This window comes from Acinetobacter sp., assembly GCF_041911495.1.
GTDB lineage: Bacteria > Pseudomonadota > Gammaproteobacteria > Pseudomonadales > Moraxellaceae > Acinetobacter.
Map to the genome: position 1 here is coordinate 1 of NZ_JAYROT010000025.1, position 46,500 is coordinate 46,500.

At 41.5% G+C, this 46,500-nt stretch carries 41 protein-coding genes, 1 pseudogene and 1 CRISPR repeat array; of the genes and pseudogenes, 16 read left to right on the top strand and 26 right to left on the bottom strand.

What is annotated here, in order from left to right:
- Nucleotides 1-150: 150 nt before the first annotated feature.
- The 4 genes from ACE3PQ_RS02765 to ACE3PQ_RS02780 all read right to left on the bottom strand — a co-directional run bounded on the left by ACE3PQ_RS02765 (nucleotide 151) and on the right by ACE3PQ_RS02780 (nucleotide 4,088).
- Nucleotides 151-894 carry an SDR family oxidoreductase gene (locus ACE3PQ_RS02765; protein WP_374295020.1) on the bottom strand — a complete coding sequence of 248 codons (744 nt, stop codon included), beginning with the start codon at nucleotides 892-894 and terminating at the stop codon, nucleotides 151-153.
- Nucleotides 895-937: 43 nt separating this feature from the next.
- Nucleotides 938-1,636: a histidine phosphatase family protein gene (locus tag ACE3PQ_RS02770; protein WP_374295022.1), complete on the bottom strand. Its 699-nt coding sequence runs from the start codon at nucleotides 1,634-1,636 to the stop codon at nucleotides 938-940.
- Nucleotides 1,637-1,665: 29 nt separating this feature from the next.
- Nucleotides 1,666-2,772 carry a phosphotransferase family protein gene (locus ACE3PQ_RS02775; protein WP_374295024.1) on the bottom strand — a complete coding sequence of 369 codons (1,107 nt, stop codon included), beginning with the start codon at nucleotides 2,770-2,772 and terminating at the stop codon, nucleotides 1,666-1,668.
- 80 nt (nucleotides 2,773-2,852) lie between these two features.
- Nucleotides 2,853-4,088: an acyl-CoA dehydrogenase family protein gene (locus tag ACE3PQ_RS02780; RefSeq protein WP_374295026.1), complete on the bottom strand. Its 1,236-nt coding sequence runs from the start codon at nucleotides 4,086-4,088 to the stop codon at nucleotides 2,853-2,855.
- A 91-nt stretch (nucleotides 4,089-4,179) separates the two neighbouring features.
- Between ACE3PQ_RS02780 and ACE3PQ_RS02785 the strand changes: the two genes are divergently transcribed.
- Entirely contained in the window at nucleotides 4,180-5,154 is a 975-nt protein-coding gene (locus tag ACE3PQ_RS02785) for a LysR family transcriptional regulator (protein WP_374295028.1), read from the top strand.
- Between the two features lie 75 nt (nucleotides 5,155-5,229).
- Here the strand turns inward: ACE3PQ_RS02785 and ACE3PQ_RS02790 are convergent, their stop codons facing one another.
- Nucleotides 5,230-6,021, bottom strand: a complete 792-nt coding sequence (locus ACE3PQ_RS02790) for a glutathione S-transferase N-terminal domain-containing protein (RefSeq protein ID WP_374295030.1) — start codon at nucleotides 6,019-6,021, stop codon at nucleotides 5,230-5,232.
- Nucleotides 6,022-6,066: 45 nt separating this feature from the next.
- Complete coding sequence (gene rraA, locus ACE3PQ_RS02795; protein WP_374295032.1) at nucleotides 6,067-6,570, bottom strand: ribonuclease E activity regulator RraA; 504 nt, start codon at nucleotides 6,568-6,570, stop codon at nucleotides 6,067-6,069.
- Between the two features lie 256 nt (nucleotides 6,571-6,826).
- Between rraA and cas1f the strand changes: the two genes are divergently transcribed.
- The 7 genes from cas1f (at nucleotide 6,827) to cas6f (ending at nucleotide 15,922) form a co-directional block, all read left to right on the top strand.
- Entirely contained in the window at nucleotides 6,827-7,789 is a 963-nt protein-coding gene (gene cas1f / locus ACE3PQ_RS02800) for a type I-F CRISPR-associated endonuclease Cas1f (RefSeq protein ID WP_374295034.1), read from the top strand.
- A complete protein-coding gene (gene cas3f, locus ACE3PQ_RS02805; protein ID WP_374295036.1) occupies nucleotides 7,789-11,235 on the top strand; it encodes a type I-F CRISPR-associated helicase Cas3f in 3,447 nt (1,148 codons plus the stop codon). Before cas1f ends, cas3f begins: the two co-directional genes overlap by 1 nt.
- Before the next feature lie 291 nt (nucleotides 11,236-11,526).
- Nucleotides 11,527-11,760, top strand: a complete 234-nt coding sequence (locus ACE3PQ_RS02810) for a DUF2188 domain-containing protein (RefSeq protein ID WP_374295039.1) — start codon at nucleotides 11,527-11,529, stop codon at nucleotides 11,758-11,760.
- Between the two features lie 93 nt (nucleotides 11,761-11,853).
- Nucleotides 11,854-13,230 carry a type I-F CRISPR-associated protein Csy1 gene (csy1, locus tag ACE3PQ_RS02815; protein ID WP_374295041.1) on the top strand — a complete coding sequence of 459 codons (1,377 nt, stop codon included), beginning with the start codon at nucleotides 11,854-11,856 and terminating at the stop codon, nucleotides 13,228-13,230.
- On the top strand, nucleotides 13,230-14,204 hold the full coding sequence (csy2, locus tag ACE3PQ_RS02820) for a type I-F CRISPR-associated protein Csy2 (protein ID WP_374295042.1): 975 nt from the start codon (nucleotides 13,230-13,232) through the stop codon (nucleotides 14,202-14,204). Before csy1 ends, csy2 begins: the two co-directional genes overlap by 1 nt.
- 87 nt (nucleotides 14,205-14,291) lie before the next feature.
- The gene (csy3, locus tag ACE3PQ_RS02825) at nucleotides 14,292-15,308 is read left to right on the top strand and encodes a type I-F CRISPR-associated protein Csy3 (protein WP_374295044.1); all 1,017 of its coding nucleotides are present in this window, start codon (nucleotides 14,292-14,294) and stop codon (nucleotides 15,306-15,308) included.
- A gap of 2 nt (nucleotides 15,309-15,310) precedes the next feature.
- Nucleotides 15,311-15,922, top strand: coding sequence for a type I-F CRISPR-associated endoribonuclease Cas6/Csy4 (gene cas6f, locus ACE3PQ_RS02830; RefSeq protein WP_374295046.1), 612 nt, complete (start codon nucleotides 15,311-15,313; stop codon nucleotides 15,920-15,922).
- Between the two features lie 132 nt (nucleotides 15,923-16,054).
- A CRISPR array of direct repeats spans nucleotides 16,055-18,002; the repeat unit is 28 nt; unit sequence GTGTCCCATCACATAGATGGCTTAGAAA.
- Nucleotides 18,003-18,337: 335 nt separating this feature from the next.
- On the opposite strand, the gene gyrA is transcribed toward cas6f, so the two are convergent.
- The 10 genes from gyrA to ACE3PQ_RS02880 all read right to left on the bottom strand — a co-directional run bounded on the left by gyrA (nucleotide 18,338) and on the right by ACE3PQ_RS02880 (nucleotide 28,324).
- Nucleotides 18,338-21,082: a DNA topoisomerase (ATP-hydrolyzing) subunit A gene (gene gyrA, locus ACE3PQ_RS02835; protein ID WP_374295048.1), complete on the bottom strand. Its 2,745-nt coding sequence runs from the start codon at nucleotides 21,080-21,082 to the stop codon at nucleotides 18,338-18,340.
- A 314-nt stretch (nucleotides 21,083-21,396) separates the two neighbouring features.
- Nucleotides 21,397-21,873, bottom strand: a complete 477-nt coding sequence (locus ACE3PQ_RS02840) for a DUF2147 domain-containing protein (protein ID WP_374295050.1) — start codon at nucleotides 21,871-21,873, stop codon at nucleotides 21,397-21,399.
- Nucleotides 21,874-22,048: 175 nt separating this feature from the next.
- Nucleotides 22,049-22,159 carry a DinB family protein gene (locus tag ACE3PQ_RS02845; protein ID WP_374295051.1) on the bottom strand — a complete coding sequence of 37 codons (111 nt, stop codon included), beginning with the start codon at nucleotides 22,157-22,159 and terminating at the stop codon, nucleotides 22,049-22,051.
- Between the two features lie 15 nt (nucleotides 22,160-22,174).
- Nucleotides 22,175-22,444 carry a DinB family protein gene (locus ACE3PQ_RS02850; RefSeq protein WP_374295053.1) on the bottom strand — a complete coding sequence of 90 codons (270 nt, stop codon included), beginning with the start codon at nucleotides 22,442-22,444 and terminating at the stop codon, nucleotides 22,175-22,177.
- 228 nt (nucleotides 22,445-22,672) lie between these two features.
- Nucleotides 22,673-23,608, bottom strand: a complete 936-nt coding sequence (locus ACE3PQ_RS02855; protein ID WP_374295055.1) for an FAD-binding protein — start codon at nucleotides 23,606-23,608, stop codon at nucleotides 22,673-22,675.
- Between the two features lie 19 nt (nucleotides 23,609-23,627).
- Nucleotides 23,628-24,377, bottom strand: coding sequence for an electron transfer flavoprotein subunit beta/FixA family protein (locus ACE3PQ_RS02860; protein ID WP_374295057.1), 750 nt, complete (start codon nucleotides 24,375-24,377; stop codon nucleotides 23,628-23,630).
- 528 nt (nucleotides 24,378-24,905) lie between these two features.
- Nucleotides 24,906-25,826, bottom strand: coding sequence for a site-specific tyrosine recombinase/integron integrase (xerA, locus tag ACE3PQ_RS02865; RefSeq protein WP_374295059.1), 921 nt, complete (start codon nucleotides 25,824-25,826; stop codon nucleotides 24,906-24,908).
- A gap of 73 nt (nucleotides 25,827-25,899) precedes the next feature.
- On the bottom strand, nucleotides 25,900-26,742 hold the full coding sequence (gene dapF / locus ACE3PQ_RS02870) for a diaminopimelate epimerase (RefSeq protein WP_374295061.1): 843 nt from the start codon (nucleotides 26,740-26,742) through the stop codon (nucleotides 25,900-25,902).
- 21 nt (nucleotides 26,743-26,763) lie between these two features.
- Nucleotides 26,764-28,032 (bottom strand): diaminopimelate decarboxylase, encoded by a 1,269-nt coding sequence (gene lysA, locus ACE3PQ_RS02875; protein ID WP_374295063.1) that lies wholly within the window; start codon nucleotides 28,030-28,032, stop codon nucleotides 26,764-26,766.
- A gap of 67 nt (nucleotides 28,033-28,099) precedes the next feature.
- Nucleotides 28,100-28,324 carry a hypothetical protein gene (locus tag ACE3PQ_RS02880; RefSeq protein WP_374295065.1) on the bottom strand — a complete coding sequence of 75 codons (225 nt, stop codon included), beginning with the start codon at nucleotides 28,322-28,324 and terminating at the stop codon, nucleotides 28,100-28,102.
- A gap of 228 nt (nucleotides 28,325-28,552) precedes the next feature.
- Here ACE3PQ_RS02880 and ACE3PQ_RS02885 point away from each other — a divergent pair, with 228 nt between their 5' ends.
- The 5 genes from ACE3PQ_RS02885 to ACE3PQ_RS02905 all read left to right on the top strand — a co-directional run bounded on the left by ACE3PQ_RS02885 (nucleotide 28,553) and on the right by ACE3PQ_RS02905 (nucleotide 33,598).
- Nucleotides 28,553-29,908 carry an alanine/glycine:cation symporter family protein gene (locus ACE3PQ_RS02885; protein ID WP_374295068.1) on the top strand — a complete coding sequence of 452 codons (1,356 nt, stop codon included), beginning with the start codon at nucleotides 28,553-28,555 and terminating at the stop codon, nucleotides 29,906-29,908.
- A 156-nt stretch (nucleotides 29,909-30,064) separates the two neighbouring features.
- Nucleotides 30,065-30,316, top strand: a complete 252-nt coding sequence (locus tag ACE3PQ_RS02890) for a hypothetical protein (protein ID WP_374295070.1) — start codon at nucleotides 30,065-30,067, stop codon at nucleotides 30,314-30,316.
- A 147-nt stretch (nucleotides 30,317-30,463) separates the two neighbouring features.
- On the top strand, nucleotides 30,464-31,852 hold the full coding sequence (gene radA / locus ACE3PQ_RS02895) for a DNA repair protein RadA (RefSeq protein WP_374295072.1): 1,389 nt from the start codon (nucleotides 30,464-30,466) through the stop codon (nucleotides 31,850-31,852).
- Nucleotides 31,853-31,994: 142 nt separating this feature from the next.
- Nucleotides 31,995-32,969: a Tim44 domain-containing protein gene (locus ACE3PQ_RS02900; RefSeq protein WP_374295074.1), complete on the top strand. Its 975-nt coding sequence runs from the start codon at nucleotides 31,995-31,997 to the stop codon at nucleotides 32,967-32,969.
- Nucleotides 32,970-33,100: 131 nt separating this feature from the next.
- On the top strand, nucleotides 33,101-33,598 hold the full coding sequence (locus tag ACE3PQ_RS02905) for a hypothetical protein (protein ID WP_374295076.1): 498 nt from the start codon (nucleotides 33,101-33,103) through the stop codon (nucleotides 33,596-33,598).
- 16 nt (nucleotides 33,599-33,614) lie between these two features.
- Here ACE3PQ_RS02905 and ACE3PQ_RS02910 read toward each other — a convergent pair whose 3' ends face one another.
- From ACE3PQ_RS02910 to ACE3PQ_RS02950, 9 genes and pseudogenes are all read right to left on the bottom strand, one after another.
- Nucleotides 33,615-34,757, bottom strand: coding sequence for a 3-deoxy-7-phosphoheptulonate synthase (locus ACE3PQ_RS02910; RefSeq protein ID WP_374295078.1), 1,143 nt, complete (start codon nucleotides 34,755-34,757; stop codon nucleotides 33,615-33,617).
- A gap of 524 nt (nucleotides 34,758-35,281) precedes the next feature.
- Nucleotides 35,282-35,443 (bottom strand): annotated as a pseudogene (locus ACE3PQ_RS02915) (alcohol dehydrogenase catalytic domain-containing protein); the annotation flags it as partial.
- 113 nt (nucleotides 35,444-35,556) lie between these two features.
- Nucleotides 35,557-35,928 (bottom strand): FKBP-type peptidyl-prolyl cis-trans isomerase, encoded by a 372-nt coding sequence (locus ACE3PQ_RS02920; RefSeq protein ID WP_374295080.1) that lies wholly within the window; start codon nucleotides 35,926-35,928, stop codon nucleotides 35,557-35,559.
- A gap of 334 nt (nucleotides 35,929-36,262) precedes the next feature.
- Nucleotides 36,263-37,060 (bottom strand): TIGR01458 family HAD-type hydrolase, encoded by a 798-nt coding sequence (locus ACE3PQ_RS02925; protein WP_374295082.1) that lies wholly within the window; start codon nucleotides 37,058-37,060, stop codon nucleotides 36,263-36,265.
- 174 nt (nucleotides 37,061-37,234) lie between these two features.
- Nucleotides 37,235-37,777: an RNA chaperone Hfq gene (hfq, locus tag ACE3PQ_RS02930; RefSeq protein WP_374295084.1), complete on the bottom strand. Its 543-nt coding sequence runs from the start codon at nucleotides 37,775-37,777 to the stop codon at nucleotides 37,235-37,237.
- Nucleotides 37,778-37,870: 93 nt separating this feature from the next.
- On the bottom strand, nucleotides 37,871-38,815 hold the full coding sequence (miaA, locus tag ACE3PQ_RS02935) for a tRNA (adenosine(37)-N6)-dimethylallyltransferase MiaA (RefSeq protein ID WP_374295086.1): 945 nt from the start codon (nucleotides 38,813-38,815) through the stop codon (nucleotides 37,871-37,873).
- A 1-nt stretch (nucleotide 38,816) separates the two neighbouring features.
- Nucleotides 38,817-40,796 carry a DNA mismatch repair endonuclease MutL gene (gene mutL / locus ACE3PQ_RS02940; protein ID WP_374295096.1) on the bottom strand — a complete coding sequence of 660 codons (1,980 nt, stop codon included), beginning with the start codon at nucleotides 40,794-40,796 and terminating at the stop codon, nucleotides 38,817-38,819.
- Between the two features lie 23 nt (nucleotides 40,797-40,819).
- Nucleotides 40,820-41,332, bottom strand: coding sequence for a tRNA (adenosine(37)-N6)-threonylcarbamoyltransferase complex ATPase subunit type 1 TsaE (tsaE, locus tag ACE3PQ_RS02945; protein ID WP_374295088.1), 513 nt, complete (start codon nucleotides 41,330-41,332; stop codon nucleotides 40,820-40,822).
- Nucleotides 41,333-41,466: 134 nt separating this feature from the next.
- The gene (locus ACE3PQ_RS02950; RefSeq protein ID WP_374295098.1) at nucleotides 41,467-41,805 is read right to left on the bottom strand and encodes a DUF1304 domain-containing protein; all 339 of its coding nucleotides are present in this window, start codon (nucleotides 41,803-41,805) and stop codon (nucleotides 41,467-41,469) included.
- A 220-nt stretch (nucleotides 41,806-42,025) separates the two neighbouring features.
- On the opposite strand from ACE3PQ_RS02950, the gene ACE3PQ_RS02955 reads away from it, so the two are divergent.
- Nucleotides 42,026-42,949 (top strand): pseudouridine synthase, encoded by a 924-nt coding sequence (locus tag ACE3PQ_RS02955; RefSeq protein WP_374295090.1) that lies wholly within the window; start codon nucleotides 42,026-42,028, stop codon nucleotides 42,947-42,949.
- Between the two features lie 317 nt (nucleotides 42,950-43,266).
- Nucleotides 43,267-44,385, top strand: coding sequence for a sugar transporter (locus ACE3PQ_RS02960; protein WP_374295092.1), 1,119 nt, complete (start codon nucleotides 43,267-43,269; stop codon nucleotides 44,383-44,385).
- Between the two features lie 100 nt (nucleotides 44,386-44,485).
- Here the strand turns inward: ACE3PQ_RS02960 and ACE3PQ_RS02965 are convergent, their stop codons facing one another.
- Nucleotides 44,486-45,754 carry a serine hydrolase domain-containing protein gene (locus ACE3PQ_RS02965; protein WP_374295100.1) on the bottom strand — a complete coding sequence of 423 codons (1,269 nt, stop codon included), beginning with the start codon at nucleotides 45,752-45,754 and terminating at the stop codon, nucleotides 44,486-44,488.
- A 246-nt stretch (nucleotides 45,755-46,000) separates the two neighbouring features.
- Between ACE3PQ_RS02965 and arsC the strand changes: the two genes are divergently transcribed.
- Nucleotides 46,001-46,441 carry an arsenate reductase (glutaredoxin) gene (gene arsC / locus ACE3PQ_RS02970; RefSeq protein WP_374295094.1) on the top strand — a complete coding sequence of 147 codons (441 nt, stop codon included), beginning with the start codon at nucleotides 46,001-46,003 and terminating at the stop codon, nucleotides 46,439-46,441.
- The last annotated feature ends 59 nt before the right edge of the window (nucleotides 46,442-46,500 follow it).

Genomic DNA, 46,500 nt, shown 5'->3' on the forward strand with positions numbered 1-46,500 from the left:
GTCCCGAAGGGTTATGGCTAAAATTGCCATAAACTTCGTTATGAAACTTGACAAGGGAGTGACCATTCTCTGCGTTTCATGCCTCGTTTATGTGATTTTAGCCTATAACGCAATGCATGGTTGAAATGTCAACAGACCCTAGTAATTGATCTAACTTAACTTGTTCACGATACGCAGTGGCAAGACTTTCATTGCCAAACCAAGTGGCAACCACGGCCATTTTGGTACATAGGCTTTGACTGGTTCACTTTCGATGGTTTTCACCAAGATTTTACAGCCTGTTTTTTCATCCACTTCAAAAGGTAATTTTTTCGCCCCTTCATTCAGCTCAGTACGAATATAGCCTGGGAAAATGGTCGATACTTTGATCGGTGTATCAATCAGTTCGGCACGAATTCCTTCGGCAAGGTGCGCAACTGCAGCCTTACTTGCTGCATAGGTCGACAAATGTTTCGGCAAGCCACGCACCGCACTCATCGAAGAAATTACCACCAAATGCCCTGCATTTTGCGCACGGAAAATTTCTACAGCAGCTTCGCACTGCGCAAGTGCGGAGATAAAGTTGGTTTCTGCTGTAGCACGGTTAATGGCAAAGTTGCCCTTACCAATACGACGACCTTCACCCACACCCGCATTGACGATGATGCGATCAATACGTCCAAACTCAGAATGAAAGGCTTTAAATACGGTAAAGACATCATCATAGTGCGTGACATCTAAGGTTTTAGCGATGACCTGAATGCCAAATTGACTTTCCAGCTCTAGTTTCAGTGCATCTAGGCGTTCTTGACGGCGTGCGCAGATCGCAAGGTTGTAGCCTTTTTTGGCAAACTCACGTGCCATCCCTGCGCCAAGTCCTGAGCTTGCACCTGTGATTAAAATTGTTTTTGCCATGATTAGATCCTTTAATTTCAATGATTTTCTGTAAAATATTCAGTTAAATCCACGTCAGTAAATCTGCATTTTCAGCCTTGATAAAGTGGTGTTCATTTAGGCTGAGCAGCTGTCGATCAATACCTTTTAAGCGAATGGTAGTGATCGAGGTATTGGCAATCGACCAATTCAGCTGAAAAATGCTTTTCGCATCCAGTCCAAGTAGATGACCAACAATGGTGGAAATCACCCCGCCTGAGCTAAACACCACCGCATAACGAGGTTGTTGCTCTGCCAAATCCGCACATAAGGCATCAAATGCCCCATTTACCCGAGTGGAAAATGCCGTCCAAGACTCATCATATTCATGATCAAATTCATTGCCAATCCAGCGATCAATCGCTTGATCAAAGATGCTTGCCAGATACGCCCGCGGATTTTTCTCTTGTAAAATCGCCAGTTTCAGCTCATCAGGTTTGTTGAAACGATCATCAAATTTGGCAAAGACTTGCTGATGGTGAAATTCATTCCAAACTTGATCACTATTCACCGCAAGCTCAGGGAAACTTTCTGCTAAGGCAAGCTGAGCAGTCTGTTGATGGCGTTGCATCGTGCCTGCATAGACATAAGGCGGTTCTTTTAAAATTTTGGCAAGATACTGCCCAAGCAAAGTGGCTTGTTGCTCGCCCTTATTTGAGAGCTGGTCATAATTGGCTGCACCAAATGAGGCTTGTCCATGCCGAATCAAATAAATCGTGGTCATTACTTTCTGCTCTTCATATTTTCTGACTATTAACCAATTCGCTGTAAAATTTGCTTTCCAATCGGATGATTCGACATTTTTTGTTTAGCGATCAATTTTAAAGCACGAAAATGTATCGCATTGATGACAATCCATAGATTTTTAAAAGCTGGATTATCAGTTTGTTTGTGGTAATAGCGATAATAGATCTGCTGTGCAATCCCCGCCAAGCGGAACAAACCAAACACTTCGTAAAATGCCCAATTTTCAGGCGTTAATCCCGTTTGTTGCAGATAGTAATCCACCACTTGCTGACGAGTAAACATGCCTTTGCGATTGGTTGGCTGACGACGTGTCGCTTTAAAGATTTTGTTGTCGCTGTCTTCCACCCAATACGCCAATGCCGAACCCAAATCCATCAGCGGATCGCCAAGTGTTGCCATTTCCCAGTCCAACACACCAATCACTTCGGTCGGCTGTTGTGGGTCAAGAATGACATTATCAAAACGCCAATCATTATGAATCACGCAGGTTTTGGTATCGGCAGGAATATTTGCCAGTAACCATTTACGTACATAATTAAACGACGGAACATTCTTAGTGCGGGCTTTGGCATAACGCTTGTCCCAACCTTCGACTTGACGACGACAATAGCCATCACCTTTGCCCAGTTGCTCTAAGACAGTGCCTTGATACGGCACTTGGTGCAGTTCTATCAATTTATCCAGAACATTGATGCAAAGTTGGCGCACATCAGCTTCAGTGTAATCAATTTCTTTGGGCAAATTGGCTCGAGGAATAATGCCCTCGATGCGCTTCATCACATAGAAATCACAGCCAATCACCGATTCATCCTGACACAGCGCCACCATCTCAGGCAGTACAGGATAGAACGGTTTGAGATTATTTTGCACATGATATTCACGTGCCATATCATGCGCCGATTTGGCTTTGGTGCCTTTTGGTGGGCGACGTAGAATCAAATCCACATTGTCATATTTTAGGCGATAGGTCCAGTTGGATGCACCGCCAGAATATTGTGTGACTTGCACTTGACCTTGCAAATCAACCTGTTGATTTTTAAGCCATGATTCTACTGCTTGTATATCAAGTTCTTCACCGTTTCGGACATTGCCACCAATATCGATGATTGCCATGAAATTATCCTTTATCAACTGCTTTATTTTTCAATTATGCGCTTTTTCAATTCGCCATTTACATCAACAATTTACATTGTTTAGCGTCGAGACGCATAGGCTCGTTTCATCAATTCCAATTTGGCAATCATACCTTTATGCACCTCATCTGGTCCATCGGCAAGACGTAATGCACGTGCCTGTGCGTAAAACGCTGTCAGCGGTGTATCTTTGGATACGCCTTCACCGCCATGAATTTGAATCGCCATATCCACCACATTTTGTAGGACTGTTGGCGCAACCACTTTGATCGCAGAGATTTCTGTCAGGGCTGCCATATTGCCCATTTTATCCATCTTATAGGCTGCATATAAGGTCAACAAGCGAGCTTGATCAATCGCAACTCGAGCTTCTGCAACACGCTCTAGATTACCACCCAACTTTAATAATTCTTTACCAAAGGCTTTACGTGACATACCACGATCAATCATCAGCTCCAAAGACTTTTCCGCCGCACCGATACAACGCATGCAGTGATGAATACGTCCTGGTCCTAGACGACCTTGCGCAATCTCAAAACCTTGCCCTGCACCGCCAATAAAATTCGCCACAGGCACACGCACATTATCAAAACTTACTTCGCCATGACCATGCGGTGCATCGTAGTCGCCAAACACAGGCAACATGCGTTCGATCTTCACGCCTTGTGTATTCACTGGCACCAAGACCATGGAGTGTTGATGATGGCGATCTTTGGATTCATCAGGGGTATGCGCCATAAAAATGATGACCTTGGCATTTGGATCACCCAAACCTGACGACCACCATTTGCGACCGTTCAGTACAATTTCATCACCCTCAACCACCGCAGTAGCTTGCATATTGGTGGCATCACTCGATGCTACATCAGGCTCAGTCATACAGAATACCGAACGAATCTCCCCTGCAAGTAAAGGTTTGAGCCATTGTTCCTGTTGTGCTTCACTGCCGTAACGCCAAAGCACTTCCATATTGCCCGTGTCAGGCGCATTACAGTTAAATACGGTTGGCGCAATCAAACTGCGTCCTGTACGCTCAGCAATGTGTGCATATTCCTGTACCGACAGTCCTGCACCTAATGTTGCACCAGGCAAGAACATATTCCACAGTCCTGCGGCTTTGGCTTTGGCTTTTAAGGTTTCAAGCATCGCTGGCCACTGCCATTTCGTCCAATCACCATCGACATTTAGACGATGCACCTCATGCCAAAAATCTGCCTCGACTGGCTCGATTTCATCTTTGATAAATTGTTCTGTACGTTGGATATAGTCTTTGGCGCGATCAGAGAGCTCATACATGGTGGAAATCCTTTGCGTATTTGTATTATCTATTGCCATAGCATACGCAAATTATTATTATGAATTAAATGATTTAAGTGACACAAAGATTATGAATAAAATTCATAGCGATGATCTAAACGACCGAGAACAACCCAGCGACTCTAATAACCTAGAAGCAAATGACAATCTAGACATTAGCCAGTTTCATCGTGTTGATATTAATTTATATCCTTTGTTTATCGCCATTTTTGAGCAAAAAAGTATTTCTAAGGCAGCACTAATTCTGTGTATCAGTCAATCTGCGGTCAGTCATGCCCTGCAACGTCTACGGCAACAGCTTGGTGATGAATTATTTATCCGAGCTGGACACAAGATGCTGGCAACGCCATTTGCTGAGCAAATCTATACACCAATCAAACAGGCATTATTGACCATTCAAAGCATTGCCACTTCACAAAATAGTTTCGATCCCAAAGCAATTCACAGCTTAAAAATTGCTGTACATGATGAAATTGAACCGATCATCTTTCCGAAGTTGCTCGCCCATTTCCACAGTCTAGATTTAAACATTCAATTCTTGAGCGCCAAACTCGATCGCAAAACCATGTTTAGTGATCTCAGCATTCAGCAAGCGGATTTTGTCATTGATCTGAAGCAACATTGTCCAAGCAATATTCATTATCAATCTTTGATTGAAGATCATTTTGTGGTGTGTAGTCAGCAAAAAAATGTCAATAAAAGCATCTATCTCAATGCACCACATATCGGCGTATCCTCACGGCGCACTGGGCAATTGGTCGAAGATATTGATCTGAATCGTCAGCAAATTTCACGGCAGATTCTACTGCGCTGTCAGCACTATTCCACCGCATTGCAAGTCTTGGCACAGCATCCTGAGGCGATGTTGACTATTCCCAAGTTAATTTTACAAAACCTGCATTATGCCGACAGCATTCACCTGCATGAGCTACCGATTGCGTTACCCAAAATCGATATTGGCATGTATTGGTATCAGGATTTAGCGCACAACCCACGACATCAATTCCTCCGTGCAGAAATCTTAAAACTGGCACAATTGATTTAATCAGAAATGTTTTAAGCAAAAAAACAGCCTTAAACATATCGCTCAAGGCTGTCTTCATGATTATTCGAAAGTAAATTAACCGTATTGCTTGTCCAAATATTTAACAATCTGCCGAGATTCAAACATCTCCACACCTGTATTGGGATCAATCAAAAATGGCACTTGCATTTTGCCTTGCATTTTTGTGATTTCACGAGCACGCTTGCCATCAGCAAGTGGTACATATTTACCCGGTTTCAGTCGTGCATTGGCTGGCCCTTGATCTTGCCAACGCTCTTTCGGCACGTTATGCAATTTATAGGGAATCTCAAGCTCAGTTAGCTTGGCACGGACAATTCGTGAAAATGGACTGGCTTCAAAGCTCCACAATTCTAACAACTGCTCAGGCGCTTTACAATTGACATTATTCTCATTTGCCGTCATGCCATCAAAGCTATTCACTGCAACAGCGATACCACCAACCAAGGATACAGGTGGAAGCAAATGATAACTCAAAGGCACTTTACCCTTGTGACTATAATGGGTAAATAAATGCGCAATAATCGCTTTGGATTCATACAATTGATCGCCAGTATTCTCATCAATCAAAAATGGAAACTGTGCCTTTCCGCCTAAAGTCTGTACGATTGGTCGAAAACGTGTGCCATTTTTCGGACATGGATAGATTTCCACATCTAAGTTGAGTTGTGTAATCACATCACGCACACGACGGCAATATGAGCATGCTTCAAACTCATAGAGCTTTAATGGCTTCTCAGGTTGCTTAGGAAAAGCTGTGCCCATCACACCCCGAGGTAAAGTCACAAAAGTCGATGCTAAGGCTTGATAAACCTTAGTCCGATGGCGTTTTCCAGTGTGATTTGTCATGACAATTTAGACCTATTTAATCCATGCTTTATACAATTGAGTGTGTTAAATCAGTGCTTCTTTGGCAACCACAATACCATTATTATCCGCATAGATATAATCATCTTGGGCAATCGTCACACCGCCAAATGATAAAGTTAAACCTGTTTCACCCACGCCTTTACGGGTACTTTTTTGCGGAATACATGCCAATGCCTGCACACCTAAATCCAACTCAGCAATCGCATCAACATCACGCACACAGCCGTAAATAATTACGCCATTCCAGTGATTTTTCACCGCTGACTCTGCGATCATGTCGCCCATCAACGCACAGCGCATCGACGCACCACCATCAACAACTAACACTTTGCCAGTGCCGTCCGTTGCCAACAGCTCTTTGACCCGTGAATTGTCTTCAAAGCATTTCACCGTAACCACTTGACCGCCAAAGGTTTTGCGTGCACCAAAGCTACGGAAAAATTTGCCATCTATCGAGGGATAAACCACTTGTAAGTCTTTATCTTCATTATCATCCAAGAGATCACACGTCACAAAAGCAACACTCATTTTTTAACTCCAGTCATTGTCAGTATTTTTTAATGCGTTAGTTATACCATTGCAGTATGAATTTGCAAATTTCTGATCGGTCACAAACCGTTCTCGTTTCTGAAAAAATAAAACGACACAGCATGTCGTTAATGAATTTTTGCCACTTTCTTCAGGCAGTCTATTCGGCTAGTATCAATATCAAATGCAATATATGAACAAAATCGAAAATTTAGGTATCAAAAATTTGAGTATCAAAGATTAAAACTGGAATAAGATGGAACAACTCAATCCAAGCGACTTAAAAGCCATTCTGCACTCCAAACGTGCCAATCTGTACTACCTCGAATACTGCCGTGTCATGCAAAAAGACGGTCGTGTGCTCTATCTCACCGAAGAAAAAAATCAAAATCAATATTGGAATATTCCCATCGCCAATACCACGGTGATTTTGCTTGGTACAGGCACTTCGATCACCAATGCGGCGATGCGTATGCTATGTAGTGCAGGTGTCTTGGTCGGCTTCTGCGGTGGTGGCGGAACGCCATTATTCTCAGGCGCAGAGATTGAGTGGCTTACCCCACAAAGTGAATATCGCCCAACCGAATATGTGCAAGGCTGGTTATCGTTTTGGTTCGATGAAGCGAAACGACTTGAAGTCGCCAAAGCCTTCCAACATGCTCGATTGAATTACATCGAACAAGTTTGGTCGAAAGATCGTGATCTACGTGCCGAAGGCTTTCATCTGGATGATCAAGACATTCAAAATGCCTTGCAAGGCTACCGTAACAAAATTCCACGCATGACTAAAGTGGCTGATTTACTGCTTGCCGAAGCACAGACCACCAAACAACTCTATAAAATCGCCGCCACACGTTGCCAAATGTCCTTTGAGCGTAATCCCGAACAAGGCGACCTTGCCAACGACTTTCTCAATCATGGCAATTATCTTGCGTATGGACTCGCTGCAACCACACTGTGGGTGCTCGGTATTCCGCATGGCTTCGCAGTGATGCACGGCAAAACTCGCCGTGGCGCATTGGTCTTTGATGTGGCGGATTTGGTCAAAGATGCCGTGGTGCTCCCCTACGCCTTTCTCTGTGCCAAAGAAGGCATGAAAGAACAAGAATTCCGCCAACAGATCCTACAAAAATTCACAGAGCATAAATGCTTAGACTTTATGTTTGATCAAGTCAAAATGCAATCGCTCAACACATTCTCTAACGAGGTGCATGACTGATGATCGTGACCTTGATTAGCCAATGTGAAAAGAAAGCCTTAGCTCGGACTCGACGTGTACTCGGTGCCTTTGCCGATCGGATTGGTGATAATACATGGCAGACCGTGATTACCGAAGATGGCTTGCTTGCGCTGAAAAAACTGCTCCGCCAGAGTGCCACGAAAAATACTGCCGTGTCCTGTCACTGGATCCGTGGACGACGGCTTAGTGAGTTGCTATGGGTGGTGGGTAATCGCAGTAAATTTAACAGTGAAGGTGTCGTGCCTGTGAACTCTACCAAACGAAAAATTTTGCAAAATGAATGGGAAAATAATTGGCAATATGCTTCTAGCATTCAAATCATAGCCACGCTTGCGGCACTGCTGCATGACCAGGGCAAATCAACGATTGGTTTTCAAAATAAATTGACCTCAAGTTCGTTTATAGGCGATCCCTATCGGCATGAATGGATTTCACTCAAGCTGTTTGAACTTCTGATTGCGGATTGTCCCAACGATAAGGCTTGGTTAAATCGTCTGATCAATATTGAACAATGGTTATCCGAGAACGATATTTCGCAAAGATTTAAACAATGCAATCCCGATAAAACCAACATCGCAACTTTGCCACCACTTGCACAATGGGTGGCTTGGCTGATCGTGACACATCATCGCCTACCTCCAATACACGAAACATTTTATAAGCCAAGTGAAATTATTCGTCTTAAAAATGAACGTTTTGCAATCAATAACACCTTGAATGGATTTTACAAACAACTTAGACCTGTAGATTTTTGGGTAAAAAATCCACGGACTATAGAGGATAAGACTCAGGCAAAAACATGCCAAAATTTTTGGCAATTCAAGCAACTGGTTGTTTTTAGTAAAGTATGGCAAAAGCATATTAAACGCTGGTCAAATAAAGCGTTGGCAGATATTAACTTAATAAAGCTTAGCCAAGAAGCCACCGAGCAACAAAAGTCTATACAAGATACTTTTTTACTTTATCTCTCCAGACTTTCATTGATGATTGGTGATCACAATTATTCTAGCCTAGCTGATACGGACAGTCGTCGTGTTGAGGGCGCTGAGGATTTTAAAACACTGTCAGCCAATACAGATAAAATAACACGAGAAATTAAGCAACCATTAGATGAACACCTGATCGGCGTTGCCACGTTTACTGCCAAATTTGCTCGCCATTTACCGAGCATTGCCTCACAAATGCCAACACTTGAAAAGCACAGACCGCTTGAGAAAAATACATCGATTGAACGATTTGCATGGCAAAATCATGCCTATAAGCTGGCAAAATCATTACAACAAGCCACCCAAACCGATGGATTTTTTGGCGTTAATATGGCGTCAACAGGTTGCGGTAAAACCATCGGCAATGCACGCATTATGTACGGACTAGCAGACCCAAAAGTTGGTGCAAGATTCACTATTGCATTAGGGCTACGTGTACTCACTTTACAGACTGGGCAAAGTTTTCGCCAAGATTTAAATCTGAATGATGAACAGCTTGCGATACTCGTTGGTGGTACAGCCAATAAAAATCTTTTTGAATACAACCAAAAAGATAAACAAAATATCAGCATTAAAAACGAGGCTGAATCATCACAAAATATTTCACCTGTTTTTGGTAGTGAATCCAGTGAGGAGCTTATCGAAGAATGGCTCGATTCAAGCATCGACTATCAAGATTATAGCGAGCTGAATATCGATACGATATTAACTGATACCAAAGCACGATGTTTGCTATTTTCACCGATTGTCACTTGCACGGTTGATCACATCATCCAAGCCAGTGAGTGTAAGCGTGGTGGGAAATTCATTGCGCCAATGTTGCGATTGCTCAGCAGTGATTTGATTTTAGATGAGCCTGATGATTTTGACCAAAATGATTTGCCTGCACTGGCTCGGCTAGTTCACTTGGCAGGTGTATTTGGTTCTCGGGTATTGCTCTCCTCCGCCACACTGACACCTGACTTGATCGCAGGTCTATATCAAGCCTATCTTGCAGGTCGGAAGTTATTTAATCAGAGTCAAAATAAAGCCTCACCAAATGTCGTTTGTGCATGGTTTGATGAACAAGAAAAAGCCATGATGAGCGTACAATGTGCAGAGATAAGTACATTTAACGAAGCACATGAAAAGTTTATTGCCAAACGTATCCAATTTTTAAAAGTACAGCCTGTTCGTCGCCAAGCAGAAATTTTTGCAATTACAGCAAAATATCATCATGAGAAACAAGCCCAATTTTATGCTGAACTGGGTCAATCCATCATACAAGGTGCGATGCAACTGCATGAGCATCATCATCAGGTCGATGAGGTTTCTACCAAGCGTGTCAGCATCGGCTTGCTGCGTATCGCCAATATCAGCCAACTGACACAGATTGCCTTACAACTTTTTGCTCAATCAAATATTCCAACAGATACACATATTCATCTGGCTTGTTATCATTCCAAACAGTTATTAGTGCTTCGTAATGATCTGGAAAACCGTCTTGACCGTATCTTGAAACGCTCCTCATCACAGCCAAACCAACTCTTTTTACATTCTGAAATTCAAAATGCTTTAGCCAAAAGCAATGTAAAAAATCACCTATTTATCGTTTTAGCAACACCTGTAGCGGAAGTTGGTCGGGATCATGACTATGATTGGGCGATTGTTGAACCAAGCTCGATGCGTTCAATCATCCAACTTGCAGGACGTGTTTGGCGACATCGTCCTGAAAAAATTGCCACGCACACCAATATTCTGCTCATGCAATACAACATTCGGCATTTACGCAACCAAGGCAAATCGCAAAAAATGCCTGTCTTTGTACGTCCAGGTTTTGAAACACTTAAATTAAAACCGCATAGCTATGATTTATGTGATTTAGTCAGCGAAGCTCAATTGCAAAAAGTCGATGCACAGCCACGTATTTCTAAAGATAAAAACTTCAAAAGTAATACGCAAACTACCATTCAAAGTCTTGCCGAGCTTGAGCATCGTGTCATGGCGAATGTCATGAATAATGCCCAAACCAACTATGTCAACGCCTACTGGCAAGACCATAGCGCATCACACCGAGCCAACACGCATCTGCAACAACTCAGCCCTTTTCGGGATCACGCTGGTTTTTCACAAGAGGATTGGTTAGTCATCCCGAATGAAGAAAGTCCGATTGGTTTTGATGCTTACTATGCCGAAGATGTCTATGCCAATACACTCAAAGACTCTACACCTCAAAATCAATCTTTTAAAAATCTTGACTTTGATTTTGAACATCCGCAGATCAGCCCGTGGCTAAATACGACACTTGAACAAGCCTTGCTGAACATACAACAGCACGAACCTGAATACAGCATCAATAGCTTGGCGATCCGTTATGCCAGCGTATCCTTGGATCGTATAGATACGCAAAATAGTCGTGGCTGGTTGTTTAGTGAATATTTAGGATTTATCAGGCAATGAGTTTTTACACTAAGGAGAAAGGCATGAAGTCTGACCTCATGCCTTTTAACAAAGCCACCTGTGCGGTGGGGAACATCAATACTGAGAGTAGTATTTTCTAAGCTACCAATGAGGTAGTAAAAGCAATCCTAAAGCCAATGATGTATTTAGTCTATCTCTAATGAAATATTTAATAACAATTATAATATTAAAAATGAGAGTAGTATGGTTGATTAATTTATCAATATGATATTTAATGAAGCTATTCCATTGAATGGAATTTTCTAAATTTCATACTTAAAGGTGATTGATATGAGTCGAGATGAACATCATGTAGTACCCAACCCTGATGGAGGATGGGATGTAAAACGAAATGGTGCAGAACGTTCAAGCGGGCATTTTGAGAGAAAGTCGGATGCTGTTGACTATGGTCGTCAAGTGAGCAGAAATCAACAAACGGAATTTATCATCCATAACAAAGATGGAAAAATTTCAAACTCTGATAGTCATGGAAATGATCCATGCCCTCCTAGAGACAAAAAATAAGGTTGAAAGCAAACAATCAAATAAATGATTGTTTGCTTGCCAATACATTGGATGTGTTTATTTGAATAATATTCAATCGAGGAGTTTATCAAGGTGAAAGATGTCGCTTCACAACAAGCAAAATCGGCCGTTCTCGACTTTTTACACAGTCAGGTTGAGAAAAAGTCGGAAACTGAACAAAAGCAACTCACCAAAGCGCAAGAAGACGGCGATGCAGAAAAGTTTGCTGAATTAACGCTTAAAATTGCTGAAATCAAAGAAAAATATCAACGTGACGCTTGGCTAGATGATGCGGTCAATCGTATGGCAAAACAGCTCAACTTTGGCACACACATTAGCAAGGGCGTTCACCCTGATGCCAAAGGCGATAATGTTACTTTTAAATCTAACCACGAATTACCGACACCGATCGTCGGCACACATTCTATTCAGAGTGAATATTTGGATGCCAATGGTAATGCAGCAGCCCTACCCTTAGCTGCTTTTTTTGATTTTCAGGTGAGTGACGGTATCAAGATTCGTGATTTAGTATTGAGTGACAATAGTGATTTTATTGATTCATTATCAAATGATCATCAGCAAGCAAAAATTTATCATGCAGTTTTTAAAGATGCATTGCAGAATAGCATTGATCAGCCGAGTAGCCACGAGCGTAATAAGCAGACCCTATGGGTGACAAATTCTTACGATTGCTCAAATATTGATGATTTAAAATACATTGCCATTGTTCCGCTTTATCCTTCTGTGCTGACCTTTGAAACTTATCAGCGAATCAATCAATTACGCTACTCTGATGAAAACAAGTCTGCATTAGAAAACCGTTTTAAAAAAAATGCTGAGCAAAGACCTTATGTCAGTATGCTTAATTTGGCGACTGTGCAACTCGGTGGAACAAAACCACAAAATGTCAGTCAACTGATGAGTAAGCAAGGTGGACGCAATTATTTATTACCTTCACTACCACCGATGATCGGACGGGATTTTAATTTTAGGTTGTCTAAGTTTAAGCGTTCGATTTTTGATAACAATGCACTGATTTATCCAGCACGAGAAGCAATTCAAGATATTTTTTCTGTAGTGAAAAGTACCAACAAAAATGTCGATATCCGTAATACACGTAAAGAAGCAATTGATAATGTTTTGCACATCTTATTCGGATTGGTACACAGCATCCGCACCAGATTACCTGCGGGTTGGTCAAAAGATTTTGCACTCGATATGCCTTACAAATACTGGCTTGACCCAAAGCGTCCTGCCCTACCCGATGAAGAAGAATTTGCGCTTGGACAAACAAAAGAAGACTGGCACGAAATCATTATCAATCACTTTGCCGATTGGTTAAATGCTTTGCTTAAAGCTGAATTTCCTAAACAATCTTCGGATATTGCTTATCCAGAGCACAAAGAGTGGAAGCGTGAAATCGAAGCCATGAAAAAACAATACGAACGTGAAGGTCGAGGGATTTTCTAATGCAAGACCAACAACATCAAAACGAGTTAACACAAACCGTTGGCTATTTACTATTTCGCCAAGTACAGATTACAGGTGCAAATAGTATCTCCAGTCCGATCACCTACGGTTTCCCTGCGATTACGGGTTTTTTAGGTGCATTCCATGCCATGTCTCGCAAGTTACAGGTACACGAGGCATTTAAAGGATTTTCACTAGGTGGTGTCCTACTCGCTTGCCACGACTGTCAGCCACAAATTTATCGCCCAAGCAAATATAGTAACTACACCTTTAACCAAACACGCAACCCGATCAAAAAAGATGGTAAGACAGCTTCCATCATCGAGGAAGGAAAATGTCACCTCACCATGTCTTTTGTGGTTGAAGTGCTTGGTACGGCACATCTGAGTGATGAACAAAGACTTTTATTGGTCAATCAAACTACCCAATGGATTCAGCAACAACGCATCGCAGGTGGTAGTGTGCATGGGCTATCAAAATACAAGCCCGTTGAATTTTTTCAAAGTCATCAGCTCGATGATGTGATTCCATCACTCATGCCTGCGTTTGTTTTGATGGACGCACAAGATGAATTCGCTCAAATCATTGAAACGTTCCAAGACAAACATCCAGATGCCTCGGCTTTAGATGCATTACTTGATGTCTGTACCATTCATCATATTCCCGAAGCCACAGAAAATGGCGACGTGAAATGGTCAGCAACTTCTGCCAAAACAGGCTACGGCTGGCTGGTGCCGATGCCTATTGGCTATCAGGGTATTTCAGAATGCTTTGATGCTGGTGTCATGCAAAATGTACGAAATCCAGAATATCCAAGTCAATATGTTGAAGCCATCTATGGCTTAGGAAAATGGCTGTATCCATATCACCTTAAAGTCAACGATCAAATCTCTACCGCATTTTGGCGATACGAACATGATGCTGAAAAATCACTGTATTTGGTACGCCAAAGTGATCCTTTTGAATTTGTATAAACGATACCAACCAACCACAGTACCGTATTTTCGGTACAACAAACCCAATCATAATTTTGTAAACAAACCAATACATGGAGCAATAACATGAGTAATCTAAAAACAGCAAGCGTTTTGGCATTTGAGCGCAACTTAGATATTTCAGATGCATTTTTCTCACAAACTAGTAGCGATGATGATAAAAAACAAATTCTGCCTGTGACTATTTCAGAAAAATCTGTCCGAGGAACAATCAGTAATCGACTCAAAAATGCGCTTGCTAACGACCCAGCCAAACTCGATGCAGAAATCGAAAAAGCCAATCTACAAAAAGTCGATGCAGCAGCACTACATCAAGACTGCGACACCTTAATCGCATCATGGAGTTGCAAGGTTTTGCCTTTTACTGGCAAACCGAATGTCTGTAACGACCGTGAATATCAAAAGGCATTGGAACAAACTGTACAAGCCTATCTATCAGATCACGGCGTGAGTGAACTGGCGAAACGCTATGCGACCAATATCGCCAATGCACGTTGGTTGTGGCGCAACCGTGTCGGCGCTGAAAATATTAGCGTGACCGTGAAATGTAAAGTGGATGGTGAGCAAAAAGTCATGCAATTTGATGATGCTAAAGCCATTGCCCTAAAAAACTTTGATTACATAAATGAACAATTAACAGCACTTGCCGATCTGATTGAACAAGGGTTAACTGATAAAGCATTTGTCATTTTATATGTCGAAGCCAAAGCTATCATGGGCTATGGTCAAGAGGTTTACCCTTCTCAAGAATTAGTGCTTGATACTGGCAAAACCAAAAGCAAAGAGCTGTATAAAATCAATGATAAAGCAGGCATGCATTCACAAAAAATTGGCAATGCCATTCGCACGATTGATACTTGGTATCCAGGTTTTGAAGAAAATCAATTTCCAATTGCCATTGAGCCTTATGGTGCCGTGACCACAATGGGTACTGCATTTCGCCAACAGAAGCAAAAAATGGATTTTTATAGCCTTTTTGATAAATGGGTACTCAAAGCCGAAGCACCTGAAGTTGAACAACAACATTACGTCATGAGCGTATTAATTCGTGGTGGAGTGTTTGGTGAAAGTGGTAAGGAGTAATTATGAACTTTTACCAAGAAATCACCATCATTGAACAGGCGGAAATCCCCTTATATTTCATTTGGTCAAAACTTTACACCCAACTCCATCTCGCCTTTGTCGAGCAAAAGGACGATACAGAACAGATCACCTACGGCGTATCTTTTCCGCAGTATCGTCTGCACGACCAAAAACAGCTTGGACACTTGGGTAGTAAAATCCGCATCTTTGCCAATAGTCCAGCACAACTTGAACAGCTTAATTTGCAAAAATGGTTAGATCGACTCGAAGACTATGTGCATGTCACACGACCTAGAGAAGTACCACAGGACAAAATTACTGGTTATGCAAACTACAGCCGTATTCGCGCCCTCAAAAATAAACAGACTCGTATATTGCACCAAGCAAAGCGACGTAATATTTCTGTGGAAGAATCTGCAAAGTATTTTGAACAATTTACGGAGCGAAAACGTGGTGAGCCTTTTATCCAGTTAAAAAGTCAAAGTAGCAGTGATATAAATCAGCCGAAACATGAGTTTAACTTGTACATTTCTAAGCAAAATGTAGAAGCTGAGCATCTCGGGAAATTTGGAACTTATGGACTAAGTCAAAATTCAACTGTTCCCGAGTTTTGACCCAATATTTTTTCGACTCTTTAACAGCTTAATAAAATCAATGAGTTATAACATGTGCTAAAAACTTTGGGTATTTCATACTTTTTAGGGTTAAAGCACTGTTATAGCTTATTTTTTTGTGATAATTTTATAGTGTCCCATCACATAGATGGCTTAGAAAAGGTGATGTTGTGGATGCTGCTGTGGATCAGTGTGTCCCATCACATAGATGGCTTAGAAAACGATGCTAACAAAGATGCTATCAATCAAATCGTGTCCCATCACATAGATGGCTTAGAAATTACAAAGCCGCACATGACCCATGCAACGCTCGTGTCCCATCACATAGATGGCTTAGAAAACAGCAAATTGATCCGCATCTCTCGATATTCTGTGTCCCATCACATAGATGGCTTAGAAATTCCACATCGGGTATTTTAACTGTAAAACTGAGTGTCCCATCACATAGATGGCTTAGAAATTGATTGCGCGCCACTCTTCAACATCATGAATGTGTCCCATCACATAGATGGCTTAGAAAATTCGAAGGCACAGAACACAATGCACTAGATGGTGTCCCATCACATAGATGGCTTAGAAAGTCTGCGCAGTTGAACGTGATGCCTACGCTTCGTGTCCCATCACATAGATGGCTTAGAAAACGAATAATTTAAATCTTTAAAGAGATTCTAAGTGTCCCATCACATAGATGGCTTAGAAATGTTGCAGTTGGTGCAGGTGCTTTAGTTGCTTGTGTCCCATCACATAGATGGCTTAGAAAAATATGATCAAAAGGACAATTGGTAGCTTAGAGTGTCCCATCACATAGATGGCTTAGAAATTTGCCTTTCGGCTTTTGTTTGTTGATGAGGTGTGTCCCATCACATAGATGGCTTAGAAAAATCATTCAAAAGTGGTTATGGTGTGTGGAAAGTGTCCCATCACATAGATGGCTTAGAAAAGCAATATCAGAACGGATCATTGCTTTTTCATGTGTCCCATCACATAGATGGCTTAGAAAACCACCACAAGCAAGTTTAAAGTCCTTAAAGAGTGTCCCATCACATAGATGGCTTAGAAACGACACGGCTAGGTAATCAGGGGCTTTTCAACGTGTCCCATCACATAGATGGCTTAGAAATTGAAAGGGATTCACGGAGCAAGTGCTTTGCTGTGTCCCATCACATAGATGGCTTAGAAAGCCACTGTTTTCTTCATCAAGCAATTGACTCAGTGTCCCATCACATAGATGGCTTAGAAAGCTAGGGTTCGCCCTAGCTTCGGGTAACTACCGTGTCCCATCACATAGATGGCTTAGAAATGTCGAAGAATTTTTATTTTATTTAGAGCAGTGTGTCCCATCACATAGATGGCTTAGAAATTTTGTGCTTAAATGCAATAACCGTCCTTCATGTGTCCCATCACATAGATGGCTTAGAAAAATCTAAATCGGACATTGCCAATTTGAGGCAAGTGTCCCATCACATAGATGGCTTAGAAAGCAAAGTCTGCTATCCGTGACATCGTGAAAGAGTGTCCCATCACATAGATGGCTTAGAAAAATTGATACAGCGACTTACTCAAGCAGGCTTCGTGTCCCATAACATAGATGGCTTAGAAAGAGATTTCACAGCGAATCTGAATCTTGCTTGAGTGTCCCATCACATAGATGGCTTAGAAAAAGAACTCGCACAAACAAGCCCATGCAAAAAAGTGTCCCATCACATAGATGGCTTAGAAATCAACCGCTGGCGGAATACCGATAGCTTTCATGTGTCCCATCACATAGATGGCTTAGAAAATTTAACCCTTTCAAACAATCAACACAGGTGAGTGTCCCATCACATAGATGGCTTAGAAAATTACGTTGTTTTCAGTATAGTTTCCAACAAAGTGTCCCATCACATAGATGGCTTAGAAATCTATGCAGATTTCAGGCGTTTGCTCTTTGACGTGTCCCATCACATAGATGGCTTAGAAAATGTAGGTGGGTGTGATTAGTTATGTTTTTTTGTGTCCCATCACATAGATGGCTTAGAAAGAGAGTTCAAAAGTGCTAAAACGATGAACAACGTGTCCCATCACATAGATGGCTTAGAAAGATCTTGGCTCTAGTGTGAGTAAATGTGGCACAAGCCGATCAATCAGGGCTTGATTGTTGATTTTTAATGCGCTCATAATTTATATTCTTCCTCAGAGATGGTAGTTTCCAAATAGAAAGGTTACAGGCGAAAGCTATGTATTATGCTGTGCAAGTCAGTCGCCATCTCACTTTTTTCATATATGCTCGACTTCAAATTACCATCGTTTAAATCGTTAGCAGAATAATGCGCTTATTGGATCCAACATTAAAAAAGACATCCGTAGATGTCTTTTTCATATTATCTGTTTTAAATGCTGTTCAGCAAATCTCTTAAGCAACGGATATTGGGGAAATTATTCCTGATCGTTATCCGTCGCTAGATCATCAGAAGCATTTTGTTCAGTTGACTCACCTTGAGCATCAGCAGTCGTTTCAGCATTGTCTGCATCCTCTACACTATCCAATAGCTCGTCATCATCTTCAGATAAATCTTCTAATGCTTCCAAGCCAACCAGCGTTTCGTCCTGACCTAGACGGATTAAACGAACACCTTGTGCATTACGACCAGTAGTCGCAATCTCATGCGCACGTGTACGCACCAATGTTCCACCATCAGAGATGAGTAGTAGCTCTTTGTGTTCATCAATCGCAACCGCACCGACCAATTCACCATTTCGCTCACTGGTCTTGATTGCGATCAAACCTTTACCGCCACGCTTCTTCGTTGGGAATTCACCAACTGCCGTACGTTTACCATAGCCATTCGCACATGCACACAGCACTTCACCTGTTTCAGGCACAACGACTAAGGATACGATACGGCTATTTGCAGTGCTATCATCGTCTGCATCATCAGCATCTTCACTAGCTAAATCAGCGTTATCTTCATCCAGCGTACTACCTGCGAAATTCACTCGCATACCACGTACACCTTTTGCGGTACGTCCCATCGCACGCACATCACCTTCAGCAAAGCGAATCGCCTTACCTTCATTGCTAAACAACATGATTTGCTGTTCGCCGTCAGTGATCGCCACGCCAATCAAAGTATCATCATCGCTCAGCTCAATAGCACGTAGACCATTGGCACGAATATTACTAAACTGCTCTAACGTGACACGCTTCACCGTTCCCGAGGCAGTCGCCATAAAGATATATTGATTTTCCGCAAACTCTCGGATTGGCAGAATCGCCGTAATATTTTCATTACCCTCTAACGGCAACAAATTCACCATTGGACGACCTTTTGCACCACGAGAAGCAATTGGTACTTCAAATGCTTTCAGACGATAAACCTTACCACGTGTAGTAAAGAACAACACGGTTGCGTGGTTGGAAGTCACGATCAGATGATGAATATAATCATCCTCTTTCATGCTCGCAGAAGACTTACCACGACCACCACGACGCTGTGCTTCATAGTCAGAAAGTGGTTGAGTCTTGGCATAACCCGTTTGTGAAACGGTGAGCACGACTTGCTCTTCAGGAATCAAATCTTCACGGCAGAAGTCCACACCTGATTCGATAATATCGGTACGACGCTCATCACCATATTGTTGCAATACTGCGCTTAACTCTTCACGAATCACATTCATGAGCAAATTAAAGTCATTAAGAATCGCTGTAAGCTCTGCAATTTGACTCAAAATTTCACTATATTCTGCATGCAACTTGTCTTGTTCAAGACCAGTTAAACGATGCAAACGCAATTCTAAAATCGCCCCAACCTGTGCAGGAGAAAGTCGATAGTTGAGATTATCCAAGCCAAATGGACGAGATGGATCTTCACCTTCGATCACTTCAGGACGCACTGATACTGAACCTGCTTTCTCAAGTAAAGCAATCACGCCACCTGCTTGCCACTCATTGGCAAGTAAGCGTTCACGAGCTTCCGCAGGATTTGCAGAGGTCTTGATGGTTTCGATGATCTCATCAATATTTGCAAGAGCAACCGTCAAACCTTCTAAAATATGACCACGCTCACGTGCCTTGCGTAGCTCATACATGGTGCGACGAGTTACGACTTCTTGACGATGGCGGATAAACGCTGCAACGATATCTTTTAGATTCATCAACTTCGGCTGACCATTATCTAGACACACCATGTTGATGCTAAAAGAGCTTTGCAATTGTGTATGCAAGAACAGATTATTGACCACGATTTCAGCGTTTTCGCCACGCTTGAGATCAATCGCAATCCGCATACCATCTTTATCGGATTCGTCACGAAGCTCTGATATACCCTCGAGTTTTTTCTCTTTGACTAACTCAGCTATGCGCTCAATGACTTTTGCTTTATTGACTTGATATGGAATTTCGGTAAAGACGATGGTTTGACGATCATTTTTATCATTGGTTTCAACGTGATATTTACCACGAATATGCACACGCCCTTTACCCGTACGGTATGCATCAATGATCCCTGAGCGACCATAGATCGTACCACCTGTTGGAAAGTCTGGGCCTGAGATATGCTGCATCAAGCCTTCAATCGGAATATTCGCATCATCTACGTATGCAAGACAGGCGTGGATGACTTCGGTCAGATTGTGTGGCGCCATATTGGTCGCCATACCCACTGCAATACCTGTGGTACCATTCACCAATAGATTGGGAATACGTGTCGGCAAAACATCTGGAATACGCTCAGAGCCGTCGTAGTTATCTACCCAATCGACTGTGTCTTTTTCAAGATCAGCAAGTAGCTCATGGGTGAGCTTGGTCATACGCACTTCGGTATAACGCATTGCCGCAGCACTATCGCCATCGACCGAACCAAAGTTCCCCTGACCATCAACCAACAGATAACGCAAGCTAAATGGTTGCGCCATACGTACAATCGTGTCGTATACAGCAATATCACCATGTGGGTGATATTTACCGATCACATCACCGACCACACGGGCAGATTTTTTGTAGGCTTTGTTATAGTCATTCCCGAGCTCATGCATGGCATAGAGCACACGACGATGTACAGGTTTTAAGCCATCACGTACATCAGGTAAAGCACGTGAAACAATGACACTCATTGCATAATCGAGATAGGAATTTTTGAGTTCATCCTCAATCGCAATCGGGCGAATTTCCGATACGCTCATGCAATCTCCTTGCTATCAGTTTTGAGCTATTTTTAAAATCAGATTTGAAGCAAAAAATGACTTAAATATAAGCACTTAAAAATATATTATGTGAGCTAAAAATCAACCTTGTAAGTATAGCATAAAATGCCAAATTTACCGAAAAAAAGCCGACTTTTATTGTTCATTTTTGCACAGATAAATTCAAAGAAAATCTATTATAAAATCTGCGTGGAACATTTATAAAATATCAAATCGCATAATAAAAAAGCCAAACAATATTATATTGTTTGGCTCTAATTCATACAAAGATTACTTATGTAAGAACGCTAGTATTAAGTTGTTGCACTATCACTACGCACCCAAACATTTGAGCGACCAAGTAAAGATACGCCAACATAGCCACGCATATTTAGACGGCGACCATTTTTACTCACGTTAGCTTTACCTTTGTACACACCACCGCTTTTCGCATCAACAACCTTACCATTGACATAGTAGCCAGGCTTTTTCGCAAGCTCAGTGAAGCCAGTCAAAATCTTCAAACCTACTAATGGCTTATCTTTAAATGGTTCTGGGCACTTTGCACAAGTCGTTAAGGTATGCCCACCTTGATTCGGATAACGATGGATAATCGTTCCAGAATACGTTCCATCTTTCTCTTGCTTGATTTCTATTAAAGATAGTGGCTCGCCTGTACGGTCATCAATACTTTTCCAGTAACCTACAATTGGACTCGCTGCAAACGTAGCCATTGCACTCATCATGAGCGTTGACGATACAATTAATGTTTGAAATATCTTCTTCATCACGAAATCACCCTTGTGTATGTATATATCCTTATGGACTCTGTAAAGCCCTGTAAACACTATATACGAAGTCAAAACAATGTAATTTTATCGAATTATCAATTTAGAATGGCTTTGAGAAGTGGGTCAAAAAATTAAGTCGTTTTTATTATTTGATGCGTTGAAAAATGATCAGATCTCAAGCAACGGACTGTTCTGTGATGGCAAATACCATGCTATGCAACTGACCACGGTGGTGTGTTTGATGATTAAACAGATGTGCCAATACATCATACAAATTTTCTTCCATCATCTCCCCCCAGCGTCAATATGTGACTTTTCCGAGAATGTCTTGTTCCGTTAATTTTTCGATGTATTTAATAATTTCTTGATCGAGTTGTACTCTCGCTTTAGTTAAGTTTCGAATATCATGAAAAACCACGCTATCGAGTTGATATTCTGCAGGCTGATTGCCATCTATACGACCAAGCCAAAGCGTATCACCAACCCAATTATGATTTGCCGTCTTGATGATGCTATCAAAGAAATTTGGTTGAAGTTGATGAAGCTTTGAATCATCCAATGTATTCAGCACGTCATACAATTACTGATTTGCACATTTGTTGTATTGTGACAGTTTTAAGAAATATGCTTGAAATGACATTATTGTAAACATCCTAATTTTCATCTTGGATATTCAAAGCGTAATTTACATTTTTAAATCACTGTTTAAATCGCAATTTAAATTAAGCACATCAAATATAAAAAAACGCCCCAAGTTTCCTTAGAGCGTTTTTACAACAGACGTTGAGTTAGTTAAACATTAAAGTTTAGAAACTAACTCAGGTACTGCTGTATTCAAGTCTGCAACTAACCAGTAGTCTGCAACACCGTTAATTGGCGCTTCTTCATCTTTGTTGATCGCAACGATCACTTTAGAGTCTTTCATACCCGCCAAGTGCTGAATCGCACCAGAGATACCGATCGCCATATATAGGTCAGGAGCAACGATTTTACCAGTTTGACCAACTTGGAAGTCGTTTGGTACAAAGCCAGCATCTACTGCTGCACGAGATGCACCTTGTGCTGCACCAAGCTTATCAGCTAATGGGTCAAGGACTTTGTGATAGTTTTCACCAGAACCTACACCACGACCGCCTGATACAACGATACGTGCAGCAGTCAATTCTGGACGGTCAAGTTTCACGATTTCTTCAGATACAAACTTAGAAATACCTGCATCTTTTGCATCACTTACCGCTTCAACAGCCGCTGAACCACCTTCTGCCGCTACAGCATCAAATGCTGTACCACGAACTGTACCCACAACGATTGATTCAGAAGATTCAACAGTTGCGATCGCATTACCTGCGTAGATTGGACGTTTGAATGTCGTAGCAGATTCTACAGCGATGATGTCAGTGATCATGCTTACGTCTAAAAGTGCAGCGACACGTGGCAAAATGTTTTTACCAGTCGTCGTAGAAGCAGCAAGAACGTGTTTGTAGCCACCTTTAGCCACGTCAGCAACCAAAGCTGCTACGTTTTCAGCCAATTGGTTTGCATATGCAGCGTTGTCAGCAAGCAATACTTTGCTTACGCCAGCAACTTTAGCAGCTGCATCAGCAACCGCTTGCGCACCAGAACCTGCGACCAATACAGTGATATCATCACCGATTTTTTGAGCTGCAGCAACAACGTTTAAAGTCGCACCGTTAAGTGTTTCGTTATTGTGATCAGCAAGAACTAAAATACTCATGATTTTTTATCCCTCTGTATTAGATTACTTTTGCTTCGTTTTTCAATTTTTCTACAAGCTCGTCAACAGACTTCACTTGTACGCCAGCTTTACGCTCTGCAGGTGGTTCAACCTTAACAGTTTTAAGGTTTGTACCCGCAGTTACGCCGTAATCTGTAAGAGATTTAGTTTCAAGCGGTTTTTTACGAGCTTTCATGATGTTAGGCAATGCAGCATAACGTGGCTCGTTCAAACGCAAGTCAGTCGTGATGATTGCAGGAAGTTGCAATTCAACAGTTTGTAGACCACCGTCGATTTCACGAGTTACTTGTACTTTACCGCCGTCAACTTTCACTTCTGAAGCGAAAGTACCTTGACCTGCGCCAAGCAATGCGCCAAGCATCTGACCAACTTGGTTAGAGTCGTCATCAATCGCTTGTTTACCCAAAAGAATCAATTCAGGCTTTTCAGCTTCAACGATTGCTTTCAATGTTTTTGCAACTTCTAAAGCACCAATGTCATCAGCAGTTTCTACCAAGATACCACGGTCTGCACCAAGTGCCATTGCTGAACGGATTTGCTCTTGCGCTTCTTTAGGACCGATTGAAACCACAACGATTTCAGAAACTGTACCTTTTTCTTTCAAGCGTACTGCTTCTTCAACAGCGATTTCACAGAATGGGTTGATTGACATTTTTACATTGGTCAAATCAACACCGCTATTGTCCGCTTTTACGCGTACTTTCACGTTGGCATCTACCACACGTTTTACAGCAACAAGTGCCTTCATGTAATTCCTCGGCTCTTTCAGATGAGAGTTTATAAAGTGTCTAACAATAGTGCTTTTTGCACTGCAAACAACTTTGCTTAAAATTATCGTGCCTTATCTTGCATTGCATTGGGTGTCACGGTCAAGTCACAATCAAGGCGTTGATGTAAAAAGTCGTAAAAAACATCACCCAATTGACCATTTTGACGGCATGATAATGGATCAGCTTGGCTAAATATTATTGCCTAATGTGAATAATTTGGGTCGCAAATACCAATTGTCCGATCTGCTTGTATTTTTGATTGTCCATTTTGAATGGTGGAAAATGTCATTGCTTAAATATAATTACCTTTAAATACAATCAGCTATGCAAGAAAATTTAAATTTAAAACGAAAAAAATTAAAGCCTTAAATATAACTAAAGAACTTATATCTATCACTTTTATAAATAAAGTTTTTGACTAAAATTCATAAACATAGCATGACCAAAGCGTCACAACACCAAGTTGCGAATGATGATTATTTAGCCATTTTATTTCATTTAATGACCTATTTTTTCGCTCTCGGATGCGACTGATCATAAATCTTTGCTAAATGCGCAAAATCTAAATGGGTGTAGACTTGTGTGGTACTGAGATTGCTATGCCCGAGCATCTCCTGCACTGCACGCAGATCGCCACTTGCCGAAAGCATATGACTAGCAAAACAATGTCGTAATAAATGCGGATGCAAATCAGCACTCAGTCCTGCACGTTGCGCTTGTTGTTTGACTCGATTTTGCACCTGACGATCAGAAATTTGCTGACCATTCTGTGAGATAAAGACAAAATGATGATCGACTGGCTTTTGCAATCGTATAGTCAACCATTGTTTTAAAGCCTGTTCGGCTTTTTGCCCAAAAGGAATCACCCGGGTTTTGTTGCCCTTACCTATCACTCGAATCAATTGCTCTGACCATGCAATATCATTCAGCTTTAATTCAACCAACTCTTGTAGACGCAAGCCACTCGAGTAAAGTAGTTCGAGCATCGCCTTATCACGAGCCCACAGCCATTGTTGATTCTCTGTACTTGGAGCAGGTTGATCAAGCAGCTGTTGAATGTTTTCAGGTGATAACATGCCTGGCAGTGGTCGAGGCTGACGTTTGATTTTAAAATCTTGAATATGTGCATTGTCATGCACGCCTTGATTTTGTAACCACTGCATAAACTGGCGAATCGCTGATAAAGCACGTTGCATGCTTTGATTCGACCAGTTCTTTTGCTCTACGCAAAAGCTTAAATATTGCCGTAGATCAGATAATTCCACGTCTTGAATCTGAATTTGCTGTTCAAGGCAATAGTGCAGAAAGCTGTATACATCACGATGATAGGCTTCGATGGTATTTGGGGAATGTTGTTGAACGGATAACACATCTAACCACGCATAAAGATAGTCTTTATGCGAATGATGATTAGATGTTTGAGTCATCATATGTCTTTAACTTTTATCCATTCAATGATTCGTTTTTACAACTTTCAGAAATTATACCTAATCTTAAAGATCAACTTTGAAAATAACGAAGATTAAAACGCCCTTCATAGACAGTCGCTGTTGGTCCAGTCATCCATACCGGCTCACCTTCAGTCCATGCGATATTGAGCATACCACCTGCCAGTTCGATATCGACATGATTATCGAGCAAACCACGACGAATACCGCTCACCACTGCTGCACATGCACCAGTACCACATGCAAGGGTTTCGCCAACGCCACGCTCATAAACACGTAAACGTGCTTTATTACGAGAAATCACTTGTAAGAAGCCTGCATTAACTCGCTCTGGAAAACGCTCATGTGACTCAACTTGTGGCCCAATCTTTGCGACATCTGCGGTCAACACATCATCCACCAAAGTCACTGCATGCGGATTGCCCATATTCACCACATCAATTTCAAGCTCGGCATCTTTCAGTTGGAGTGAATAGAGATCTTGGGCTTTTTCTGCTTGGAATGGGATTTGTACAGGTAAGAACTTAGGCTGCCCCATATTCACTCGCACCCAACCATTCGCACCCAGTTCAGGCTCGACAATGCCTGATTTGGTTTGTACACGGATTTTGGTTTTATAGGTCAGTTGCTGTTCATAGACAAAGCGAGCAAAACAACGTACACCATTACCACATTGCTGTACTTCTGAACCATCACAATTAAAAATACGATATTTAAAATCCGCTGTTGGGTCTTCTGGTGGCTCAACGATCAGCAATTGATCAAAACCAATCCCAAAATGACGATCTGCCATGCGCTGAATCGTCACGGCGTCCAAATAAGCACGTTGACGCACCAAATCAATCACCACAAAGTCATTACCTAGACCATGCATTTTGGTGTATTGTAAAATCATGCATTACTCCTTTGACTTTGCTTAAATATCAGATTTAGTGACTTGTTCAGGTAAAAGACGTTCATTCGCCCATAATGATTCGATGCTTTCACGCTCACGAACCAAATAGGATTGATCACCATCGACTATTACTTCTGCTGCACGCCCACGACTATTGTAATTCGAACTCATCACAAAGCCATACGCTCCCGCACCTTGCACAGCCAAAATATCATTTTCTTGCAAAGCAAGCGCACGATCTTTCCCAAGAAAATCACCTGTTTCGCAGATTGCCCCAACGATATCCCACGACTTGCTTTCTACACTCTTATGTGGTGTCACGGATTCAATGTTCATCCATGCTTCATACAATGACGGACGAATTAAATCATTCATCGCTGCATCGACAATGGCAAAGTTGCGGTGATTGGTTGGTTTGAGCAAATCAACTTTAGTCAGCAACACGCCTGCATTGGCACTAATACTGCGCCCTGGCTCCATATAAACTTTTAGCCCAAGCTGTTCCAGTTTTGGACGCATCGCATTGGCATATTCCGCAAAGCTTGGTGGCGTTTCATCTTTATAGACGACACCCAAACCGCCACCGATATCAATATGTTCGATATTGATCCCAAGTGTTTTGAGCTGCGTAATCATCTCAATGATACGATCAAGCGCATCAACAAATGGCTGTGTTTCCGTAAGCTGAGAACCGATATGACAGTCAATACCTACAATATTTAGATGCGACAAACTCGCCGCATATTGATAAGTTGCATAGACGCTATCACTTGGAATACCGAATTTATTTTCTTTCAGTCCTGTCGAGATATACGGATGGGTATTGGCATCGACATCAGGATTGACACGTAGAGAAACTGGTGCTTTTTTACCCACACGTGAAGCGACTTTTTGGATACGATCAAGCTCTGCATAAGATTCAACATTAAAGCACGCAATGCCAACCTCTAAAGCTTTTTCAATATCCGCTTCGGATTTACCCAATCCCGAGAACACGATTTTTGTAGGATCACCGCCAGCCACCAAGACACGAGCAAGTTCACCGCCTGTGACGATATCAAAGCCTGCGCCGAGTTTTGCCAAGACATTAAGCACTGCAATATTGGAATTGGATTTCACCGCAAAGCAAATCTGATGATCAATAAAACCAAAAGCCTCATCCAAAGCCTGATAATGTTTAGTCAAAGCAGCTTTTGAGTAGACATAAAGCGGTGTCGCATATTGGCTTGCCAAATCTTCCAGTGAACATTGCTCGGCAAAAAGCACACCAGCTTGACGGGTAAAACTCATTTAAAAATCCTTAAAATACAATATTTTCAAAAAATTAACTTCAATGTTTATCATCACTCAAAGTAAATTACTTTTTGGTCTGATCTGTTGCATCTTGTTCAGCGTTAGCAGACTGCGCTTGCGAATTTTCTGCATCTAATTTGTTTTGTTTATACAAAATATAGTTCGAACGCTTATCCATGTTTGGACTAGATGGCAACATGAGCTGTCCAGATTGACCGCATGCAGTCAATTGACTGACCATCAATGCTGAAACCAATGAAATTAAACTGATTTTGATCAATTGCATCATTTAAATCGCTAAAAAAATTATTGCCCAAAGTATAGCTTGAAAATACCTGATAAATATAGCGTGATTTAGCATCTGCTTGCCGAACAACAAACTGACTAAAAAATAGAAAAACCCATGTCTTTTTTTCGAAAATTTGAGCACTTCAAACAAAAGTTATGGCATGTCACTTGCTTGTCAACAAATAACTCAATATGCTAAATCGGTTTTCAGAGCAAAAAGAAGCATCTTATGGAAGAATTACAAAGCTTGTTCAAAGTCTTAAGTGACTTCGTTTGGGGTCCACCAATGCTGATGCTGTTGGTCGGGACAGGTATATATCTCACACTGCGTTTATTGTTTCTACAAATTCGATTATTACCACTCGCATTCAAGCAAGTATTCGGTAAGCATGAACGTGCAAAATCAGCTAAAGGTGATATTTCTCAATTTGGCGCATTGATGACTGCACTGGCTGCAACCATTGGTACTGGTAATATTGCAGGTGTTGCAACAGCTTGTGCACTCGGTGGACCAGGCGCGGTTTTTTGGATGTGGCTCACTGCTTTGTTCGGTATGGCAACCAAATATGCCGAAGGTGTATTGGCGGTAAAATTCCGTGTGCAAAACGAAAAAGGCGAAATGTCAGGCGGTCCGATGTATTACATCGAACGTGGTCTAAAATGGAAATGGCTTGCGATTCTTTTTGCCTTATTCGGAACACTTGCATCGTTCGGTATCGGTAGTTCTGTACAGTCCAATACGGTTGCGCTCGCTGTAGAAAACAGCATGGGCATAGAAACTTGGATCGTCGGTGTGGTGATTACCATTCTTTCTGCATTGGTAATCTTGGGCGGGATTAAGTCGATTGCTAAAGCATCAACATTTATCGTTCCTTTCATGGCGATCATCTATGTACTTGGTGGCCTAGTCATTATCTTTATGCACGCAGAGCTAATCATTCCTGCATTTAAACTCATCTTTAGCGATGCGTTTACTGGTCAGGCGGTTGCAGGCGGTGCGATTGGTGCGGTGATTCGTTACGGTGTGGCTCGTGGTGTGTTCTCGAACGAAGCAGGTATGGGTTCTGCGCCAATCGCTGCTGCTGCTGCCAAAACTGATCACCCAGTACGTCAAGGTCTTGTCTCGATGACAGGTACATTCATTGACACAATCATCGTATGTACCATCACTGGTTTGGTGCTCACGATGGCATTCATGATCAATGACAGTAGCTTTATGGAAAAAACGGGTGCGGTATTGACTACGGATTCCTTTAATCAGCTCTTACCGGGTATGGGCGGTTGGATTGTGACCTTCGGTATTATCTTCTTCGCTTACTCAACCATTCTTGGTTGGTGCTACTACGGTGAGAAATGTGCGACTTACCTACTCGGTGAGAAGTTCGTTCTACCATATCGTTTGATCTATATTGCGTCGATCTTTATTGGTACGGTTGCGACACTTGATCTCGTATGGCTGATGGCGGATACATTCAATGGTCTAATGGCTGCACCAAACTTGATCGCCCTGTTGTTGTTATCGGGCATCGTAGTGAAACAAACCAAAGACTTTATTGCAAAACGTAAGTCTGGTGAGTTGTATTAAGCCAATATTTTAGAAGTTGAAAAATTAAAAACTTGTTGAATGCGTTCAGCAGGTTTTTTTCATACATAATTTAGTACAGTCTAAGCTGTCAACAAGTTGCCCGTGTTTTATGAATTTCCTTGCTATAGTTAATTTTTTTAACAAAGAGGCAGTTCTATGAAAGTTACCAAAACTCAAACTTATGAAACTCAAGAAGTTTTTATTATTGATTCTGATGGAAATATAAATCGTGGTTTTATGAAAATTGACAGACCAATCGTAAAAACCCAAACAAGTAAAGGGATGAATTTCGATGGAGAATGTAAAATCGAATCAATTGAAGTGAACAATGACATATCAGTAGATAGAAACTTTGATAACTTCATAATGAAAGATGGTAAACACTTCCAAATTATGAGCTTAATCTAAATAATCTCTAATCAGGTTTACGCTATTACCTTAGAACGACAAAAACTGTCGTTCTAAGCTTTAAAGCATCTAATTATACTTTGGCAACCTAATCAATTCTCCTTATAATCAACATAAATTCATTCGCCATAAATACTGATTTTTCTTATGAGTAAAGCCAAAACTGTCTATCGCTGTGAGCATTGTGGTACCGATCACCCAAAATGGGCAGGACAATGTTCTGATTGTGGCGAGTGGAACAGTTTAGTCGAAACCACCCTCGAATCAACCACAGCACATCGTGGCAAATCAGGCATTAAAACAGGTGGCTATGCAGGACAAAGCTCAAGTGTTACCACGCTCGATCAAGTACAAGTCAGCCATGAATCACGCACCACCACAGGTATCGGTGAATTTGACCGTGTACTCGGTGGCGGTCTAGTTACTGGCTCTGTGGTACTGATCGGCGGTGATCCTGGTATCGGTAAATCCACCATTCTCCTGCAAACTGCAACCTATATGGCAGGACAACAGTCTGCACTCTATATCACAGGTGAAGAATCTTTATCGCAAGTCGCCTTGCGTGCCAAGCGTTTAGATTTACCCATGAATTCACTCAAAGTCATGGCAGAAACTTGTGTAGAACGTATCTGTGAAGTGTTGGTGCAAGAACGCCCACAGATGGCTGTACTGGATTCGATCCAAACGCTATTTACCGAAACCATTCAATCCGCACCAGGTGGCGTATCGCAGATTCGAGAGTCGGCGGCGATTCTGACTCGTTTTGCCAAGCATACAGGTACATCATTATTTATCGTCGGTCATGTGACTAAAGAAGGTTCGTTGGCAGGACCTCGTGTACTTGAACACATGGTCGATTGCGTATTGTATTTTGAAGGTCAGTCCGACTCACGCTATCGCATGATCCGTGCGGTAAAAAACCGTTTTGGTGCGGTAAATGAGCTTGGTGTTTTTGGCATGACTGATAAAGGTTTAAAAGAAGTCGCCAATCCATCGGCAATTTTCTTGAGCCGTTATGACGAAGCAATCCCGGGTTCGATCGTGATGGTCAGTCGTGAAGGCACACGTCCACTCTTGGTTGAGGTACAAGCTTTGGTCGATGATGCGCATGGACAGCCTCGTCGTGTGGCACTTGGTTTAGAGCAAAACCGTTTGTCTATGTTATTGGCAGTCATGCACCGTCATGGCGGTGTGCAGATGGTTGGGCAAGATGTGTATGTCAATATTGTCGGTGGTTTAAAGATCACCGAAACTGGTTCAGACTTGGCAGTACTGCTTGCCTGTGCATCAAGCTTACGTGGCAAAGCCTTACCACAGCATTTGGCTGTGTTTGGTGAAGTCGGTTTATCAGGGGAAATTCGCCCTGTACCGAATGGTCAAGAGCGTTTAAAAGAAGCACAAAAACATGGCTTCAAAACTGTGATTGTTCCTCGTGGCAATGCACCACAGCAAGCGATTAAAGGACTCAATGTCATTTCAGTTGCTCGATTGCATGAAGCCTTAGATTCAGCGATGCAACTGGCTGATGAAAGCTAAATTGCAACGCAAATTTGCACAATTCACGCTTCATTAAATACACGCATTTTTTAATGTCTTGTCACAGCTTTTCACTTGAATTTTGTGAGAATTACCGCATTATTCATCTAACAGATTTTTTTTAATATGGAAATTGCATCTTATGCAAAAGAAAGCACAAAGTGCCGTACTCGCTCTTCTCCTCACCAGTTTTCTCGCTGTACCAATTGCTGAAGCAAAGCGTGCAGGTGGCGGAAAAAGCTACGGTATGAAACGTCAAAGCTCAAGTCAAAGTTATAACAGTAACCCTAGCCAAAATAGCTATGCACAACAAAATGCAAATACGCAGACTCAACGTCGTGGCTCGAATGTGGGCGGTATGGTTGCTGCGGGTGTCGCAGGTGCAGCAGTGGGTGCTGTCGCAGCCAATGCGATGGCTGATGATCGCCAATCGAACCCAACGCAACAGGAAGAAGAAAAAAGTGGCTTTAGCTGGATTTGGTTGCTGTTGATCGCAGGCGTTGCTTTCTTCTTATTCCGCAAGTTCACTGCAAAAAAGCAACAACTCGCAGGCAATAGTGCTAATCCATACGCACCAAATAATCATGGTAATGGTCAAGCTCGTACACAATCAGCACCAACTCAAAGCCCATTCCAAAAGCAAAACACTCCATCAGGTAATACCAATATTTTTGGTCAGCCTTTGAGTGGCGGTACAAACACCCAAGCTACACCAAGTGCAGCATTTGGCGCAACCATGAATAGTGGCAATGCTCTGCCTGATGGCACAGAGCCTGCGACATTCTTACGTTTTGCACGTCAACGCTTTAACCATATTCAAGCAATGAATAGTGGTAGCAATATTGATGAAATTCGCAAATATTTTACGACTGACATGTATCAACAAATGCACCAAGAAATTGCCAAAAATCATGACGTTGCAGAATTTAGCAATTTGACTGCCAACGTAGTTGAGCAAGCCACAGAAAATGGTCAATATGTAGTCAGTGTACGCTTTACAGGTACAGTGAGTGAAGATCTAAACAGCTTACCGCAACCATTTACTGAGATTTGGCATTTTGTGAAAACTGAAAATAGCCAAGAAGATTGGTTGGTCGCTGGGATTCAACAAGTGTAACTTTTTTTAAAACCCTTAGTTTAATTGTATAAAATGACTGCCTAAAGGCGGTCATTTTTTATGGCGAGAATTAGCAATAGATTTCTACGACATGCAAGTTATAATGCCTGAAATTTTTTGAGTATATTTTCATGTTGAATCCATCTGTACCACTATCTGCTGAATTACAAGAAAAACTGAAAAAATTACAACAGGTGGATCTCACAAAATCCTCGACTCAACTTTTGCAACGCAGTAACAAATCACAGCGTCAAGATAGCTATAAAAAAGCATTGGTGGAATTAAATACCAGTTTTGAAGAATGTCTTGCCGAAGCGATTAGCATCCGTTTTGATCTACATGCAGGACAAGCTCGCAAGCTCCGCTTTAAAAAAGATCGCATTCGTCTGCTCAAAAAACATGGCATTGATTACCTCAGCATTGATGGTGCAAATACCGCACAAATTTTATCTTTGATCTCACAGAGCATCTTACATGAAGATGCAGTGGTAACACCTGACCTCAATGACACCTTTCCATTTTGGAAGGAAGGCTATCCAATGGTGCAGTTTGATAATACTTTTGACATTCTCGCAGAAGATATTCAGATTCATTATCAAGCGCTCATTGAGCGCCTGTTAACGGTATAAACTGCCCTCAAGCAATTTAAACACATTCCAATTTCTGCGTTTGAATCAGCTCTTGTAATGTTTGATCTTTCATCTGATTTTTTGAATTTTGGCATTTCGTTACATGCAGTGCCAAATCCGCCAAAGCAGATTCAGTTTCAGCCCAACCAATACAACCATCTGTCACCGAACAGCCATATTGCAGCACTTCTGCATCAATAGACTGTTTACCATGTTGCAGATGACTTTCAATCATCACGCCTTTGACATGTGATTCAGCAAGCTGTTCAGCAATAGTTTTTAAAACTTGCGGTTGCAAATCTGGATTTTTTTGACTATTGCCATGACTACAATCAATGATGATTGCACCGTGCATATTGCGTTTTTGCATACGCTGTTGCACCGCTTGAACGGATGCTAAGTCATAATTTGTACCATACTGACTGCCTCGTAAAATCACTTGCAAGCTATCATTACCAATACTTTCAATGAGTGCCGATTGCCCTTGATCATTTAAACCGAGAAATTTATGCGGATTACTCGCAGATTGCATCGCATCAAGCGCAATATCAACATTTCCATCTGTACCATTTTTAAAGCCTAACGCATACGGTAAATCGCTGGCGATCTCACGATGGATTTGCGATTCACTAGTACGTGCACCAATCGCACCCCAACTGTACAAATCATCAAAATAATGACTCAACATTGGATTCAGCACTTCAGTCGCCATCGGTAAATTCATCTCAGCAATTTTTACCAATAATTCACGACTCAGGTGCAAACCCTCAGTCAGGCTACTTTGCCCTTTTAGACTTGGGTCATAAACATAACCCTTCCAACCTACCGTACTACGAGGTTTTTCAAGGTAAGTGCGCATAACGATTTTTAAGGAATTTTGATGCTGCTCAGCAAGAATTTTAAGACGCTGAGCATATTCAAGGATTGCTTGCGGTTCATGAATCGAACACGGTCCAACAATGACCAAAAGGCGTGAATCATCACCATTTAAAATATTTTTAATCTCTTGGCGGTGTTGTAAAATCTGTTGTTGTGCAATTTGCGATAAAGCATATTTTTGCTTTAATGCGTTAGGAGAAGGTAAAGCTATACTTTGCGATGTAACTTTAGAGTCGGTATCTAATTGTTTAACGTTTATTTGCGCATTAAGGTTTGACATGACGTTGTACTCTTTGAATGTGATGAATGATGATGAATGCCGTTGTAGAGCCAATAACTCATAAATCGCTCAAATTTAAATCCTGCAAATTTTAAATAATTATTCGCATAAAAATCACTGACTAAATACACTTTCACTCTCCAAAACATTTAAAAAAAATCTTGTTAAATCCGAGCAACACGCATAAAAAACCTGATCGGGGTTGCCGATCAGGTATTAACTTGTTGGGCAACCGACGCCCAAACGCATTCGGGCAATTATTTAAACTGCCAAAAATAAAAATATGCGTTATGAATCATCGGTTGCTTTAACATCTCGTGTTCAGACTTCACATCTAACTAAACTGTCTTTAACTTACTCGTAGTTTGACGCTTTGACAAGCACTTTCGTACTTATTCCGAAAAATGCACCACACTACGAACCGATTTCCCCTCATGCATTAGGTCAAAGGCTTCATTGATTTGCTCAAGTGGCATGGTATGCGTAACAAACGGCGTAAGCTGAATATCACCTTTCATCGCATCTTCAACCAAGATACCTGATCCCTCATGTCCAAGTATTGCAAGAAACACACCTTCAGGATCATCACCTGATAAAGTAAAGACATCAGTATGACATACGCCACTATGCGTGATTTTGATCAGTACCTCACCTGCTTAGGGCGGAGCAACATCAATTTCAACAATTTGTTATGATTCACCAGCACCGAATGCCACAGCAGCACGAGATTTCATCATGTATTCCTTTAGCTATTTATACATTGAGATATTTATACAAAGAGATATTCAGTATGAACGGATTAATCGTCACGTGTTAATACTTCAAACAATTCGATTTCAAAAGTTAAATCCGAGTTTGGCGGAATCAATCTACCCATTTGCCGTTCACCATAAGCCAAATCTGCAGGGACAATCAACTTACGCTTTCCGCCAACTTTCATCGCTGAAACAATTACTCCTGAACCAGTATCGATACCTAGAATGCCTTGATCCCAACCCTTGATCACTCGTCCTGTGCCGATTACACACTGGAACGGTTGCCCTCGATCATACGATGAATCAAATTTTGTCCCGTCAGCAAGCCACGCCGTATAATGCGTGACTATTAGTGCACCTTTTACCGCAGACTTACCTATGCCTTCAACCAAATCAATTATTTGCAAATCACTCATTATATTTCCAAAACTATAATTTCCATCGTATTCAACATTTTAATCGCATTACATCGTATTTGTTATAAAACACACATTTAGAGCTTGAAATTTGCACAAATAGCCCCATATATAAAATAGAGAGATGCAAAAGCTTAATATCTTCTTAAATCTGCTAAATATTTTCTCTCAGTCTATTTAGCTTAAACATGATTGATTGAAACATATCAGTCTTGTTTTAGGTAGTCTGTTCTCCAGGCAGATGACCTTATTTTGCAGTCCATTCCCCTTTTGGACTGCATTTTTTATGTGCAGTTCAAACTTGATATGACTTCACCTGATATCAGTAGAAAAATTACTTTTCTAAATATTGGTAAAGATCAGCCACACTATCAATCACTAAATCAGGTTTAATTGTAGACTCAGCGTGATATGCCTCACGATATTTGCCAGTTTTGACCAAGATCGAGAATATATCCAAACGCTGTGCCCCACCAATATCGCTATCAATGTCATCACCAATTAAAACAGCTTGGTGCGCATCACATTTTGCACTTGCGAGTACTTGTTTAAAGAAAGTGATGTTTGGCTTGCCTACAATCAATGCCGTATGGTCAGACACATATTCCAAGCCAGCAATAAATAATCCAATATCAACTTTTAAACCTTGCCGAGTTTGCCAAAACTTATTTTTATGCAGCGCAATGAGCTTTGCACCACGATTTAGACAACTAAAGATTTGATTCAATAAGTCAATTGACCAAGCCTCGCCAATATCACCAATCACTACAAAATCAGGACGTTCACTGCTATGCTCAAACTCATTAAAATCATCTTTGATATGATCATTCACAACCGCCCACACTTTGACTTTTCGACCTAGCAATATTTGTTCTTGGCGTAAAAATGTCCGACTTGCTTCAGGTGCACTCAGAATCTCTTCACTTGATGCCTCAATACCCAAACCTTGCAATTGCTCTAAAAGCATTTGCTGGCTCTTGGTCGTAGTATTGGTCATAAAGCGGATCAAGTATTGCGACTGACGTAATTGTTGTAAAAGCTCTACGGCACCATCTACCAACTCACCATCAGTGTGAAGCGTACCATCAATATCAAAAATAAAAAGTTTGTGATCTTGCGAAATTTTGGGCATTTTTACTCCTGAATTTGGAGCTTAAGAGATCATTTATCTTAATGATTTTTTTGATGGCTTAGCAAGGTCTAAATCAATTCAAATTGTGAAATGAAACTAGGCAAAAAATCGAATTCATAAAATTTTTTCATAAAAAAAGCTAGGACAATGCCTAGCTTTTTACAGTGTTATGAATTAACGATTGTTGTTTGAATCGTCTTCACCACCGTCTTGTTGGTCGTTGTCAAAACCGCCTTGACCGCCACCGAAGCCACCTTGACCACCAAAGCCACCGCCTTGGCCGCCACCGAAGCCACCTTGACCACCAAAGCCACCACCTTGACCGCCACCGAAGCCACCTTGACCACCAAAGCCACCGCCTTGACCGCCTTGACCGCCACCGAAGCCACCTTGACCACCAAAGCCACCGCCTTGACCGCCACCAAAGCCACCTTGACTCGCACCAAAGCCTGCGCCTTGAGCGCCACCAAAGCCACCTTGGCTTGTACCTGTAGCAGATGCGCCAGCTGGACGTGGATTACGTGCAGGGACTACTGTTGAGATTGCGTGCTTGTACACCATTTGGCTTACTGTGTTTTTAAGCAAAACCACATATTGATCAAATGACTCAATATGACCTTGTAGCTTAATACCATTCACCAAGAAGATTGAAACTGGAATACGTTCTTTACGAAGAGAATTTAGGAACGGATCTTGTAAGGTTTGACCTTTAGACATTTTTTTACTCCAAATAAAATTTAAAATATCAGCGCAAAATTCACCTTCGTATTTCATAAAAAATTATAATAAAGGTGATATGCAAATTTTGCGCTATCTAAAGCGCTTTATCAAGTCCTTATGTCCTTGTGGAATAGTATAAAAATTGTGAAAATCATGGAGCTTTTGCAACGAGTTGAGCCAAGTATATTGACGTTTAGCCAATTGTCGTGTGGCATACAGCGCTTTTAACTGCATTTCTTCATAAGAAATGAGATTTGTATCACTTTGTTGCAAATATTCTAAAGCTTGCCGATAACCAACGCTTCGCATCGACGGTGTACTTTGATTCAAATCATATTTTTCTATAAGTGACTTCACCTCATTGAAAAAACCGATATCCCACATTTGCTCAAGTCGAAGCGCAATGCGTTGATGTAATTCTGCACGATCTGGCACCAAAGCATAATTTTCAAATTGATATTTATAATGTTCACGTTTAACTTGTTCAGCTTGTAACTTGGTGATTGGCTGCCCTGTCAAACGATAGACCTCTAAAGCACGGATAATGCGCTGACGATCACTGACTTTAAACTTTTCCCCTGCGATTCGATCGACACGTTGTAATTCTTCAAAGACATGCACCCAACCATGTTGATTCGCTTCGGCTTCAATCTCTGCACGTACATTGGCATCGGCACTCGGTAGATTGTCCGCTAATCCTTCAAGTAAGCTTTTAAAGTACAGCATCGTTCCACCAACTAGCAGTGGAATTTTCCCTTTTGCATGGATTTGGTCGATTAAACGCTCTGCATCTTCAACGAACTCTGCTGCCGAGTAGACCTGCGTCGGATCAATAATATCAATCAAATGGTGTGGATATTGAGCCTGCTCGACTTTGCTGGGTTTGGCAGTACCGATATCCATGTCACGATAGACCAGTGCGGAATCTACCGAAATAATTTCAAACTGCCCTGTATCATACAGCGCACAAGCCAATGCGGTTTTGCCACTGGCTGTAGGCCCCATGAGATTGACCACTGGAAGCGTACTCTGCATCTTATTCGCCTCGTGCAAAAAGTTTATCCAGTTGATCGAGCGGAAAAGCTCGCCACGTAGGACGTCCGTGATTGCACTGACTGGCAAATTCAGTCTGCTCCATCTGACGTAATAACGCATTCATCTCAGCAAGACTGAGCTGACGATGTGCTCGAACAGCGCCATGACAAGACATGGTTGCCAGTAGATGATCTCGTTTTTGGGTTAATACTTGCACGTTATCATTCGGATCAAGGTCATTAAATAATTCTGGAATCAGTCGATCAAGATTGGCTTTTTGCAAAAATGCAGGCACGCCACGCACTAAAACTTGATCATCACCATACAAGTCAACATCGAGTCCTAGTCGATACAATTTATCTTGAAGTTGCTCCAGTCGAGTGGCTTGCATTGCAGTGATTTTCACCACTTTGGGAATCAGTAATTGTTGTGATTGCCAATATTGCGGTTGATCCCACGCCTGTTTCATTTGTTGTAACAAAATCCGCTCATGTGCAGCGTGCATATCGACAATAATCAAACCTTCGATATTCTGCGCCAAAATATAGATACCATGTAATTGTGCAATCGCAATGCCAAGTGGATATTCATCACGAGTAGTCTGGTAATCCGAGCTTGGATGATTCGACGCCTGATCCATTTGGCTTTGATTTTCTACTGAGCTTTCAGCGGGATTTGAAATACTCGCATTGTCTTGTTGTTGGCGCAATGGCGCAAGATAACTACTGACGGAATTTGCCACATAATCTTTATTTACACGACTGCTATAGTGATGTGGCTGGCTAATATGTGGCTGATGCTGATGTGGTCGAGCTGATTGTGAATGTATATTTAACGTGGCATTGTTACTTTGTTCATTTTGCGCCTGCTGATGCAAAGATAAATTTTCTTGATAACGTGGCTGATTGGGCGCAAAGCGATCATCACGTTTCATCGCTAACGATAGCTCAGCACTTGCCGTTTGAAATTGCGACAAGACTTGCTTGGCATGATGACGTACAAATTCATGTACTTCACGTTGCGTCAGAAAGCGAATTTCATACTTGGTCGGATGCACATTGACATCAATTTCATGTGGATCAATTTCAATAAAGAGTAAATAAGCCGAATGTTGATGACCGTGCAAAATCCCATCGTATGCCATGCGCAAGGCGTGACTAATGGTTTTATCTTTAACGATGCGACCATTCACATAGATATACTGCAAATCAGCCTGCCCACGTGCATCGGATGGATGACCTAGCCAACCCAACATATGCAGGTTTTCACTTTGCGCATCAATCCAATAGGCATTTTCAGCAAACTGACGACCAAGTAGCTGTAACACCCGTTGATAACGTAGCTCACCACTATCGGCAATCGGCAGGTTCAAACGAATTTGATCATTATGCTCAAGAGTAAAATGCACATCAAAATGCGTCAGCGCCATACGCCGTACAATTTCTTCGATATGCTGATATTCGGTAGAAATTCGCTTTAAAAATTTACGCCGTGCAGGCACATTAAAAAATAAATCTCGCACACGTACATGCGTGCCGCGACTCATTGCAATCGCTTCAGCTTGCTCTTGTTGCAAAGCTGCGCCGTTAATTTCGATCTGATAGCCGATGCCATCCTCACTTTGACTACTGGCAATGCTCAGACGAGAAACCGCTGCGATCGATGCCAATGCTTCGCCACGAAAGCCTAGACTTTGAATCGCAGACAATTCATCAGCCGATCGCACCTTACTGGTGGCGTGGCGCATCACTGCAAGCGGTAAATCATCGCTATGAATGCCAAAACCATTATCAATGATTTCGATCAGCGTGGTACCACCTTGTTCAATACGAATACTCAGGCGTGTTGCTCCTGAATCGATGGCATTTTCAAGGAGCTCTTTGACCACCGAGGCTGGACGCTCAATCACTTCTCCTGCGGCGATTTGATTGGCAAGTGCAGCATCGAGGGTTTGAATACGGCGTGTTGAACGCTCACGCATACTGGTCTGTATTGCTTCTGCCGTCATTCCGCATCACCGTTAAAGCCGTGAGTCTTCATATCGTGCTTAATCGCACCAATAATCTGCTGCGGAGCGTGGATAGTGACTTGTCGGATTTCATCATCTTGGGTGATGAGCTCAATGGTGGCATCGGGTGCACGAAGCACACCCTCACCTTTGCTCGGCCATTCGATCAATAGCAAACTGTCTTTTTCATCGAGATAATCACGGATGCCCATCAATTCTAATTCATAGGGATCTTGCAGACGATACAGGTCAAAATGGTAAATATTTTTCGAAGCGAGATGATAGGGCTCGACTAAGGTGTAGGTTGGGCTTTTCACCGCACCTTGATGCCCTAAAGCCTGAATCCAATAGCGAGTCAATGTGGTTTTCCCTGCACCCAAATCACCGATCAGAAACACCACGCCCGATGCTATCTGCCGAGCCAAAACTTGTGCAAGACCTCGTGAATCACTTTCATTGTGAAGGTGAAATCGTGCTTGAGAAAATGGTGTCGATAAGGAAATAGACATAGATCGCAAAGAACATTATGAGATGTGCAAATGGAGATAAATCATAACATCAACTGAGGTGATACATGTATCTAAATTCATGTTCAGAGTTTGCACATCTATCTTTGCGTCTATCAAAGATGTAATTGTAAATACTAAGCGAGATTCACCAAAATTAATGCAATCACAGCAGGTACAGTTTGAATAAATAATATCTTACGACTTGCGGTTGCTGCACCATAAACACCTGCGATCGCCACGCAGGCTAAAAAGAAATTTGCCAATTGGGTCGAAAATGGTGCTGTTGCCAATAATGACCAAAATAAGCCTGCTGCGAGAAAGCCATTACAAAGCCCTTGATTTTGCGCCAAAACTTTGGTGAGTTGCGCCTTTTCCAAACTATTACCAAATGCTTTTAAGCCCTTTGGTTTATCCCACAAAAACATTTCGAGAACAAGGATATAAACATGCAAAAGTCCAATCAAAAGCACCATTGCATTGGTAAGATGTTGTAGCATTTTTTATCCCACTGAAAATTGATGAATAGATAATATCAAAATAGTAGTGACTTCGCACGATTTAAATCAACCGAAAATGACTGCGCCGTAAAACTAATTCTTAAAAAAACGACATAACTTAAAACTGTATCCAAAATTTATAATGTTTTAAACTCTATACTCTCAATCAGGCTTCACATCAATTTAATTCGCTTCCATGAAAAGTAAATCTGATCATATCAAACCACCTATGCGTGATGGCGTCAGCGCAAGTCAGGTATTTTTACCAAGATTAAGTCAAACAGATATTCATATTCAAACCATCTTCGATTTTCTATGTCAGCATTTTCCGCATATTTCTACTGATGAATGGGCAAAGCGCTTTGACAATCAGTTAGTATTTAATGCACAGAATCAAGTTTTAACAAGGGATACACCCTATCAGTCTGAACAGCATATTTATTATTATCGTGAGCTTGCACATGAAGTTGAAGTACCTTTTGCGCATGAAATATTATTTGAAAATGAACACTTCATGGTGGTGGATAAACCACACTTTTTGACCGTGAGTCCAACAGGTCAATATGTACAGCAAACATTACTTACACGGCTAAAATACGAAACTGAGAATCCTGAATTAAGCCCAATCCATCGCCTTGATCGTGAAACTGCGGGATTGATTTTATTCTCAAAAAAATCTGAAATACGTCATCTCTATCAACAACTTTTTGCCGATCGGCAAGTTGAAAAAATCTATCATGCGATTGCACCTTTTAATCAGCATCTTCAATTTCCACTTGAATTTAAAGCACATCTCACAAAAGGTGAGCCTTTTTATACCATGCAAATTATTGAAGGTAAACTTGAAAACAGTTGTACCATGATTGATGTTTTAGAAGTGCAAAATGGCTGGGCAAAATATGAATTAAAACCGATTACAGGTAAACAGCATCAACTCCGAGTACATATGAATGCTTTGGGTTTGCCATTAAAAAATGATCAATTCTATCCAAAGATAAAACACACTGATAAATCTGATTTTAGTCAGCCTTTACAGCTTTTGGCGAAAAGTATTTGCTTTGTTGATCCGATCAATGGGAAACCGATGTCATTTCACAGCAATCAGCAATTAACATTTTAATATCAATTTTAATGATCCCCTTATCGTTAGAAATTCAATTTTATTAAACAATTGCTGTGATTATTTATGTACAAAATATATTCATTTCAATACTAAATTTCATCAGCAAATTTAACAAACTCGATCAACAACTATTTCTATTAATCTATTGTTTTTACTAATTTTATTTTACAGAATAATGAAATAAGCATAATATGCGCGGAAAATCTCCCACTTTTCCTGTTGTATTTTATTGCGTGATCCGCCTATGAATACTTATGTTCAGACCGAGCAACCTGCGCTTTCTGGTAGTTGGGTTTGCGTCATTGCTTTGGCGCTTGCAGCGTTTATTTTTTAATACCACGGAGTTTGTGCCTGTGGCGTTACTGAGTGATATTGCTGCCAGTTATCAGATGAGCACCAGCCACGCTGATATCATGCTGACAATCTATGCGTGGGTTGTGTCTTTGACTTCGATTCCCTTGATGCTACTGATACGGAATATGGAACGTAAGCAATTGTTGCTTGGTGTTTTTCCGCTATTTGTACTCAGCCATGTGCTGTCATATTTTGCAAGGAGCTTTAGCGTCTTGGTTGTTACTCGTATCGGTATTGCATTGTCACATGCGATTTTTTGGTCGATTACTGCATCATTGGCTGTGCATGTCGCACCGATTGGCAAAGAAACTCAAGCACTCGGTTTACTCTCCACAGGAACGGTACTTGCACTGGTTTTGGGTATTCCATTAGGACGATTGATCGGTGAATATTTTAGTTGGCGTAACACTTTTGCAATGATCGGAATTTGTGCGGGAATCACTGCATTGGTGCTATTTCGTGCGTTACCGAATGTCCCAAGTGTCAAAACAGGCTCAATGAAAAGCCTGCCAATGCTAATGAAACGCCCTGCACTGGTATTGATTTATGTCATTACCATTTTGGTGATTACGGCGCAGTTTACTGCGTATAGCTATATCAAGCCATTTGTCATGCACGTGGTGCACTTTAGCTCAGAGCAAACCACCACCTTTTTATTAATTTATGGTGCAGCAGGGATTGTTGGCTCGATTTTATTTAGTCAGTTTAGTCAACGTTTACCGAAGATTTTCCCTGTATTTTCAAACGCATGCTTGGCGCTTTGCTTGTGCGAGCTTTTGCCGATGAGCCACAATGTTTATGGCTTGAGTGTTGTAACCGTGTTTTGGGGGATTGGTATCATGAGTTTTGGACTGGTCTTGCAATCCTTTGTACTCAAATTTGCATCCGATGCGACCGATCTTGCCATGTCGTTGTTATCTTCACTTTATAATATTGGTATCGGCGGAGGTGCTTTGCTGGGTATTGTGGTGAGCATTCATTGCGGTTTAAATTATATCGGTAATTATTGGTGGTGTGATTGCACTATTCGCCGTTGCTTTGATGATGTACACCGTCAATCACAAAATGGCTTAGCTTAAACAATATGACATTGACGATCTTCAATTTAAAATCATCAATGGCGAATTTATTTTTAATCAACTGGAAAAGGAACGCTGTGAAAATAAAACTTAAAGCCTTTTAAAACCAAGACTTTTTGCCTTGTCTTAACTCATCTGCGCATTGTAAGGCGGTCTGCGTCAACCACCATAGACGATAGTCCCCTGTGATGCTTCCTGATTTAAAATTATGAATATAGGCAAAAGATAGCTCACGCGTAGGATCACACCATGCACCCGAACCATTATAGCCAATATGACCAAATGCAGTTGGCACACGCTTACCCAGTGTAAATACACGATGATAACCCAATCGCCAATGCATCGGGATCGGCATCACTCGATCACGAGCATGGGTTTGAATGGTACTCAGTTGCTCAAAGATTTCAGGTTTAATGATCACCTGATCTTGCCAAACACCTTTATTGGCGAGCATGGCATAGATTTTAGCCAAGCTATTGGCGCTAAATACGCCATTTGCCGATGGAATCACTGCTTGTAATCCTACATCACTAAAGAAGTCAAACTTACCCATACTCCGAGGTACAAGCGCATCTTCGGCATCATAAGGATTAATACCACTTAAGCTAATCACTCGCTCGGTAAAGCTCAGCGGTCGTCGCCCTTCACTATTTAAAGACTTGCGTGGCTTTTGCACTGATGATGCATTCGTTTCTACTGGTTGCACTTTTTTGAATGGTCGAGCCACTCGATGTAATTCTGCATCAGGTACGCCAAAATACGCCGCATCTAATTGTAATGGTTCAACCAAATACTGTTGCATTACTTCTGCTAAAGATTTTTGCATAACCTTTTCAATGACACCACCAATCAACCAACCAAAACTCATCGCTTGATATGCCGTCGCTGTACCGGGTGCAAAGCGTGGTGTGGCCTTTTCAAAGGCACTAAGCATTGCTTGCCAATCTAACATCACTTGCGCATTGTCGATAGTATGTCTGATGTCAAACAAACCACTTTGATGGCTAAGTACATGACGAAGCGTAATATTCTCTTTGCCATTTTGAGCAAATGCAGGCCAATATTGTGTAATTGGTGTGTCATATTCCAAGAAGCCTTCGCTGACCAAAATATGCGTCAAAGTGGCTAAAACGGCTTTTCCTGTAGAGTAGCTCAGCGCCATATGCTGTGCATCCCACAGCTCGTCAGGATTGGCTTCGCCTGTAAATAGCTCGGCAATGGGTTGACCTTGATGATAGACGCTAATCGCAGCACCACCGTGCATTGTTTCAGGTTGAATTTGACTGAGTACATTGGCTAAAGGCTGAAATTGTTCAATACATTGTCCACGATAATTATCTTTATTGCCTTGTGTGATTTTCTTGAGAATTTTTAAGCTTGACATCTTTCTTCCAAAAACAAGGTGATTGGGTTTATATTCTAAGTGTCGTGAAACGCAATTCAATTGCAAAATATGCTTTTTTCTTCCTGAAATATTTCTCTGAGTGAAAGCTTTGATCCTGAAATTTTAAAGATAAAAATCAATTGCAATAAAAATTTAAAATGTAAGAAATCTGTCATCCAATATATATGCTTTTCCATATATACTACACACAACATTGAACAGGTGATCACCATGAATCCACACAACAACATGACAATCTATCACAACCCTGCCTGTGGCACTTCACGAAATACGTTGGCATTGATTCGTAATACTGGTGTTGAGCCAAACATTATTGAATATCTCGTTCATCCACCTACACGTGATCAATTGGTCAATATGATCCGTGATGCAGGTCTCAATGTTCGTGATGCTATTCGTCAAAATGTTGATCCCTATCGAGAATTACAACTTGAACAAGACCACTGGACAGATGATCAATTGTTAGACTTTATGTTGGCGCATCCTATTTTGATCAATCGCCCATTTGTGATCACCTCAAAAGGCACACGCCTATGTCGTCCGTCAGAAGTTGTGCTGGATATCTTACCGCTTCCACAGCTTGGTGCATTTCAAAAAGAAGATGGCGAACAAATCATTGATACACAAGGACAACGCATCTCGTCGAAATAGAACAAGTCATTGAGGCTAGGTGTTTAACACGACAGCAAACACATTGAATAAATCGTTTA

Excerpts from the sequence above, each read along its gene's own strand:
- ACE3PQ_RS02765 (WP_374295020.1), bottom strand. The coding sequence starts at position 894 with ATGGCAAAAACAATTTTAATCACAGGTGCAAGCTCAGGACTTGGCGCA.
- ACE3PQ_RS02770 (WP_374295022.1), bottom strand. The coding sequence starts at position 1,636 with ATGACCACGATTTATTTGATTCGGCATGGACAAGCCTCATTTGGTGCA.
- ACE3PQ_RS02775 (WP_374295024.1), bottom strand. The coding sequence starts at position 2,772 with ATGGCAATCATCGATATTGGTGGCAATGTCCGAAACGGTGAAGAACTT.
- ACE3PQ_RS02780 (WP_374295026.1), bottom strand. The coding sequence starts at position 4,088 with ATGTATGAGCTCTCTGATCGCGCCAAAGACTATATCCAACGTACAGAA.
- ACE3PQ_RS02785 (WP_374295028.1), top strand. The coding sequence starts at position 4,180 with ATGAATAAAATTCATAGCGATGATCTAAACGACCGAGAACAACCCAGC.
- ACE3PQ_RS02790 (WP_374295030.1), bottom strand. The coding sequence starts at position 6,021 with ATGACAAATCACACTGGAAAACGCCATCGGACTAAGGTTTATCAAGCC.
- rraA (WP_374295032.1), bottom strand. The coding sequence starts at position 6,570 with ATGAGTGTTGCTTTTGTGACGTGTGATCTCTTGGATGATAATGAAGAT.
- cas1f (WP_374295034.1), top strand. The coding sequence starts at position 6,827 with ATGGAACAACTCAATCCAAGCGACTTAAAAGCCATTCTGCACTCCAAA.
- cas3f (WP_374295036.1), top strand. The coding sequence starts at position 7,789 with ATGATCGTGACCTTGATTAGCCAATGTGAAAAGAAAGCCTTAGCTCGG.
- ACE3PQ_RS02810 (WP_374295039.1), top strand. The coding sequence starts at position 11,527 with ATGAGTCGAGATGAACATCATGTAGTACCCAACCCTGATGGAGGATGG.
- csy2 (WP_374295042.1), top strand. The coding sequence starts at position 13,230 with ATGCAAGACCAACAACATCAAAACGAGTTAACACAAACCGTTGGCTAT.
- csy3 (WP_374295044.1), top strand. The coding sequence starts at position 14,292 with ATGAGTAATCTAAAAACAGCAAGCGTTTTGGCATTTGAGCGCAACTTA.
- cas6f (WP_374295046.1), top strand. The coding sequence starts at position 15,311 with ATGAACTTTTACCAAGAAATCACCATCATTGAACAGGCGGAAATCCCC.
- gyrA (WP_374295048.1), bottom strand. The coding sequence starts at position 21,082 with ATGAGCGTATCGGAAATTCGCCCGATTGCGATTGAGGATGAACTCAAA.
- ACE3PQ_RS02845 (WP_374295051.1), bottom strand. The coding sequence starts at position 22,159 with ATGGAAGAAAATTTGTATGATGTATTGGCACATCTGTTTAATCATCAA.
- ACE3PQ_RS02855 (WP_374295055.1), bottom strand. The coding sequence starts at position 23,608 with ATGAGTATTTTAGTTCTTGCTGATCACAATAACGAAACACTTAACGGT.
- ACE3PQ_RS02860 (WP_374295057.1), bottom strand. The coding sequence starts at position 24,377 with ATGAAGGCACTTGTTGCTGTAAAACGTGTGGTAGATGCCAACGTGAAA.
- xerA (WP_374295059.1), bottom strand. The coding sequence starts at position 25,826 with ATGACTCAAACATCTAATCATCATTCGCATAAAGACTATCTTTATGCG.
- dapF (WP_374295061.1), bottom strand. The coding sequence starts at position 26,742 with ATGATTTTACAATACACCAAAATGCATGGTCTAGGTAATGACTTTGTG.
- lysA (WP_374295063.1), bottom strand. The coding sequence starts at position 28,032 with ATGAGTTTTACCCGTCAAGCTGGTGTGCTTTTTGCCGAGCAATGTTCA.
- ACE3PQ_RS02880 (WP_374295065.1), bottom strand. The coding sequence starts at position 28,324 with ATGATGCAATTGATCAAAATCAGTTTAATTTCATTGGTTTCAGCATTG.
- ACE3PQ_RS02885 (WP_374295068.1), top strand. The coding sequence starts at position 28,553 with ATGGAAGAATTACAAAGCTTGTTCAAAGTCTTAAGTGACTTCGTTTGG.
- ACE3PQ_RS02890 (WP_374295070.1), top strand. The coding sequence starts at position 30,065 with ATGAAAGTTACCAAAACTCAAACTTATGAAACTCAAGAAGTTTTTATT.
- radA (WP_374295072.1), top strand. The coding sequence starts at position 30,464 with ATGAGTAAAGCCAAAACTGTCTATCGCTGTGAGCATTGTGGTACCGAT.
- ACE3PQ_RS02900 (WP_374295074.1), top strand. The coding sequence starts at position 31,995 with ATGCAAAAGAAAGCACAAAGTGCCGTACTCGCTCTTCTCCTCACCAGT.
- ACE3PQ_RS02905 (WP_374295076.1), top strand. The coding sequence starts at position 33,101 with ATGTTGAATCCATCTGTACCACTATCTGCTGAATTACAAGAAAAACTG.
- ACE3PQ_RS02910 (WP_374295078.1), bottom strand. The coding sequence starts at position 34,757 with ATGTCAAACCTTAATGCGCAAATAAACGTTAAACAATTAGATACCGAC.
- ACE3PQ_RS02920 (WP_374295080.1), bottom strand. The coding sequence starts at position 35,928 with ATGAGTGATTTGCAAATAATTGATTTGGTTGAAGGCATAGGTAAGTCT.
- ACE3PQ_RS02925 (WP_374295082.1), bottom strand. The coding sequence starts at position 37,060 with ATGCCCAAAATTTCGCAAGATCACAAACTTTTTATTTTTGATATTGAT.
- hfq (WP_374295084.1), bottom strand. The coding sequence starts at position 37,777 with ATGTCTAAAGGTCAAACCTTACAAGATCCGTTCCTAAATTCTCTTCGT.
- miaA (WP_374295086.1), bottom strand. The coding sequence starts at position 38,815 with ATGCAGAGTACGCTTCCAGTGGTCAATCTCATGGGGCCTACAGCCAGT.
- mutL (WP_374295096.1), bottom strand. The coding sequence starts at position 40,796 with ATGCGTGAGCGTTCAACACGCCGTATTCAAACCCTCGATGCTGCACTT.
- tsaE (WP_374295088.1), bottom strand. The coding sequence starts at position 41,332 with ATGTCTATTTCCTTATCGACACCATTTTCTCAAGCACGATTTCACCTT.
- ACE3PQ_RS02950 (WP_374295098.1), bottom strand. The coding sequence starts at position 41,805 with ATGGTGCTTTTGATTGGACTTTTGCATGTTTATATCCTTGTTCTCGAA.
- ACE3PQ_RS02955 (WP_374295090.1), top strand. The coding sequence starts at position 42,026 with ATGAAAAGTAAATCTGATCATATCAAACCACCTATGCGTGATGGCGTC.
- arsC (WP_374295094.1), top strand. The coding sequence starts at position 46,001 with ATGAATCCACACAACAACATGACAATCTATCACAACCCTGCCTGTGGC.